This window comes from Sulfurospirillum sp. MES, from assembly GCF_000789415.1.
GTDB lineage: Bacteria > Campylobacterota > Campylobacteria > Campylobacterales > Sulfurospirillaceae > Sulfurospirillum > Sulfurospirillum cavolei.
This window is the reverse complement of record NZ_JSEC01000003.1, coordinates 287019-342183: the sequence shown is the minus strand read 5'-3', so window position 1 is coordinate 342183 and position 55165 is coordinate 287019. Positions and strand designations below refer to the sequence as shown.

Below are 55165 nucleotides of genomic sequence, written 5' to 3'. Positions count from 1 at the left end.
AATCCTTTTCATCCTTCGTTAAATACTGAAATTTTAGAGCCAAAAGAGAGGCTTGTTTACTTGTTTCGGCTCAATAAAAAATACAGAGCTATTTTTATTGATGTCGATGTCGAAACAGTTGAAATTATGGCGTTGACAAACCATTATAAATAGCCGATGATGCACTTTTTTTCCCTTCAAAATGCACTTTCAACACTCTATCCTGTTCTCTCGGATATATCCCCTTTGCCTTTAAACGTTTGGGAGGAGGCAACATGTTATTTTAGCCTTAAAACGCTTCCTAAAGGAGCGCATCTGTTTGACATCGGCGACAAGGTGAAGGATTTTTATTTTTTGATTCAAGGTTTGGCGCGCTATTACTACATCAGCGAAAGCGGCAAAGAGTTCAACAAGTCGTTTGCCGAAAAAACGGGGCATCTTTTGAGCAGTATTTCTTCGGTTTCTATGAAAGACGAGGTCTCGCCTTTTGGCGTGGAGACGCTGAGTGAATTTACGGTGCTTTGCATCAGCTATGAAGACTTTCGTGCGCTTGGTGCGAAGCATCGCGAGTGGAATGACCTTATGCTTCGCATTTACGAGCGGCTGATCGTCAAAAAAGAGCGTAGGGAAGCAGATTTTTTGCTCTTAAGCGCGAAAGAGCGTTATCTCAAATTTCTTAACGACTACTCGATGATCGAGAGTGCGGTGGCGAATTATCATATCGCTTCGTATCTGGGCATCACGGAAGTTGCACTTTCTCGTATCCGAAAAGCGATGAAATTAACCTAAGTTAATGACAACGCCTCTTTTTAGCGGTATGATGGCGCATCTATTTTAGGAGTGCTACATGCATTGTAAAATTGCCGATATCAACGATATTGAAGGTATCTTTACCCTTCATTCCAAATACCAAATCGACACGATTTTAGAAGAAGACAAAAAAGACGGTTTTGTCACGACGGCGTTTAATAAAGAACAACTGGGCGAGATTATCGAACACGAACAAGGCATTTTTGTTGCGATTGAAGAGGGTGAAGTGATCGCTTACGTGATGTCCGCTTCATGGCAATATTGGTCGGCGTGGCCGATTTTTGCGCATATGATCGAAAACCTCCCCAATCTTTCGTATCTCGGACAAACCCTTAGCATTCACAACTCCTATCAATACGGTCCGGTGTGCGTCGACAAGCGCGTACGCGGCAGCGGCGTTTTGGAAAAGTTGTTTGATTTTGCGTTGGAGAGTATGCAAAAACGCTATGCGATTTTGGTAACGTTCATCAACAAGATTAACTCGCGTTCGTACGCGGCGCACACGCGAATGGGACTTGAGGTTATCTGCGAATTTTCGTTTAATGCAAACACCTACTACGAATTGGCTTACGACACGTCTAAAAGCGTTCACAAACGTTAAATAGGGTGCGTATCGACGTTCTTTTTGAAGATGTCTCTTGATGGAAGTATTGTCAAAAGATCGTTCAATGCACGTTTGAGCGAAGAAAACTTCGTCTCTCGTGCGGTTGTGAAAAAAGTCTTTTGAAAAAAATAACCATGCTACACGATAGCTAAAAAACTCGCATAAACGATACCGTAGCGGAGCAGTTTTGCGCAAAAAACAATAAGAAAAAATTTGATTTGAGAATAACGTGCAATACCGGCGACCAGCGTCAACGGATCGCCGATAACGGGCATCCATGAAAACCATAATGTCCAAAAGCCGTATTTGCCGAACAATGCATTTGCTTTATCGATCCACCGTTGGTTCATATAGTCTCTTTTTTGGGCAAGCCAAAGCATGTATTTTCCTAAGAGATAATTCGTGTAAGAACCTAACGTATTACCGACGGTTACGATGCATAAAAGAAGTATCGGCGAGTTTTTTTGTGTGAGCAGGTAAAGAAAAAATGCCTCGCTGCCGCCCGGCAAAAGCGTAGCGGAAGCGAAGGCAATGCTAAATAGCGAAAAATACGCCACCGGCGAGTTACGAAATAACGGCTTTGATGGTCTCCGCATCGGTCTCTTTCGAGTCGTATTTGACGATGAGGAGGTGTTCGCTTTCGTTTCGGTACCATTCGATGACGCCCTTAACGTGATTAAGGTGCATCATACGCGTTAAATCGATCGTATCGAAGGGCAAATAGAGGTTTTTATTGATGCTCGGATTTTTAAGCGTGGCGATGAGTACGAGCCAAAAGATACAGGCGATAAAGATGACCCATGCAATTTCCATAATACCGAAATGCTCTAAAAAGAAACCGCCGAAAACGCCGCCGATAAACGTTCCGGCGTAACCGAAGGTATTGAAAACGCCGAGTGCCGCACCTTTTTGATGAACTTTGGCGTATTTGCTTGCCATCGATTGCATCAACGGTTCGTGCATGTTAAAACCGATAAAAAAGATGACGACGCCGACGATAAACCACGAAGCGCTTTTCGCGTATCCCATCATGACGTAGCTGATCGCAAATAAAGCGATGCCGATCATGAGCATCTCTTTGGCTTTATGCTTTTTCTCTCCCATGATAGCCGAAGGTCCCATCGCTAAGACGCCGCAGATCATGGCGGGTAGGTAAACCATCCACAGTTCTTTCTTGACGAATCCGAACTCTTGAAGCATCAAAATAGGAATCACCATAAACGCAAGCGTCATCATGCCTTTTTGAAGCAAGTTGGTAATGTTCATTTTCATCAAATCTTTATCTTTTAAAATCTCTTTCAAATCCGTCTCGTCCGCACCGTAGTGGTGGACGATTTTCGGTGGATTGGGCACTTTGGTGTAAAGTACGATCATGGAAAAAACGGAAAGTGCGGCGGTAATAAAAAAGAGTTTATCGACGCCGTAATAGCCGCCGATCAACGAACCCGCCATCATGGAAATCGCAAAGCTTGCCGCAATCGTTCCGCCCATCAGCGCCATCGCATGACCGCGCACTTCTTCTTTGACCATATCGCTGATCATCGCCGTGCCGACCGCTCCGATCGCAGCAGCACCTTGTAAGAAGCGTCCGAACATTAACATGTAGATATGTTCGGAAAAACCGCAGATCAACGAGCCGATCAGAAAAATGACCAAGCCGATAAAAATCGTGATTTTTCGTCCGAGCTTGTCGGACATAATACCGAAAGGAATTTGTAAGAGCATTTGCGTCGCGGCGTATCCGCCGATGGTGATACCGACTAAAAGTTCGCTGGAACCCTCCAAATGCAGTGCGTAAACGGAAAGGACGGGAAGAACGATAAAAAGACCTAAAAAACGAAGTGAAATAATCAAATTTAAAGGCATGAGCGTTTTGAACATCGGTGAAAAAATCCTCGTAATAGTTTTGTGACATATTCTACACTCCCTAAACTTTGAAAATTCTATGAGGTTTAAAGCAGTTTAAGAAGCTTCTTTTATGTTATAATTTTTCACGTCATTTCAAAGGATGCATTATGGAACTCAATATTTCTCATATTTTAGGTTTTCTTGGATGCGTGTCGGCTTATTTTATTTCGCTCTATTACGTCGGGTTGAACCACTGGATCGTTATGGAACACAATAAAATTTACGACGAGTTTGATGCGATTAAAAAAGAGTTGGCGGGACTCAAGAAATCTGCCTAAATCAAGAGGCGATACGCCTCTTTTCACCGGATATGTATGCGCTATTATTTTTCTTTCCTCGTTTGTTGCGTGTTTGTGTTGAGCGGTTGTGCTCCCAAAACGGCTCCTACGCCCCAAGACCAAGCTTTCGTCGATTCTTTAGAGGGTAGCAACGCCCGCTTTGAAGCGTTGAGTCAAAATGAAAACTTCGATCAGCTTTTAGAGCTTTTTAAAGAGAACTGCAAAGCTCCTTTGACGAAAAAAGTCTATGCAAACGTCTGCCGTCAAGCCAACGACGTTCAAGATGCCAAAAGTTTCTTCAAGCACTCTTTTACCTTGAAAAAAGTCGAACCCAACGAACAACGTTCCATGTTGACGGGGTATTACGAGCCTCTCTTGCACGGCAGTTTAAAAAAAACAGAACGTTATAAATATCCCGTTTACGGCAAACCGAAAGATTTGGTCATGATTGTCGGCGAAAACGACAAAAAGATGCGCGGACGCTCCGTTAAAGGAAAGATGCTTCCGTATTACACGCGCGAAGAGATCGGCAAACGTAAACTTAATGCCGAAATTTTATGCTATGTTGACGATAAAATCGATCTATACGTGATGGAGATTCAAGGCTCGGGGCGCGTTGAACTCGAAGACGGACGGGTTATTTTCATCGGTTACGCCGATACCAACGGACATCCGTACAAATCGTTGGGACGAGAGATGATCAACCGCGGCATTTTCGCCAGCGTGGACGAAGTCTCGATGCAGGCGATGAAAGCGTGGTTATTGGCGCATCCTACGCAAATCGATACGCTTTTAAATACGAACCCCAGCTACGTTTTTTTCCGTCGAATGGAACAACGCGCTACGGGAAGTTTAGGATTGGTTTTAACGCCGGAGCGTTCGGTGGCGGTAGATAGAAGCTACATTCCCTTGGGTTCGCTCTTGGCGATTCAAAGTCGCTCCGAAACGTACGACGTCGATCGCTTCGTTTTTGCGCAAGATACGGGCGGTGCGATTAAAGGGCCTAACCGAGCCGATATGTTTATGGGGTATGGACAAAGGGCGGAGTATGTCGCGGGACAGTTAAAAGCTCCGCTTGAAGTGTGGATTATGGAACCCAAGTTTTAAACTAAAAAAAGGTACACTAAACCTAGAGTAACCCTCCATCAAAGCGGTTGATTTTCGCCGTGAATGAAGATAACCGCGCTTTGAAATGAGGATAACGGAGTAAGGTTTGAGAATTATTTTAGCAACGTCCAACCAAGGCAAAGTAAGAGAGTTTCAAGCATGGATCGGTGAGCACGAAGTGCTTGCGTACAGCGACGTCATAGAGCCTTTCGAGATCGAAGAGACGGGATTGAGCTTTAAAGAAAACGCGCTTATTAAAGCACGCGCGGTGTATGAGCGGCTGGGCGATAAAAATGTTTTGGTGTTGAGCGACGACAGCGGTATTAGCGTACCTGCTTTGGGAGGGATTCCCGGTATTTACAGTGCGCGTTTTGCCGGAGCAAATGCCGGAGCGCAAGAGAATTTACACAAATTGATTCAAACGCTCAAAGACAACGCGCTTACCAAAACGCCCGCTTTTTATACGGCGGCGATTGCGCTCGTGTGTGCCAAAGGCGAGTTTTGCGTGCATGGATGGATGCACGGCGAAGCGATAGCTGGGGCACGCGGCAATAACGGCTTTGGATACGATCCGATGTTCATACCCGAAGGTTACGAGCAAACGTTAGGCGAACTAGACGAGAGCGTGAAAAAAGCCTTTTCGCACCGAGCGCGAGCACTTGAACTCGCGCACATCGTACTGAAAAGCTTGAAATAAAAACGTAATCAAAACAGATTACAATGTAAATCAGGCTTTTTTGATAATGGCTATGAGACAATAGCTCTTATTAAAGAAGCCTCATAATGAACTCCAAAAGGAAAATCATGGCAACCGTTTTAATTATCGGAGCAGGCGGCGTGAGCCGCGTGGTTACTAAAAAATGTGCAATGAACAGCGATGTGTTTTCACATATCGTCTTAGCGAGCCGTACCAAATCCAAGTGCGATCAGATCGCTCAAGAGATCAAAGAGTCTTTACATGTAAACATCGAAACGGCTGCGATTGATGCGGACGATGTGGATGCGTTGGTGGCTCTCATCGAGAAAGTAAAGCCAGCTTTGGTGCTTAACATCGCTCTTCCGTACCAAGACCTTACCATCATGGATGCGTGCGTTAAAACCAAAGTGCCTTACCTAGACACCGCAAACTACGAGCATCCGGACCTTGCAAAATTTGAGTACAAAGAGCAATGGGCACGAGATAAAGCGTTTAAAGACGCGGGCATTATGGCACTTTTGGGCAGTGGATTTGATCCGGGCGTGACGAATGTGTTTTGCGCGTATGCACAACAGTATCTTTTTGAGAGCATCGAGAGCATCGATATTTTGGATTGTAATGCGGGCGATCACGGTTATGCGTTTGCAACCAACTTCAATCCCGAAATTAACCTTCGCGAAGTGAGTTCCAAAGGGCGTTACTGGGAAGAGGGCAAATGGATCGAAACCGAGCCGATGGCGATTAAAATGGTCTGGGATTACCCTGAAGTGGGCGCAAAAGACAGCTATTTGCTTTACCACGAAGAGCTAGAATCTTTGTGTCAAAACATCAAAGGCTTAAAGCGCATTCGTTTCTTTATGACGTTTGGTCAAAGTTACCTCACGCATATGAAATGTTTAGAAAACGTCGGTATGCTCAGAATCGATGAGGTCGAACACAAAGGCATGAAAATCGTCCCGATGGAATTTCTCAAAACCTTACTTCCCGACCCCGCAAGTTTGGGTCCTCGAACGGTCGGCTTTACGAATATCGGTTGCGTGATCGAAGGACTTAAAGAGGGAAAAAAACGCAAAGTCTATATCTACAACGTCTGCGATCACCAAGCATGCTACCGTGAAACGGGTGCGCAAGCGGTCAGCTACACTACGGGTGTGCCCGCGATGATCGGCGCAAAAATGATGTTAGAGGGCAAGTGGAGCGGACGTGGTGTGTTCAACATGGAACAATTCGACGCCAAGCCTTTTATGGACGAGCTTAACGTTCAGGGGCTTCCGTGGAAAATCATCGAAATGAAACCTGAAGAGACTTACGAAGTCAAATAAAACACTCTATCCAGAAACCTTACATGTAAGGTTTTTGGTCTCTTTCTTTTCTGCCGAATAAAGGATCGACATGTCACGAAAAGCAAAAATTCTCTGGACGACCGATAACAAAGAAACCGCGATGCATATGGTGTGTCTTTATGCGCACAACGCCCTCGTAAAAGGCTGGATGGACGAAGTGGAGGTGCTCGTTTGGGGTGCTTCGCAACGCTTGATCGCCGAAGATGCCGAGGTGCGAGCCAAGGTCGAAGCGATGGTAAAAGAGGGCGTTAAAGTGGTTGCGTGCCTGAAATGCGCCGATACGATGAGCGTTACCTCGTCTTTGGAAAGTTGCGGCGTGAACGTGTACTATACGGGCGAACTCTTAAGCGCGTGGATTCATTCCGGCGAAACCGTCGTGAGCGTATGATGGCTCAAACGATTTTGATCACCGGCTGTTCGAGCGGTATCGGCTATACGTGCGCACACGGACTCAAAAAACTCGGTTACGACGTTTTTGCGACGTGCCGCAAAGAAGAGGACGTCGCTCGCTTGAAAAAGGAAGGACTGAACGCATTTAGGCTTGATTTGTGTGACTCGCAGAGTTTACATGTAGCCCTTGCGTGGATGCTCTCTCTTACGAACGGTCGCATCGACGTGCTTTTCAACAATGCCGCGTACGGGCAACCCGGTGCCGTGGAAGATTTGAGACGTGAGGTTTTACGAGAACAGTTTGAAACCAACGTTTTCGGTACGCTGGAGCTGAGCAACCTCGTTTTGCCGTACATGCGCGCGCAAAAAAGCGGTCGCATCGTCTTTAATAGTTCCATTTTGGGTTTTGCGGCGATGAGCTATCGAGGGGCGTACAACGCTTCCAAATTTGCGATCGAAGGCTTTGCGGATACGATGCGTCTGGAGCTGAAAGGTAGCGGCGTGGAAGTTGTGCTCATTGAACCAGGACCCATTCGAAGTGCTTTTCGCAAAAACGCTTTAGCCAAATTTTTACGCAACATCGACCAAGAACGCTCCGCCCACAAAGACATTTACGCTAAAACGCTAAAGCGTCTTCAAAAAACGGGCGATGCGCCTTTTACGTTGGGTGCGGAGGCGGTTTTAAAAGTTTTGGTGTGCGCCGTCGAATCCAAACACCCCAAAGCACGCTACGGCGTAACGTTTCCTACAAAACTTTTTGCACTACTCAAACGCATCTTACCTACCTGCATGATGGACGTTATCGCGCGTAAAGCGGGAGAGTAAAAGCCTTTTTGAGGCTTTTACGTTAGGTTCTAAATTTACTTAAAATCGCGTTGAGTTTTTCGGTGAGATCGTTGAGGTGCTCGCTGGCTCCTGCGATCTCTTCGACGCTTCGCGTATTTTGGTTGGCGAGCGTGTTAATCTCTTCGATTTTGACGACGATAGTGTCGATTTGCTCTCCGGTGCGGATGTAGTCGTTGACCGTTTTTTCGTTAAGGCGGGTTGCCGTATTCATACGCTCGACCGTTTGGTTTATTTTGGCTTCGACGTCGTTCGCGACGCGGTTGAGTTCTTGGATCTCTTTGGAGTTGCGATTCATCTGTTCGCTACTGTCGTTAATGGCTTGAACGATGACGTTAATCGTCGCATTAATCTCCAAAAGGCTTTTTTGCGTTCGCTCGGCGAGTTTTCGCACTTCATCGGCAACGACGGCAAAGCCACGTCCGTGTTCGCCCGCGCGTGCGGCTTCGATGGCGGCGTTCAGTGCTAAAAGATTGGTTTGATCGGCAATGTCGCTGATAACGGTTAAAATGCTTTTGACTTGTTCGGCGTCATTGCTTAATTGTTGAATTTTGTTTGCGAGATCCATTTCGGTCGCTGCGCTGTTCTCCACGCGATCTCCCAAGTCTTGGATAAAACCGCGTGCGGTTTGGAGTTCAAGGTTGGCTTTGACGATCTCTTCTTTGGAGGTTTTCGCTTCATCGACGGAAGTAACGATCTCTTTTTTGGTCGCACTTGACATGTCGGTTGCTTGGGCGATAATCAGCGAAGATTCTTCGACGCGTTTGCCGACTTGTAAGGTCGTTGCGGAGAGTTCGTGCGCGATGGAGGCGTTTTCGCTGCTCGTATTTTTAGCAAGCGCGATGGTAGAGCGTACTTTTTCGATGAAACGGTTGATTTCCAAAGAAGCCTCTCCGATTTCGTCGCGGTGTTTGACTTCGAGTTGTTTGGTCAAATCGCCGTCCCCCGAAGCCAAGTTATTGGCGGTCGTTTTGAGGTTCACGAGCGGTTTGGCGATCAAAGAGTTGATAAGAAAATAGATGCACACGATCGCTATTAATGCCGTTAAGCTACCAAGAACGATCGTATCGGAGATCATGGAGTGGATGTTGGCGTTGATTTTATCGCTTTTATGTGCGATATGTGTATCGATATGTCCGATGTAAACACCCGAAACCAATATCCAATCCCACTCTTTATAGTACCTAGCGTACGTGAGTTTGGGTTCGTCTTTTTGGGTTTCCGGATTCATAAAATTATACGTGATAAATGCTCCGTCTTTCGATCCCGTCGCTCCATCGATGATCTGCTTCCTAAAAGGTCGCCCTTGGGAATCTTTCCCGTCAATCGGAATCTCTTTGCCGATCCAGTCGTGATTGATACCGTGAAATGCGTAGCTATAGCCTTTATCGGTTTTTTGAATACCGTAAAAATAGCCGTCTCCCGCATAGCGAAGTTCTTGCAATAGTTTGACGGCTTGTGCTTGAAAAGAAGCTTTTATATCCGAAGCGTAGTCGCCCGTTCCGATAACGATGTCAAGCGGCTCGTAATAAAAATTGTACGAAAGTTTGGGTTCGTCTTTTTTGCTGAGCGGATGAGGCCAGATAAAACGCGTGACGCCGTTTCCTTCTTTTGCCGCCTTAATGAGGTCTTTGATAACGAAATTGCCCTCTTTGTCTTTCATCTCGATCAAGTTTTTTCCGACTAAGGCTTTGTTGATCGGGTGAACGACGTTAATGCCCTCGGTCGTATAAGCGTAAAAATAGCCTACATCGTTGTTGTAGCGATACCCCTCGATGAGGCTTAAGAGCATCGTGCGAAGCTCTTCTTTGGAAAGCTTGTCACGATTGTTTTTGTACATGTCGTCTAAAATTTTTTTAAATCTTAATGCATCGGCTTTGATTTTTACGGCAATCTGTTCTTGCGAAGACGAGGCTTTGTAAAAGGCGTCGATCGCCTTTTCCGCCATCATCGTGTAGGCTTTAAGTTCGTTTCTATTGGTCTCTAAGATCAATTCTTGCTCGTCGGCGACTTGAACTTTTGCTAATGCGTTGGACTTGTAAATCGTGACGCATAGGGAACTTGCCACGACAAAAAAAATCCCCGCGATGAAAAGCATTAGCGTTTTGACTCGAATACTTAAAGCATTCATTACATTTCCTTCTTTTTAATATCGGTATTTCTAATAACGTAATTGTGCCAAAAGTTTACTCTAAAAAATATATAGGGCTTTATTAAGAGGAAAAATGTTACATTAAATTAAGTTATTTTGGGAGAAGCGCCGTGGAAAAACAAAGCAAAATAGAAACGATTATGAAACAGATTCAAACCCCCGCATACGTCTGTGAAGAGGCACTTTTAGAGCAAAACTTAAAGCTTTTAAAAGAGGTAAGCGAGCGTTCGGATGCGACGATTTTACTTGCTCTTAAAGGCTTTGCATTTAAAGCACTTGCCCCGTTGGTAGACCGATACCTTAGCGGCTGTACATGTAGCGGATTGCATGAAGCTAAATTTGCCAAAGAATTTTTCAAAGGTTCGGTGTGTACGTATTCGCCCGCGTACAAAGAAGCAGATATCGACGAGGTCGTCGCTTTAAGCGATCATCTGATTTTTAACTCGTTTAATCAATGGGAAAAATACAAACACAAAGCCATCGGTAAAACCAGTTGTGGTCTAAGACTCAACCCTGAGGTCTCTTCCTCTCCTGTGGACTTATACAATCCTTGCGGGCTTTATAGCCGTTTGGGCATCACCAAAGAAAACATGGAGTACGATAAATTAGAGGGCATCGAAGGGCTCCATTTTCACGCGCTGTGCGAACAAGACGCGAGTGCTTTAGAAGAGGTCTTAAAAGGGTTTGAAGCGCGCTTTGGCGACTTAATACCGCGCATGAAATGGGTCAATTTCGGCGGTGGGCATCACATCACGCGTGAAGGGTACGATGTGGAAAAACTCATCGCGCTGATTCAAGATTTTAGAGAGCGTTACAACGGCATTACGGTTTATTTGGAGCCGGGCGAAGCGGTGGGTTGGCAAACAGGCCCGCTCGTGGCAAGTGTTTTAGACATCGTGCACAACGGCATCGACATCGCTATTTTAGATATTTCCGCCGAAGCGCATATGCCCGACACCCTTGCGATGCCTTATCGCGCACAAATTCGAGGTGCGGGAGAGGTCGGCGAAAAACCTTACATGTACCGTCTTGGAGGCCCTACCTGTTTAGCGGGTGACATCATGGGCGATTACAGTTTTGACGCACCGCTTAAGATCGGCGATAAGCTGATTTTTGAAGATATGATCCACTATACGATTGTGAAAAATACGACCTTTAACGGCGTCAAACTTCCCGATCTTGCCGTGCTTCATAAAGACGGACGCTACGAAGTGACGAGTCGGTTCGGGTACGACGAGTACGCAAGACGCAATTAACGCGCCTTACGCCATTGTTGGCTTTGTTTGAGGGCGACGTGGGAAAGTGCGTCGAAAAGAAGCGTGATGCCAAGAGAGGTGGCGACGATCAAGCTTGCCATGGCCGCGGCGGAGCTGATGTCTCCCGCGTCGTCCATATTTAAAACCGCGACCGATGCGAGCGTCGTGGAGGGTGCATAGAGAAAAACGACTGCGGAAACCGTGGTCATCGCATTGACGAAAAAGTAACGCGCGATGTGCAAAATAGAAGGCGTCGCGATCGGGACGATGACTTTGAAAAACGTTTCGTAGCAGGCAACACCCATCGACTCGGCGACGTCTTCAAATTCGTCGTCGATTTGTTTGATCGTCGTCGTTGCAGTGATAAAGCTTGCGGTAAAAAAGTGTGCGACCGTACACACGACCAAAATGCCCATCGTTTGATACAACGCGTTTAAGGGATTGTCGGGGTGGTTGAAAAAAAAGATATACCCAAGCCCCAAGACCAAGCCCGGAACTGCCATAGGAAGCAGAGCCAAAAGCTTTAAAAATGCGCGTAAGTGCGGGAAAACCTTTCCGCGTTCGACAACATACGCGGTCGTAAAAACCGCAATCGTTCCGAGCAAAGCACTCCAAAATGCCAAAGAAAGACTGTTAAAGTACGAATCCCAACCGCCGCCGTCCATCGACGAAAAGTCGTAATGTTTGAGAACGAGGCTGAGATCGTAAGGCCAAAATTTAACGAACGAAGCAAAGAACGAAACGCCTAAGACGATGAGAAAAAACAGGGCGATTACAAGGGCAAAAATCAACATCGCGGTATCGAAAATCGGAGCTTTTTGGGGCACGTAAAGAACGAATTTCGAGCCTAAAACCGCCTTTTGTTTGCGTTGCACGAAGCTATCTACGATAAACGTAACGACGGAAGGAACGAGCAGTAAAACGCCGACGGTCGCCCCGAGCGCAAAGTTTTGCTGACCGATGACATGTTTGTAGATTTCCGTCGCCAAAACGTTAAAATCGCCGCCGATAACTTTAGGAACGCCAAAGTCGGTAACGACGAGCGTAAAACTCACCAAAGTTGCCGAAACGAGCGCGTATTTGAGTGCGGGAAGCGTGATCGTAAAAAATTTTTTCAAACTGCTCGCACCCATACTTTGTGCCGCTTCGTAAAGCCGTGCGTCGGAGAGCGAAAGCGCGCTTAAAAAGATCATCACGATATGCGGAAAAACGTAAAAACATTCGCCCAAGACGATGCCCCACGCCCCGTAAATCGTACTGCCGCCCATCCACGGTTTGAAAAAGCCTTGGTGTCCGAAAAGATACACGAACGAAATGGCGGGAAGCAAGGACGGAGCGAGCAAAGGCAAAAACGCGACATAGCGAAAGAAAGGTTTCAACGGCATGCGCGAACGCATCAGCGCATAGGCAAAACCAAATGCCGAGGGTACGACGATCAGCGTGCTGGTTAAAGCGACGAAAAGGGAATTGCGAATGAGGCGTAAGGATTTTTCTTGCGAAAGGTAGTCGATGAAATTGTCTAAAAAGACAAATCGATGCGCCGCATCAAAAAAGCTTTGCGCCAAAATCTGAACCAGAGGCGCTAAAATCATCACGCACAAGCCAAGCGTCAGCAAAAGCGTGAGCGCGCTTAAAACCAAACGGTTGGAGTCTTCCCAAACGCTACGCATGCGTCGGCTCTAGAAAATAGCGAATATCTTTAGGGGCGATCGCCAATTTGATCGGGCTTTGTTCACGAATCGCGTCGCGCAGTAAAAGCTTGTGCGGCAGATCGAGCAGTAAAACGTTTTCCAATAAACCGTTAATCGATACGAAAAGCCGACAAAAGCTCCCTAAAAACGTCATCTTAAGCACGATACCTTCGATGATATTTTCCGCTTCGGCGTCGTAGAGTTTAATGTCTTCGGGACGAATCAGCAGTTTTGCGGCTTGATCTTCAACGGGTAGGGCGTTTTCTTCCAGATGCACGCTAAACGAAAGCTTACCGACGCTAAAAAGATTTTCGCCTCGATAAAGGGCATTGAGAAGATTGATTTTACCGATAAAATCTGCTACGAAGAGCGTTTTGGGATGGCGGTAAATCTCTAAAGGCGTTCCGATTTGCTCAATTACGCCGTGGTTCATCACGACGATTTTGTCGGCAATGCTTAACGCTTCTTCTTGATCGTGCGTGACCATGATCGTCGTAATGCCGAGGGTTTTTTGCAGTTCCCGAATCTCTTGTCGCAGGTGTTCGCGCACCCGTGCGTCTAATGCCGAAAGCGGCTCGTCTAGCAACAACAACGAGGGTTTGGTCGCGATGGCTCTGGCAAAAGCAACGCGCTGTTGTTGTCCGCCGCTGAGTTCGCTGGGGTATTTCTCTTCGCTACCGCTTAGTCCCACCAACGCCAAAAGCTCTTTGACGCGCTTTTTCGTCTCCTTTTTTTCCATCCCTTTTTCTCGCAATCCGTATCCGATGTTTTTCGCGACGGTGAGGTTGGGAAAGAGGGCATAGCTTTGAAAGACGATGCCGTAGTCGCGTTTGGAAGGCGGAAGCTGCGTCACGGTTTTGCCGTATTGGACGATTTCGCCCTCATCGCAACTCTCGAGTCCCGCGATAATGCGAAGCAGCGTTGTTTTACCGCAACCGGAAGGGCCTAAAAAGCAGACCAATTCACCTTTTTTAACTTCTAAATGAATCGCTTCTAAAGCGCGGAAGGTTTCAAAGCGTTTGGAAACATTGTAAATGGTAAGAGCCGTCGTATCGGACACGTTTTTTCCTTACGCATCGGGGAAAAATTCCCCGTTAGCGTCTGTTATTTTTTGGGTTCGGATTTGGATTCGTAGCGTTTAGACCACTCTTTGAGAATGCTCTCTCTGTTTTTTGCCGACCATGCAAAGTCGTTGTCGATCAGCATCGAAGCGTAGTTGGAAGGGATAAATTCAATCGGTTTGGAAAGCCCTTGATACGCGACGACGGCAAAGTTTTCGGCGTAAAGTTTGTTCGCGTCTTCTCCCGTTGCCCAATCGACGAAGGTTTTAGCCGTTTTGAGGTTTTTCGTTCCTTTCATGATCGCCGTGGCTTCCAAATCCCAGCCTAAGCCCTCTTTGGGGAAAACGACGGCAATCGGCGCGCCCTCTTTTTTAGACTTGGCGGCACGGTATTCGAAGCTGATACCGATGGGAAATTCGCCCGATGCCGCCATTTTGCACGGTTTGGAACCCGAATGGGTGTACTGACCGATATTGTCGTGGAGTTTGTCCATATACTCCCAGCCTTTTTGTTCGCCGAAGATTTTAAGCCAAGCGGTAACGTCTAGAAAGCCCGTGCCCGAACTTGCGGGATTGGGCATAACGATTTTGCCTTTATAAACGGGGTTCGTTAAATCTTCCCAACTCGTAGGAATCGGTAGGTTTTGTTTTTTAGCTTCGACTTCGTTGACGCAGATCGCACTGCCCCACACGTCGTTGCCGACCCATGCCGGAGGTGTTTTCGTGTCTTTGAATTTGGCGTCGATGTGTTTGAGTGCCGCGGGTGCGTACGGCTCAAGCATACCGTTTTGCTCTAAGAGTACCAAACTGGTCGCGGCGGTTCCCCAGACGACGTCGGCTTGAGGATTTTCTTTTTCGGCAAGGAGTTTAGCGGTGATGATACCCGTGGAATCACGTACGATTTTGACTTCGATGTCGGGTTGCGCTTTTTTGAAAGCTTCTAAATAGGGCTTAACTTGATCAGACTCCAACGCGGTGTAAACCGTGATGCTCTCTTTTGCCGCGAACATGTGCGTCGCCAACATTAAACCCGTCACTGCCAAAATACTTTTTTTGAGTACCATCGTTTCCCCTTTGGGTATAAATTATCGTAGCGACATCCTAACGCGAGATCGCCACAATTTGGTTACCGTAACCGTTTGGTAACGATAGCCCTGCTTGTTTGAAAAAGAATGTAACTGTAAATGACGTTTGTCACGATAAGTCCGACAAATACGACCGTGCGCTCGTGCTCATACCATGCAACATGTAAGAAAAAAAGATTGGCGACGAAGATCAAGGCGTAGTGTAAAAAGCTGACGTCTTGAGGGGAGAGGGCGCGGTAACTTTTGTACGCTTGCGCGATGCCGCCGATGAGGTTGAACGAGCCGAGCAAGGCTACGGCAAACACGCCCAAATCTTTTTTGGAAAAAGCGACGCGACGCGCGTGTTTGTAGATGTATGCAAAGGTGAGCGTGTGTAAACCAAGCTCCAAGATTTTCGCCGTACCGATCGTGCTTTTTGCCCACGCGATGTAGCTCAAAAGCGTGATAAACGTGACGAGATAGCCGTTTAAGGCGATCCCGTCGCTTTGTTTGGTGCGAAAGATTTTGTAGAGTTGCGCAAAGTATGCTAAAAAAACGAAACTAAAGCCGATCTCTAGGGCATAAGGAATTACCAAAAAATAGCCTCTTGTACCGCTTTGAGCAAGCGCGTAATGTCTTCGGGAAAAACGTGACCGATCGTGCCGATGCGAAAACTTTCGACATGTGAGACTTTCCCGGGGTAAATCACGAAGCCTTTTGCTTTGAGGCGCGCGTAAAAGGTCTGAAAGTCGTACGAAGCGCTCTTAGGACTGTAAAAACTCGTAATAATAGGACTTTGCAAGGCTTTCTCCACCACGCATTCAAAGCCCAAGGCTTCCATACCTTCGACCAAAAGGCGTTGATTGGTGCGGTAACGCTCATATCGCGCCGCGACGCCGCCTTCGTCTTCAAGTTCGCACAAAGCTTCGGCAAAAGCGCGCACGACGTGGGTCGGCGACGTAAAACGCCATTTGCCGCCGCCGTTTTCCATTGTCGCGTATTGTTCGTACGCATCAAGGCTCAAAGAGCGTGCATTGCCCTGACATGTCGCTAAGGTCGTCTTTTTAAAGAGCATAAAGCCAAATCCCGGAACCCCTTGAATGCACTTGTTGGAGCTTGAGATCAGCACGTCGGCGTCCAACGCGTCAAGGTCGATTTCGATGCCGCCGAAACTGCTCATCGCATCGACGATCAACAGTTTGCGGTGCGCTTTAACGATGTGCGCGATCTCGACAATGGGGTTTAAAATGCCCGTCGTCGTTTCGCAATGCACCACGGCGACGGCACGGATGGACGGATCGTTGCAAAGCAGGTGTTCAAGGGCTTCGAGCGAAAACGTCGTCGTCTCTTCAACGTTACATGTAAGGCACGGAATTTTGGCGTACGAAGCGATTTGCGCGATGCGTTCGCCGTACGCGCCGTTGGTTAAGACCAGCACTTTCGCGTCGATCGGCGGAAGGAGCGTCGTCACTGCGGACTCGACGCTAAACGTGCCGCTTCCTTGCATCAATACGGCGGTATAAGCACCGCTTTTGGACGCCAAAGCGACCAAACGGGAGCGAATCTCCTGCACGACGTCGTTGTACTCCTTGTCCCACGTACACCAATCTTTCAGTAAAGCCGCGCGAACACGTTTACTCGTGCTTAAAGGACCGGGCGTTAAAAGAAGGTAAGGGTTGTCCGGTATGAGTGTCGGATCGATCGTATTTAGGCATGAATGCGGCATGGTTTTTCTCCGTTTTTGATCTTTTCTTCGATGCGTTCAAGAACCTCCAACGCGTCCCAAATACCGTCGATGACGTAGTGCGCTCCGGCATTTTCCAGCTTCTCTTTCGCTTGGCGGCGTTTTTCGTCCAAAACGGATTTGGGAAGGTGTTCGTACGCGTCGTGCGAGATGCCCGTTTCGTTGCCGCTTAACGCCACGCCGATGCTCCAACAGCCCGCGTTTAAGCCCTCACGTATATCGCTTAAGGTGTCGCCGATTTTCACGATGGAACTTAACGGATAGATTTCCAATTCGATGGCATTTTTGTAGATCATAAAAGGGTGCGGACGCCCGGGAAGATAAGCCGATGGGCTCACGTAACAATCCGGTTTGTAACCGTGTTTTGCCGCTTCGCGCGTCACGACGTCCATCATCGAAGCGGTATAGCCCGTCGTAGAACCAAGCTTTATCGAGCGTTTTTTCAACGTTTCGGCAAACGCCACCGCACCTTTGATCGGCACGCTATGGCTTGCCAAAACGTCAAAAAGTGCCGGTTCAAAATATGCGTAAATCGCTCGCGCGTCCTTTTCGTCCGGAAAGCGTCCAAACTGCTCCGAAAAACGCTCTTTCGTCAACTCTAAAATCGCTTGGGTATGGTCAAATTTGAGCATTCCCATAAACGTCCGAATCTCTTCAAAACTCACGCTAAACCCGAAACGATCGAACGCTTCGGCAAACGCCGCAACCGGAGAGAGCGACCCGAAATCTACCGTCGTCCCCGCCCAATCGCAAATAACCCCTTGAATCCCTGATTTCATAAAAACCCCTTCGCTGTTTTAGCGAATCGTAGTACGAAAGAGTTTCCAGACGGTTACATGTAAGCGTATCAATGCATAATTTTATGCGGTTTAGTAGGTTGTGGAAAATGCTTACATGTCAAAGAAAAGTTTCAAACTTTTCTTTGACATGTGTGTAAAAAATTATGCGATGACTTGTTGGGTAGCGGCTATTTTTTTATCGGCATATAAAACTACATCTTTGATAACGAGCTTTTGAATAGCCGAGATAAAAGTATTCATGGTTGCATAATCGGGTTGGTTGTTTTTGATTGGAAGTGTCATCTTATCTTTTTGAATTTTTTTATTGCTTATACTGTCTCCCCAAGAGTATTTATGTCCTAAGCTTTTATTGATGCACGTTGCTAAATATAGCTGGTTTAATTTGCTTTTTTTCTCTTCATTTTTGAGATATAAAATTAAATTGTGACTATCGTTTGAATAAAAATCTTTTTCTTGATATGTAACAACAAAAGTCTTTCCTCCAATAAAAATACAATCTCCTCTATCAAGATATTTTTTATCATAGGATATGTAAGAACTTACCGCGTTATTTTCACTGCTCGCACACAAATAGGGAGTTTCTCCACTATTTTCAACAATATCTCTTGATAAAATATTTCCAGAATTTTTTACGTTAAATACATCAATGACATTAAATTCTTCAAATTTAACATTCTCAAAATTCTTTAAAACCTTCTGTTCTTCAGCTGTCAAAGTCGTATTTATTAGCCCTGTTGCTAATAAATACGCTTCAAGCTCCGCTAGGCGCTCCGCTTCAAGCTCCGCTATAAAATTTTCCATAAAATCAAAATCTATTTTTCCATTTTTGATAGGAAGTTGGATTTTAGTTTTATCCATCGCTTCACGATTAAATTTATTCCCATAGTCATACTGTTTTGAAGTTGAAACTCTACATGCAACGATTATTACACTTGCAATAGCTTTATTGAAAGGCTCAAACTTAGGAACTAAGTGTTGTATATGTGAATATCCAATAAAATCGTTTGCTTGATAAAACATTGTGTCTGCTCCCAATGTTGTATCAGAGCATGTGATTGTATTACCTTTATTGTTTGCTTCTAAATTAGAAAAACCCATGACTCCATTATCAGTTGAAGAATTTGAAATTAATGGAACTTTTCCATTTTCAGATAATATTTCTTCGTTTTGAAGCCTATAATATTTTGTAGGGTTTATCTCAAATAAATCACCTAGCTTAAACTCACCCCACTTAACGTTTTTTAGTTTCTCGTTAAGTGGGGAAGCTACTTTCCCGAGTCACCTCGTTGTTTGAGAATCATTGAGACTTCCCACGCCAAATAGTCACTGACGGTTTTTTTAAAATCTTCCAGCGTAGGCTTTGTATCTATAGTGGGATTAAAGTTCCAATCCGCTCCGTTTTGAGGGTCAATCACTCCTTCATAATACTCTTTACATGTAAAGATATTGAGTTTGCTTTTTCCAAAACGAACGAGATTTACTACTTCTTCGTAACGCTCTTTGGCTCTGTCGGTATCTTTGAGGTTATTGCTCGCTTTTTTGCGGTTGGTTCGTGTGTAGCCGTCATTGGAAAAGTCGATAAACTTGACCATCTCGTCTTTATGGTGTTTTTCGTTTACTTTAAATACATACACATTGGTTTGTACGCTTGATTTGCCGATAAAGATGTCTATCGGCATTTTGATACTAGCGATAAGCGTGTGCTTTTCTAAAATGCGTTTGTTGTACTCTTTGGCTTTTCCAGAACCTGCTGAATTTTGGATGATGATAGCGGCATAGCCTTTGTTCATCATGCTTAACGCACGTTCCACAAAGTTCATACCGTTTCCGCTTGCCGAATAAGGCGGATTGAGGACAAACGCATCGGCGGGAAAGGTAGCATCTGTTTTGCCAAAACCATACTTGCCGTCAAAGTCACTCAAGGAGTCTTTATTTAAGATATTTGAGCTTCCATCGCCCATCAAAATCATATTGAGAATGGCTAACATGTAAACACTTGAAAGTAACTCTAGTCCTAAAAGTTGCTCGGCTTTGATGTGAATCTCTTTTTGAGAGAGCTCTTCAGGTGACGTGATAGTGTTTTTAGCATCGTTTAGCATTTCATTCATCGCCGCAACTAAAAGACCGGCTGAGCCTGTGGCAAAATCCCAGACAAAGGAGTCTTTATTGACTCTGGCTAATTTTACGAGGAGTGTTGCGACGTAAGAAGGCGTTAGCACTACGTCATTGAGTTTGTCTTGCGTAAAACCAAGCCAACCGTACATTTCGTTAAAAAGTTTTCCCGTGAAATCCGTGGTTAAGCCTATCTTGTAGTAGATGCCCAAATCATCGACTATTTTTGTAAAAACCCTTTTAAGTTGGCTTTCACCGTTTTCAACTTTGTTGATATTCTCTGTTAGAAGCGTGTTTTGTAAGGTTCTAATAATAAGCTCTTTTTTCTCTTCGGGTAGCTTTTTCTCACTCAAAAACGCTTTGATTTTTCGGACAATGATTTCACCGTCGGTATTACCTTCCTCGATTGAAGATTTTAAATCGGATTTTTCAAGTGGCGTAACTTTTCCGGGAATTCCTAGTGTCGCAATAATAGAAGCGGCAACAAGATAAACACGGTCGTTTTCGCCCAAGCCTTTTTCTTTTTGGTAAATATCGTTATTGAGCTTTACCAAACTAATGTCTATCTCTTTTTCGCGTTGTTCTTTGAGTTGATCGAGTTCTTCTTGCGATAGACTCAAAGTTTTTACTTGTTTGATAAACGCATCGAAATTTTCTTTTTTCAAAAATGAAAAATCTGAGAAATCTCCAACTTTTTGTCCCACACCAAAATTGGATTTTGAAACGTAATAGACACCGATTTGATGATGGATTTTCCCGTTAGTTTCGTCTTTATAACCTGTCATACCAATAGCGATAATGTCCGTGTAGCTCGTATGATGAAGTAGAGCGTTTGCGTAATGTACTGCACCGTTTACGGCAAAGGAGTTGATATTTTTAAAATGGGGTTCGTTTTTAGCTGTTTTATTTTCAATTTGTTTGTTGGTATCAAGTTTTTCGAGTTTGCCTTTATAGCCTTTGTACTCAATGAGGATAGGGTAATAATCTAAATTTTTATCTTGCAAGAGTAGTTTTGCATCGGGGCGATTTGCCCCTGTTCCGCCGTTTTTCGTAAAATAATCGGAAAGGGCTTTGTCTATTTCGCTGTTTAGCGACTCTTGTTCTAATTTATAATCTAATTTGTAAGACTTTAGCCAGCCGTTAGCCAGATCTGCAATATTTGGTTCTATCGATTGTGCCATTTTTGAATTCCTATATATTTTTTAATAGTTGATTTACTTCGATGTTTATTTGATTGACCGCAAATATTTTTTTACCCAAATCTTTCAAACTTGCACCGAAATGATACACGGTTTCATCGCAGATGAGAAACCTGTCATGAAAGTTTTTGGTAGTTTGGACGGTTAAATTGTTATATTGTTTGTTGTATTTTTCAATATCTAATTGGAGTTGTTTGGAGATATTTGCCGTATAAATGGTAAATTTTATCGTTTTGTTTTTTGAAAAGAGTGTCAAGATAGACTCATCGATGTAGTTATCTATGAGAGTGATTGCTGTTTTGGCACTTTTAATGAGGTCGGATAAAAAGACGTATGCGTCAAATATCTGCCCGTTAAAAAAGATACCTTGTTTAATTTCAAGTGAGCGGTTTTGAATATGCGATTTGATGGTAGCTATATCCTTCTCAAGAGCTGATAATCGCTGTTCTGTCATTTTATGCGAATTGAGCGCATAGCCGTTTTGGATATATTGTTTGAGTACGGATGTTGCCCATTGTCGAAATTTGGTCGCTTTTTTTGAATTGACACGGTATCCAAGAGAAATAATCATATCGAGGTTATAAAATTCGACATCTCTTTTAACGTCTCGCTCCCCTTCTTTTTGAACTATCGCAAATTTTGCGACAGTTGAAGGTTTGGCGAGCTCATTCTCATTAAAAATATTGTTGATATGTTTACCGATGGTTTTGACATCTTTCCCAAATAAATCAGATATTTGATTTCTATTTAGCCATACCGTTTCTTCATCGACGGAAACGTTTAATTCTATTTCGCCATCACTGTAGACAACCATATGAGACTGATGATTCATCGTAAGCTCTCTTGTTTTTTGTTTTTGATGATTCGATTTTTTGTAACACGGTATATTCCTTAAATGAGCATTACGATTGTACCGATTTGGTACTTAAGTTCTCTATGCAATGATGTTTTTCCTATCCAATATCCCCTTACATGTAAAAACTTTTCCGGTGTTACCCTTTGTTTACCGCTTTAGCGTTAGGATTGCTATTGGGAAATTCCCAAGCCAAACACAGGAGGAGAAGATGACGATTAGTTCAGATTCTCTTTACGGAGCGTCTTTGGGCGCATCGTATAGTTACGGTACTAGCAGTTCCGCTACATCTGAGTCCTCTTTCGTAGAAGCGTTGCTTACTTCTATGGATAGCGATTCAAGCGGATCAATCGATAGTACCGAGTTTAGTAGTGCCGCTTTGGCGCTTTCCATCAGTGACGAAAGTGCTATCAGTAGTGCTTTTACTGCTATGGATAGCGACGGAGACGGTTCCGTTAGTTTTGACGAGTTGAACTCTACGCTAGCGCAAATGTCTTCTTCGGCGGCAGGTTCTATGCCCCCACCTCCGCCGCCTTCATCCTCGTCTGAGCACGATACCGGATTGAGCGAAGAGGAGATGACTTCTTTATTGAAAGAGGTTTCCTCTACGGACGATCCTTTGGCAGATTTGCTCTCTTCGGTGGTCGAAAATTTTGACGCCGCCGATGCCGACGGAGACGGAAAAGTGACGTTTGCCGAAGCGATGAGTTATCAGCAATCGAGCGAATCGAGCACCGATACGACAAAGATGAGTACCGTATCTGCGGCAGGAGGCACGCCCCCGCCCCCACCGCCGCCTTCTTCTTCTGAGGAAGAGAATACGGGCTATACCGAAGACGAACTTTCGGCTATGGCAAATGACGTTTCTTCGACGGATAGTGCTTTATCTTCGCTTTTTGAGACGCTGGCTTCGAACTTTGACGATGCCGATGCCGACGGCGACGGTAAGGTAAGTGCCGCAGAAGCGCGTGCTTATCGGGATTCGCAAAACTCAAGCGATACGACGACAAATACTTCCGAGGTAGCTTCTACGCAAGAGCGTACGATGGATCGCAACGACGAGATGATGAAAACGCTTTTAGCGCAAATCATTTCCAACTATGCTTCTCAAAATACCTTGTCGGGAACGTCCGTTAGCTTTAACGCTTAGTTTAGGAACCGCGCTCTAAGCAAAGCGCGGTTTTTGTGTTACTCTTCATTTACTTGCGCTTTGCTATAATCAAACCATGATTAAGATTTTAATGATCGAAGACGACGTCGAATTGGGACAACTGCTTCAAAACGCGCTTGAGAAAGAGCACATCGAAACGCTCTTGACATGTACGCCTTTGGAAGGACTTGTCGCGTTGCAAAACGAAAATTTCGATGCTTTGGTGCTGGATCTCTCCTTGCCGCAAATCGACGGACTTGAAATTTGCCGTATCGTTCGCGAAACGTTTCCTTCCCTTGCGATCATCATCTCTTCGGCACGCTCCGATATGAACGACAAAGAGATGGGTTTTGCGCGGGGCGCGGACGACTTTTTACCCAAACCTTACGATCCTAGAGAATTAGCGTTTCGCTTACGGGCTATTTTACGCAGAGGCACGACGAACGGTACGCATCAGGAGGCGACATGTCAAACGTTTTGCATCGATGAGGAACGTCATACGATCACGCGAGCCGATCGCGAGCTTCGTTTAACCATGGCGGAATACGACATCGTTTCGTACATGTTAAAAAAAGAGGGTTTTGTGATTTCCAGAGAGGAGTTACTGCTCAATATCGGTTCGATCAAATATGAGAGCAGTCTAAAAAGTATCGACGTGATTATGGGTAGAATTCGCCAGAAAATAGGCGAGGATCCTAAAAAGCCCCGTTTTATCGTCTCGGTAAGAGGAGTCGGGTATAAATTCGTCAATGCGTAAAGCTTCTATCTTAACGCTTATCTGCATCTTTTTTGCCTTAACGTTCACGGTCATTAACATCGCTTTAATGATCGAATACAAACGCCAGCAAAGCGATTTGCGGTACTTTACGTTTCAGCGTTTTATTATGGCGGTTAAAATCTTACACGATCATCCCGACGATCAAGACGCGTCACTCGCAAAACTCGGCGTTCGTATCTCTTTGCTCGATAAGCACTTGCTCGATAACGTGGGAGAAAAACTCTTGGAAGACCCGTTTTTCCATATGGTACTTTTTGAAAAGCGGCTCTTTTTCGTTCCCAATCCCCCTCCGCCGTCTCCGCCTTTTGCGAAAGAACATCCGATGCCTTTTGATGCGCCCATGAAACCGAGGTTTGCGGAAGAGTCGGTTTTGGAAAATACCGAAAGCTACTCGCCGTATCGCTTATGGATTTTAGGCGGCGTGATTAATGTTTTATTGCTTCTTTTTTTTACGATGGTACTTCAAAAGCTGCTTCGCTTGCGACAGCTGAAAAGCGACATCCGGTATGTGGGCGAACGAAAAAAATTTCACCCTATTGCGATTGAAAGCGAAGACGAGTTAGGCGAAATCGCGGTCGAATTTAACTTGGCGATGGAAAAGATTCACATGTTAAAAGAGGCACGAACGCTTTTTTTACGCAATATCCTTCACGAACTCAAAACGCCGATTATGAAAGGGAAACTACTCTCAAACACTTTGGAAAACAATCAAAAACAAGAACAGATGGAGCGTATTTTCGAGCGTTTGGAAACGCTTTTGGGCGAAATGGTAAAAATCGAGAAGTTAAGTTCCAACGAATGGGTGCTCGAAGCTAAGGAGTATCGTTTGGTGGACGTGCTCGATCATGCGATGGATTTACTGTTGTGCGATACGAAACGCATTCACTTTCGCTATCACGAAGAAGCCCCTTTGATCAACGTCGATTTTGAGCTCTTTGCGACGGCGGTCAAAAACTTGCTTGACAACGCTTTGAAACATTCGTGTGAAGCGATTGAAGTGGATGTCGACGCACACGCTTTAACGGTGGGAAGTTTCGGCGAAGCTCTTTTGGAGAGTTGTCGCGATTTTTCGCGTCCGTTCAACCGCACGACGGAAGGAGCGAGCAACGGCTTGGGACTTGGTTTGTACATCGCAAACGCGATTGTCGAAAAACACGGGTTTCGTTTGAGTTATCTTTACGCGGAAGGGCAGAATTTCTTTACGATTCATTTTGATACCTCGGTATCATAACCGAGGCTTTTTAGATTTTAGACGATGTCTTTGAGTTTTTCTCTTAAAACAAATGCGGTAAAAGGCTTGACGATATAATTATTCACGCCTTCTTTGATTGCGGTAAGGACTTCTTGCTTGCCGCCCTCGGTCGTTACCATAATAATCGGCGTTTTTTTATACTCTTCCATCGCTCGGAGTGCTCGTACCAAATGCAGTCCGTCCATTCGCGGCATATTCCAGTCGGTCATAATCACGTCGAATTTTTGATCTTTCGCTTTTTCCAGTGCATCGATTCCGTCTTCGGCGGCTGTGGTCGTATAGCCGATACTGTTGATGGTATTGCACAAAATTCTACGCATGGTTGAGCTATCGTCAACAACTAAAAAATGCATCGAGGTATCCTTTAAACTGAGTTTTGATGTTTGTAAGCAAAAAGCGTTCACTCTTTTAAATTATATAAAATTTTTGGTATATGTTTACTATATTAATTAAAGATTGCATAAAGATTTTTTTGATGTGAGGTAAAAAAACGGGAAATGACACATTGTTTATGAAATCGGAGTACAATGCGATTTTATTTTTCAGCAAGGAGAAAAAAAGAGATGTTCAAACGTTTCTTAGCGATTTTAGTCAGTCTTTTAGTGTTAAGTTCAGGCGTTTATGCAAGCGGTAGCGCTACAAGCGATACGGTTCAAACCAAAAAACATACGGTTAAAGAAAAAGCCCATAAAGCACCTCAAAAAAACGTCAAACATGCAACGCATTCCGCATCAAAAGTTGCATCGAAAAATACGCCCAAAGCTCATAAACCAACGCAAAAATCTTCCAAACAAGCCTTAGCTGCGGCTAAGAAAAAGAGCGCAAAAAGCCATAAGAGCGCAACCGTTTCTTAAGCAAATTAAACCGTTTAGAGTTTTCGTTTTTAGAAAAACTTCAAACGGTTTTTTTAAGCAAACTCACTGTAAAATCCTCTCAATGCACGACGTCTAAGGCTTAGACAAACATAATCGCAACAACCATACTTTATGACTTCTTTTATGTTTTTCCCCACTTCGTGCCACTTTACATGTAAGGATCTTTTATGCAAAGAAGAACGTTTATGAAAGGCTGTGTAGCACTAGGGGCTAGTTCGGTCATCCTCCCTCAGGTTTCGATTTTAGAAGCGAGCGAGCCAAAGTCAAAAACACGTATTTTTTTCGTCAAAAACAGTTATAACCTCAAACACGAAAACAAAAACGGTTTGACTAAACTGTGGGTTCCGCTTCCTCAGGAGACAAGTTATCAAAAAGTGAGCGATTTTAAATTTAGCTCCAATGCCACAAACGCTTATGTGACCGACAAAAATGCTTATAAAGCTCGAACACTTTACGCTGAGTGGAAAAATGGCGGCGAAAAAGTGCTTGAAGTCACTTACACCATCACAACCAATGAGCGCAACGCTGATCTTAGCAAAGCAACCGCTTCTACCAAATACCCTAAAGATGTCGCACACTACCTCAAACCAACGGCGCACATCCCAACGAGCGGTAAAGTCAAAGAGTTAGCGCTTAAAATCACCGCGGAGGCTAAAACACCTCTTGATAAAGCCAAAGCGATCTACGCATGGGTCACTGAGAATATGTACCGAGACAACGCTGTTGTAGGTTGTGGCGTGGGTGATGCAGGCAAAGCGATCGAGCAGAACATCATGGGTGGAAAATGCACCGACATCAGCTCTGTTTTTGTAGCACTTCTTCGAAGTGTGGGCGTTCCTGCGCGTGAGATCTTTGGTATCCGTTTGGGCAGTTCTCGCTACTCCAAAGCGTGCGGAAGCAGTGATGAAAACGGACTCGCGAAGATCACGGGAGGCGAGCATTGTAGGGCAGAGTTTTACCTTGATGGCGCGGGTTGGGTTCCATGCGATCCTGCCGATGTCGCAAAAGTCATCTTGACCGAGAAAATGACGCTGAACGACCCACTCATCAAAGAGGTTCGTGAGTATTTCTTCGGCAACTGGGAGATGAACTGGATGGGTTACAACACCGCGCGTGACTTCGTACTTGCCCCAACGCCAGCGCAAAAACCACTCAATATGTTTGGCTACCCGTACGCGGAAGTGGAAGATGATGTCTTAGACTACTACGCACCAGCGGCATTTGCGTACAGTTTTGTCTCACAAGAAAAACTCTAAGCGATGAAAAAAGAGATTCTAGGCGTACTAACAGCGCTCCTTTCAGCCTTTGCGGCAACCGCATGCTGTCTGCCTCCACTGCTGTTTTTACTCTTTGGAATCTCGTTTGGGTTTCTAAGTTTCTTAGAAATCCTCACACCCTTTCGCATACCGCTCTCCTTGTTATCGCTCTTTGTTTTGTGGCTTTCATGGCGCTCTTACGCGCATCATACGTTTACATGTAATCCTCAAAAGAAAAAGTGTTATGTGTGGTTTTACTCGATTATTCTAGGGTTGATTGTCGTGATATTGCTCTATCCTGAATGGGCAAATCTTTTTATTGAGGATGCAGAATGAAAAAATGGTTGATACTCCTTTTACCGTTGATGCTCTTTGCCAAAGAAGAAGTGGTCATAAAAGTGGCTGAAATGCACTGTCCTTTGTGTACAACGGCGGTCAAAAAAGCATTGAAAAGCGTTGAGGGTGTTGAGTCATCCAAAGTAACGTTAGAGACAAAATTAGCAGTAGTCATTGCCAAAGATGGCGTTAAAGATAAGACGTTTTTAGATGCTGTGAAAACGACGGGGTATGAGGGTGTGGTTGTGTCTCGTAAGCAGTTGAAAGAGTAGGTTACTTTTTTCTTTACATGTAAAAGATTTATGGTTCAATTTTATTAAAGTAGTTTGCACTTTATTCTGTTAAGATTTAAAATGATATAAACCAGCCTCTTTAATTAATGGTGACAATTTTTTAATACTAACATCATCGTAATACCAAATAAGATATGTATAGTCCCAACTTTCTTCAATTACGCAATTTAAAGATGGAATTAATAATTTATCGAATTTATCACCAGGTTTATTCATTGCTTTTTCATATGTTAATATAATTAAATCTACAGATTTTAATAATTTTATAGAAAAATTATTTTCTATTTTATAGACCTCATATTTTTTAAATATTAATCTAAGCAAATGATTAAATTTTTCCCATTCATCAATGGTGACTTCATCAAGTTTATATGCGTTTTCAATTCCTAACCAAGAAGACCATAAAGTAATCGCTTCTTTTTTACAATTAGGATTTGGTTCAAAATATGCATTATAAAATTTTTCAATATCAATGCTCAATTATAAATCTTTCATATAAGAAAATTTGAGAAAATAAATCTTAGCAAAAAAACCATTTAAACAATCTCTCTTATGTCTCTATCCACATTCACGTGCTAAACTTTCACAAGCCATAAATTCTGGTCAAACTTTTTACATGTAAAGAGGCACATCATGAGTGAATATGCTTTTCTTTTAGCGATAGCGACGGTGTTTATATTGGGGACGATGAGTCCGGGACCTAGTTTTATTTTGATTGCCAAAACGGCTGTTTCAAAGTCTCGCAAAGAGGGATTTGGGGTGGCGATTGGTTTAGGAATGGGCGCTGTTGTTTTTTCGCTTTTAGCCATTTTTGGGCTCTATGCTATTTTGAAAACCGTGCCTTTTTTGTATGGCGCTTTAAAAATCGTAGGAGGCATGTACCTTGTCTATTTAGCCTATAAAATGTGGAAACACGCCGATACGCCTTTAGAGACCAAGCTGAGCTTAGAGCAAAAACCCAAGAGCTTTGCCAAAGCCATTCTTTTTGGGTTTGCAACACAGATGAGCAATCCAAAAACCGCCATCATCATCGGAAGTATTTTTGCCGCTTTGCTTCCCCAAGAGATACCGCCTTTTGGAACGCTGTTTGTCTGTCTCATCGCATTTATCATTGATGTTTCATGGTACTCATGTGTCGTAGGGCTGTTATCAACGCAAAAAGCCCAAAAGATTTATTTACGCACTAAAAAGTACATCGACAGAGTTGCAGGAAGTGTATTGGGCGCTTTAGGTCTTAAGTTGGCGTTGGATAGGGCGTAGAGAAGCAAGACGGCGTTATTATTGCACGCCGTCTTCTTAAACATTAGTCTTTTTTGTAAGCGTTTCTAGGAGCAGCTTTTGGGGCACGTCCTGCGTCAGAGCGTGGTGCGCTGGGTCTGTCGGCTCTTGGAGCGCGTGGCGGTCTGCTATCATTACTATCACGTGTTCCTTTGTATCCGCCGCCTTCGCGTGGGGTTGAACTGCTTCCCTCTTTTGCAAACGGGTTACGGCTTTCGCCTCTTGGAGGACGCGCGTCTTTGCTTCCGCCATCACGTGAACCTTTGTAACCGCCGCTATCGCGTGAACCGCCCTCACGACTACCTCTGTAGCCGCCGCCCTCACGTGAAGAACTTCGGTATCCGCCGCTTCTGCTATCGCGTCTACCGCCGCTTCTTCCGCGACTGTTTTCACGCTCTTCGATGTTTTTGACGACGTTTTCGAGTGTTTTTTTATCCAAGCCGATTTTATCCGGTCCTACGGGACTGTTTTCTCTTAGGAGGTTAGAGAGTAGTTTAAGCGCGATTTGCGACATATCCATCTCTTCTTCCAAAAGGGCTAAAAGTTTGCTTGCGCTGTCGTTAACTTCGGCATTTTTGATTTCGTCGGCAATTTTGACGAGCTTGTTTTCTTTAACGTCTCGAAGGCTTGGAACCATTCTATGTTCCATTTTTGAGCCGACTTTTTTGCCGATACGTTGCATCGAGTGAAATTCGATCGGCGTTACGAGCGTAATCGCCGTTCCTTTTTTACCCGCACGTCCGGTTCTGCCGATGCGGTGAACGTAGCTTTCCGGATCAAAAGGCATATGGTAGTTGAAAACGTGGCTGATGTCGGCGACGTTCAAACCGCGAGCGGCGACGTCGGTTGCGACTAAAATTTCGATTTGGGAATTACGAAAGCCCTTAATGACGCTTTCGCGTTGGTTTTGTTCCATATCGCCGTGTAAGCCTTTAGCCGCATGTCCTACTGCCATCAGTTGTGTTGAAAGGCGGTCGACCTCTTTTTTCGTGCGACAGAAAACGATGGCTTTTTCAGGCTCAAGCGCATCTAAAAGACGAATCATCGCATCGTCTCTTTCGTATTCGTTAATAACGTAATAGAGTTGTTCGATGTCTTCATTCGTCGTGTGGTCTTTGGGCGTAATGCTCACAAATTGCGGTTCGTGCAAAATCTTGGTTGCAAGACGTTTGATGGGATCGGGCATGGTTGCTGAAAAAAGAAGGGTTTGACGTTCTTTGGGAAGGTAGGTAAAAATCTCTTCGATGTCTTCTAAAAAGCCCATATCGAGCATTTCGTCGGCTTCGTCTAAGACAACCATTTTAGGGGCAAAACCGGGTAATTTACCGTTTTTGAGAAGATCAAGCATTCGTCCCGGAGTAGCGACGATGACGCTAGCGCCTTTTTCGATCAAACCGATTTGACGGGAATAGGAGCTGCCTCCGTAAATCGTGACGGTTTTAATACCGCAAAAACGACCGAGCGAATAAAGCTCGTCGCTGACTTGCGTCGCAAGTTCACGCGTAGGGGTGATAACTAAAAGTTGGACTTTATTAAGGTGCGCATCGATCATACTCATGGTCGGAAGACCGAATGCCGCGGTTTTACCCGTTCCGGTTTGGGCTTGTGCGACGATGTCGTGACCTTGGAGAACCAAAGGAATGGCTTGTTGTTGAACGGGACTCGGTTCTTTAAAACCGGCCTCGGTAATGGCTTTGAGAATATCTTGGTGTAAACCGAAAGATTCAAATGTTTGCATAATGTATTTCCGTTGTGATTAATTTTTCAAAACAAACTTAAAGTGCGGCGCGGCACAAACTCGTATACATAAAAATTTAATGGGGAGCAACCCGTCAATATCGTATGTAAAAACCTACATACTCACTGAGGATATCCCAAATCCGGTAGGTTTTTGTTGAAGTTCTTTTTTCTTGAAGTCTTGAATTGGAGACATTATAGTGAAAATAGATTAAAACGAGGTTAATACTTTTTTTAAGGTATACCGCTAAACTTCGAGAAACGCTCGTCGTACCGAAACGATCTTAGCATCAATCGATGTTTTAGGTAAGATCGTTTCGGTGTCGTACGAGGTGCTTTAGAGGTTGACGACTTCGACCTTGATCGACTTAAATGCCGCCGTCAGCGTGAAGACGTCGCATCGATCGCCGAAGAGTCGGTTGATGTCGGCATCGGCGTGATGAAAAGTACAAAAAAGCGTTTTGGGTCGAACTTTGTCGGTCAACTGAACTTTTAAAGGCGCACTTTGTCCAAATTCGGTTTTTAAGATGACTCTTTCGCTTTTAAAATCCGCCGCATCGGCTTCATTGACCAAGAGCACCGTCTCCTCGTAACGTTTGGCGAGTTTTTCGCAACGCAACGTCTGCGAAGCGTTGTTGTACAGAGCAAGCGTTCGTCCGGTCGTCAAATAATAACCGCTTAAACGCTTTTCATGCAACGCTTCGACCATGCCTCGAAGTTCGTACGCGTGGTAATGAAAACGTCCGTAACCGTCTTCGGTACGAAAATCGAGCTGGTGTAAAATCGGCGTGTCTTCAGTATGAACGGGCCATTGCAGACCTCGTACGCGGTGTCGCTCAAGTCTGTTGTAACTCGCACCCGAAAAACGGCGGTATGCCACTTCGCGCACTTCGTCCCATATCTGTTTCGAATCGGCGTAGGCATACGTTCCTTTGATCTTTTTTTCTAACAGCTGGATCACTTCCCAATCGTCGGGAAGATCGGTTCGCACCAAGGGTTGCGAAAGGTGCAGGCGTCTCATGGCGTTGATGTAAACGCCCGTTTTTTCATAAGCGGATTTGACGCCTACGACGATGTCGGCGCATTCGGCGATTTTCGTCATAAAGAGTTCTTGCACGAAGATCAATTCGGTCTTTTGAAGCGCTTTTTCGATTTTAGCGGTATTGGGATGAACATGTGTTAAATCTTCGCCCATATTGATCACGGCTTTGATGCGCCCGTCGATCATTTCGTCGATCAATTCGGGCGTCATCAATCCGATCTCGTCGGGTATTTGGTAATCGGGAGCGTAATAGGGCAACATCCCCATATCACAGGCGCCTTGAACGTTGTTTTGTCCGCGAAGCGGCATCAGTCCCGCTCCTTGCTTGCCGATATTTCCCGTCATCAACGCCAAATGCGTGATTGCCATAACCGCAAACGATCCGTCGACATGTTCGGTCACGCCCAAACCCCAAAAAATCATCGATTTTTTGAGTGCGTATTCGCGTGCGACTTTCGGGATCATCTTGCTCAAATACTCGTACCCTTCGAGCTTTTCGAAGTATTTCGGATTGGCGAACGGGTCGTTTAAAATACGCTCTTTAAAGTCGTTAAAACCCAGCGTCCGATCGGCGATAAAATGTTCGTTGTAAAGCTCTTCGGTGATAATCACGTACGCCATCATATTTAAAATCAGCAAATTGGCTTCGTGCGGAATAATGCCTTTGTACTTTGCCAAACGGTGCAAGGTAATCTCTCGGACGTCGAACACCGCAAGGTTGTCGTGCTTGGTCGCCATATCGACGATGCGGTTGGAGATGATCGGGTGCGCTTCGGTAGTGTTAGAGCCGATGACGACGATAAATTCGGCATGGTAAATGTCGTTATACGGATTGGTCGCCGCACCCTCGCCGATGGTCGTTCGCATACCTTTAAGGCTAGGAGAGTGGCAAATGCGCGCGCAGTTATCGACATGCGGCGAACCGAGCGTAAAGCGCGTAAATTTTTGTAAAAGATAGGAGCTTTCACATGAGGTTCGCGCTCCTCCGATCGCACAAATGCTTTTGTTACCGTAGCGTTTTTGCACTTCTTGGAGTTTCATCGCGCACGCCGTCGTAGCACCCTCCAAGTCGGTTTCAAACCACGTTTGATCGAGCGATTGGAGCCTTGAGGCTATCGCTTGGGCGATTTTTGGGTTCTCTTTTAAAAACTTTTTTTTAATACGCGGCACTTTGAGCCGGTCGGGCGCGTTTAAAAATTCGTAGCCGTACTTGCCTTTGACGCAGAGTTTTCCCTCGGATACCACGCCCTCGGCATGGGCGAAAATACTTTCAATCTGATTGTTTTTGACGTTTGCCGCGATGTCGCATCCCACACCGCAATACGTGCAAACACTGTCGATGACCTCACTGTTTTCCATGTTGTTTTGCCTTCTTCCGCCTGTTATCGTGTGCGAATTATATAAAATCACGCCTAAATCAAAAGCCGCTACGGTGTTATTAATTGGGTTTTGAATACAATACGAAAATGAACTTTTAAAGGAGCGTTTATGATTATTTACATTCACGGATTCGGCTCTAGCGGAGAAGCGAACAAGGCAAAATTGTTGCGTGCGCATTTTCACGAAAAGGGCATTCGCTTTATTGCGCCATCCTTGCCGACGATTCCCGATCTTGCGATTCACACGCTTGACGAATTGATCGAGTCGTATCTCGCGAACGAAACGGTTTATTTGATGGGTTCTTCTTTGGGCGGGTATTACGCGCTTTATTTGAGCGATAAGTACCATCTCAAAGCCGTTTTGATTAATCCCGCGATCAATGCACCCGAAACTTTAGATCGCGCCATCGGACACGGAGTCAATTATTACGATAACTCGGCGTATGAGTGGAACGCTTCACATGTTGAAATGCTAGAGAGTTACGAGATCGAAGAGCCCGATCTCAAAAACCTCTTTGTCTTGCTTCAAAAAGGCGATGAGGTGCTCGACTACGAAGAGGCGTTTGATGTTTTAGAGGGAGCGAAGATGATTGTCGAAGAGGGCGGCACTCACAGTTTTGAGGGACTTGAGCGCCACTTTGAGGCTATTCAACGCTTTTTCGGCGTCGCTTTAAAAGTGTAATATTGTTGAGCAATTTAACCGCATAAAGCGTCAAAACGGTTCCTAAAATGATAAAGACGTCCAGCTTCTCGTCCAAAAAGAGCGCACTTAAAATAATAGCGGAGAAGGGCACGAAAAAGACGAACGAACTCACTTCCGCGGCACCGAGTTTTTCAATGCCTAAAAAATAAATGGTATTGGCAAACGTGGACGCGGCGAGTGAAATCAACGCGATATTGATCCAAAAAATACGATCGAACGACGCAAAAGGCAACGCACCGATATCGGCAAAGAAAACCCAATCGAGCACGACGGTAACGACATACATGTAAAACGTAAACACGATCGGCGAAATCTTGGTCGACTTGGAGCTGATAATCGTGAGCACCGCCCACAAAATCGCCGCCAGTAAAAAGTAAAGGTTGTGGATAACCCAGATGTGCGCCGGATCAAACGTCCAGATGTGCAACATCGTTAAAACGCCCAGTGCGCCTATCATCAACGCAAACGCATCTTTGCGCGTGACTTTTTTCGTTCCCAAAATCGCTAAAAAGACAAACGTCAAAATCGGAATCAGCGTCGTAACCATCGCACCGCCCAAAGACGCCGTACCGAATTTCGTGCCGAGATAGTAGTATTTGTTGTATAAAATGAGCGTCACCGAGACCAAAACAACCAAACCGAAGCTTTTAAGGTCGATTTTAAACGAGTGTTTGAGCCAAAGAATGATCGGAACCATCGAAACGGCGGTAATGCCGAAACGCAACCAGATCATCTCGTAAGCCCCGACGTAATGTCCTATGATTTTGACGTTGACCCACGAACCGCCCCACGCGACCATCGCAAGAAAGAGTAAAAAGAAAAAAAGATTTTTATGTGCCATAGCAAGCTCCTTGCGTGAAGTGTACCGTTTTTACATGGAAAAGTTATAGAATAAAATTGCTTTTTTGCAACGTCTTGGGCGAATAGCCGTAGATCTTGCGAAACGCTCGGATAAAATGCGACTGGTCGCTAAAGCCCGCTTCCAACGCGACATGCGAAAGTGCCTCGCCTTGCATCACCAACGTTTTGGCTTTGCAAACGCGCCCAGCGATGATGTACTGATGCGGGGTCAGTCCCGTATGGTTTTTAAACAGCCTGAGAAAATGGTATTTGCTCACATGTGCGGTTTTGGCGAGTGCGTTTAACGTGATGTCCGTTTCGATGTTATCGTGGATGTACTCGATGACCGTCGACATCGCTTTAGGCTCGTGACATGTCGGTGGGTAGGGTGCCGCTTTTCGTGCATAATGCGCGATCAAATAGCCAAGTGCATCGATGAGTCGAGACTCCACGACCATCGCGGCTTCATCGGTGTAAACGGCTTGAAAAAAGGCGATAAGATGTCTAAAAAGTGCTTCGTCTTCGATGATATGTCGCTCGAAAATCGGCATCTTTTTCTCACCGTACATCTGCTCGTACAGCGTGCTTAAAAGCTCGGCGTCGGGATAAAAATTGGTGTACTGCCACGCATGCGACTCTCCGCCGTGAATTTCGCCCGGATTGATAATGCGCGCGGTGTGTTCGTACACCGGAATAATTCGATGCTCGTAATGCGACGTAAATAACCCTCGGTGCGTGAGTCCGATCGTGTAGGTGTCGTGAAAATGGAACGCGAAGTTATCGGTCGAATCGGCGATATTTTCAAACGCCGTATCGCTAAGAAGTGGAAGTTTCATAGCACAAGTATAACGCAATTTTGCACGTTAAAATAGTACAAAATTGCGCATCGTTTAGTAATGCGTAAATTTAACGGCTTGGGCTTTGCCTTCGATGCCGTTCAGTCGATTCCACGAGACACCGAGCTTTTCGTAGCGTACGAAGATGAGCGCGTCTGCACCTTTTTTGAGGGCTTCTTCTTTGAGCTTGGCTTCAACGTCGGCTTGTTTGGGCTCGTCTCCCCACGGGTTGAGTTTGGTGACGCTAGCACTCACTTCGCCCATGTTTTTATACGGGCGATCGGCAATATCAAGCTCGTACATCAAAACCGTCGGTTGTAATTTGAAATGAACATCTGCCGCTTTTGCCTCTTGTTTAGCGGGTTCGGGTGCTTTTTGACTCCAAAAATTCCAATTCATACTGCACCCTGAAAAAAGAGCGACACCTACGATCATTGCCATCCATTGTTTCATTCACTGCTCCTTAAAATTCTTACGATAGTCTAGCAAAACTGTGTTAATGTTTGACATGTCAACACGTTTTGGTATCTGCATCAGCCATTTTATCCTATAATTGTACCGATAAGACTTCTTTCATCATTTTTGAAAAGAGAGACCATGCAAAACGTGATTCTGGCTATTGCCAAACAGGCTATCCAAGACGGCTTAGAGCACACTTCGACGATCGATACCAGCGCACTGCTCAAACAAAACCCCGAATTTGCCGAAGCGAAAGCGACGTTTGTGACCCTCACTCTGTACGGACAACTTCGCGGTTGTATCGGCTCGCTCGTTGCACATCGACCTTTTTTAGACGACCTCATACACAACGCCAAAGCCGCGGCATTTGATGACCCGCGTTTTTACCCGCTGAGCCCTGAAGAGTTTTTACATGTCAAGATCGAAGTCTCCCTTTTGAGCGCACCCGAAGCGGTTGCGTACCATGACATCGAAGAGTTGAAGTCGAAAATTTGCGTGGGTGAGGACGGCATCATCTTGCAAAAAGGGACGCGAAAAGCGACCTTTTTACCCCAAGTGTGGGAACAACTGCCCGACTTTGAACTTTTCTTTTCACACCTTTGCCAAAAAGCGGGACTGGAAGCAGAGTGTTTAGAAAAGCATCCCGATATTTGGCGTTACAAGGTTGAAAAGGTAAAATAATGACCTACTTTAAAGCGGAAGGTTCTCGTCTGGTGTGCTTGCTCTGCGCGCATTATTGCCGTCTCAAAGAGGGACAAAGCGGCATCTGCGGCGTGAATAAAAACGTACAAGGCGTCATCCAAAATCTCGTCTACGCTCATCCCGCGGCGTTACATGTAGACCCTGTGGAGAAAAAACCGCTCTACCACTTTTTACCGGGCACGAGGGCACTCTCTTTGGGAACGATCGGCTGTAATTTTAAATGTCCATTTTGCCAAAACTGGAGTATTTCCCAAGAAAAAACCTTACATGTTAAAGAAGCAATCACTCCCGAGCACATCGTAGAAACGGCACTCAAATACGAATGTGCTTCCATCGCGTACACCTACAACGAACCGAGCATTTTTTATCCGTATGCCCACGACATCGCTCTTTTAGCGCATCAAAAAGGCATCAAAAACATTTTTGTAACCAACGGATTTGAATCCTCTGAAGTCATCGACGATATGAAAGGCGTCATCGACGCGGTCAACGTCGATCTCAAATCGTTCAACCGCGATTACTACCGTAAAGTCCTCGGCGGCTCGTTGGACGTCGTTTTGGAAAACCTCAAACAGTTCAAACGAAACGGTCTTTGGGTTGAAATCACGACGCTGATCATTCCGACATGTAACGATTCGGACGCGGAGCTTTTTGCCGTCGCTTCGTTTATCGCTAAAGAGTTAGGCGAAGAGACCCCATGGCACATCAGCGCGTTTCATCCTGATTATCACGAGCTTTCATTGCCTGTGACACCGATGCAAACCTTAGAGCGTGCGCAAACCCTTGGCAAAAATGCAGGGCTTAAACACGTCTACGTCGGCAACGTCGAACGCGAAAATCCGACACGATGCGCGACATGTCAAAACGTTGTAATCGAGCGTCACCGCTTTGAAGTCACGGCAAACTCTTTGATCGAGGGATGCTGTCCAAAATGCCACACCAAACTCGCAGGAGTTTTCGATGAATAAACGAAAATCGGCCGTCGCCGGCATGTTTTACCCCGAAAGTTGCGCTGAAATCCAACGCTATATCGAGCACTTTAATCAAGCAGCCCCCAAGCCGACTTTCGACGTTTCGCCAAAAGCGCTTATCGTGCCGCATGCGGGCTACATTTACAGCGGCTACACCGCCAATCTTGCCTACCGCTATGCCGCTTTAAAATGCCCCGACATCAAACGTGTCGTGGTCATCGGTCCTAGTCATCGCGTTTACATCGCCGGTGCTTCCGTCGCGTTGTACGAGGCGTATCACACGCCCTGCGGCGAACTGGAAATCGACCTTACGTACGCTCATACGCTCCAAAAAGAGTTTGCTTTTTTAGATTTTCACTCCAATGCACACGAAGAGCACTCCACCGAAGTGCAGATGCCCTTCATCCGTCACTACTTCAAACACGCTAAAGTCATCGAAATCGTCTACGGCGACCTTGCGCATACGGAGCTCTCACGCCTCATCGACACCGTGCTTTGCGAAGAGCAAACCTTGCTTGTCATTAGCACCGATTTAAGCCACTTTTACACGCAAGAACGCGCCAACGCGCTCGATCAAACGTGCATCGATGCTATTTCACGGCTTAGCCTCCAAGGTCTCTCGCACGGCTGTGAAGCCTGTGGACTCACGGGCGTGAAAGCACTGGTGCAAAGTGCGCCAAACTTCGGACTTAAACCCTACTTTTTAGACTATCGCACCAGTTTTGATCGCACCCAAGACGCCTCGCGCGTGGTAGGCTATGCCTCGTTCGTAGTGGGGTAATTACACTATCGGCACGTAAATCTCAGTCCGCAAGTTCTCAGGTTTCGTGCGTCTTGGGTCGCGGTTGAGGTACTTTTCAAATAAAGGCGCATCACGAAGCCCAATACCTTCACTCACCACCCAATCCATAATCTGCGCATATGTCGCTTTTAGGTTTTCATACGCACCTTTATGCAAAAACACCGCACACTTTCCGCCCTCAAGCACCTTTTTAAAGACTTCGCCTTTGACCTCAATGCTCTCATCTTCACAGGTAATGCACGCATCGTAGCGCAGTAAATTTTGCTCAACTAAACTTGGGTTATCGTGCCCGATACCAAAGTGCATCGTCGCTTTGCCCATAATATTTTGATGAAACTTCATTTTTTGCTCATACGCAAACGCCATCAAAACACTCCACGCCTCGCACGAAGAAGTTTCATACGCTCCTGTTTTTCGCACATAAAAAACACTCAAAGGCTTAAAATCGACCATCGTAGGTTTTAGCATCACAACTCCTTTGTTCGCTTTGAGCTGAGCCGCATACATGCGCGGACTCATGCCAAAACGGTTTTTGAACGCTTTGCTAAACGAGGCATTGGTTTCAAACCCACACGAGAGTGCCACATCAGTGATCTTAGGCTCAGTTTTGAGCTTCCACGCCGAATATACCAGCCTCACCCGAGCAATAAAATCGCCGATGTTTTCTCCCGTAACCGCTTTGAAAATGCGATGAAAATGGTACTTTGAAAACCCTGCAATGCGTGAAAGCTCCTCAAGACTCAGTTCTTTGTCCGCATTTTGCTCGATGTAAAAAACAACTTTATACACCAAACGAACGTAATCCTCACGGGTACTCTCTTTCATCTTGCCTCTTTTGCTTTGCGTTTGGGGTATTGTAGAAAAATCGGAGAGATAAAACTACTCCGATATTGCTAAGTTTTGAAATAATATTTAAGTGTTGTTATTATAGAATGAAATCTCCTATAATTAGTCAATAGAAGGTTCTGAATATGGCTATTTTTATGATTGTAATGTTTATAGGCTTTCATATCCTCCCCATTTTATTCGCATGGTTCTATTGTAAAGTATTTAGAGCTCCTGCTAGCTATGTATGGTTATTCATTTCCGCTATACCGATACTCATCGCCTCTTACCTTGCATATTATGGTTTGACATGTGGGGCAGGTTGTTTTAGTGGAATTTTTTTTATGATTTCAGTTATTCCTACTGCTATTTTAGTCTTGATTGATAGTTTTATTTTATTTCGAAATTTAGATGTCATTAAAGAAAAATTTCCAAAAATATCATCTACTGCTCTACCAATCATCGCAATCTTAGTCTCGATTTTTATTTTGGCTCCTGCTATTTCAAACGTGATTTCAATAATTGTATTAACTATTTTTAAAAAGGTTGGTATGATTAATGTAAGTCCTATGGGGTTTGCTATTGTTGCTCTTTTGATTAATCTTATTGCATTTTTCTTTGGCTTGCAGTATTGTTTAAAACTCATTAAGGAAAAAATACCTAATTTTGACGCACCTATGACTTTTAAAGTTATCGCACTCATTGTGTCGGGCTATTATTTGATAAGCCTCGGCTATAATGCTTACACTTATTTATATATACCGACAATAAGCAACAATCTATTTCAAACACTAAATATAGGTTCTCAATGTATCTTCTGGATATTGACATTGTTTTATGTTTATAGGTTTTTACATCTTCGCAGAGAGTTATAATTATTCAAAACAAGCAGAGTTTTTCCATTACCTTTTCCCCTCAATATGCACAATCAACTCCTCGATCACATCCACATAATCCTGTGCATTGCCACTTGCTTTGGCGGCTAAAATCGCACCTTCAATCGTTGAGGTGATAAAAAGAGCTAGTTTCGTTGTATCACACGGTTTCATCTCTTGTACTTCAATGGCTTTGTCCAAAATGGCTTTGATATTGGCGCGATAATCCCCGTAAATGGACTTCATCAGCGTATTAAAATCTTCGTCGATGTTGGACATCTCTTGGACGATGTTGGCGATGGGGCATCCGCGTTTGAAGTCGCGCACTGATGTGTCACGCAAGCGTGTGTAAAACTCGTCTAAAAAACCGCTGGTGTAGGTTTCGACGTAGCGGTATTTGTCAGCATTCTTTTTGAGGATCGTCTCTTCGATGGCGGCTAAGGCCATCTCTTTTTTATTGGCAAAGAAATGGTACATGGAGCCTTTGTGGACACCCGCTTTGGCTAAGATGTCGGCAAGTGAAGCCCCTTGGTAACCGTGTGAAAAAACCTCGTCAAAGGTAGCGTTGATAAGCTTATCGCGTGTTGTTTCCATCGTATCGTCCTTATGTTTCTAACGTATTATAGCACAGTTCTTTGAGACTTGACTAATCAGTCAAATTTTGTTAGAATGCGTCTTGACTAAACGGTCAAGTTATCCAGTCGCGTTTAAACGCTCGTATCGACACCATCACTTTCAAAGGAAACATAATGCCATTGATTCAAACGATCAAACCCGAAGATGCCACGGGAGAATTGGCGGAACTTTACGGAAACATTACGGCGATGCGCGGGCGCGTGAGCAATTCGGCGCAAATTTTTAGCGCAAGCCCCGAACTGATCAAACAGCAAATGAGCTTTATCGAATACTACATGTTAAAACAAAAAAGCCTCTCGATGCCTTTGCTAGCCAGCATCCGTATGCTCATTTCCGATAAAAACAGTTGCAGCTACTGTGTCGATATGAACGCTTCCATTCTGATTAACATGTTAGGCTGGACGCCCAAAGAAGTCGAAGCGATGCGCGCCGATCCGCAAAATGCCAAGCTTGAACCCAAAGAAAAAGCGATGCTTCTGTTTGTACTAAAAGCCGTACGAACCCCACACGATGTGGAAGCCAAAGACGTCCAAGCCTTGCGCGATTTTGGCTACAGCGACGGTGAAATTTTGGATGCAACCAATCACGGTGCGCGTATGTCAGCCATCGACATTATCTTCGATGCCTTTAAAATCGAAAAAGATTTTTAACGATTTGGGGGAGATGAGTTTTTTTCCCCTTCTCTCTAAAATGAAATAGGATGTTTCTATCCTTTTAAATTTAAAAACGGCTTGATATGATCGATCACTTCAACCAAATTTTCTTGTAATTTCATGACTTCAAAAATATCTTTGTAAGCCCTTGGGCTTTCGTCAAGAGTTTTAGAGGTGTGATTCGTGACGATCCCTTGCATATCGGTATAAAATTCTCCTAAATCAAGACCGGATAGGGCTTTACTTCGTGACAAAACACGACCGGCTCCGTGCGAGCTTGAAAACAATGCCTCATGATTTCCCTTGCCTCTAACGATAAAAGAGCCGTCGCGCATATTGCCGGGGATAACCCCTAGCATCTCTTTTTCAGCGTGTGTCGCTCCTTTACGGTGAATAACATATCCTTCTTTTAATTCAGCATGGTTATGATTACGGTTGATAAACAAAAGTTCTTTGGGATGCCCCATAAGCCTAACGATGGCTTGTACCATTGCTTTGCGATTAGCCAGTGCAAATGCTAAAGCGCACTCCATATCTAGCAGATAGGCTTTCCCCTGAGGGGTATGGATTTCAAATCCTACATGTGATTCTAACGCAGCTTTTGACGCGGCTTGTATTTTTTTGATGACATAGTTGTGTTTAGCAAGCTCAAATTTTTCAAGATTGCATGCTTTGAATAAAATATTCGCTTCTTCAAATTCTTTTTCAAACTCTTTATGATCAACGCTATTCATCGCCGCTTCATACATGTAATATTCGGCTATCTTTTTTCCAAATCCTCTGCTACCCGAATGAATGACAATCCACACCTTAGCGTCTTTACCTATGCCTAATTCAATAAAGTGATTACCCCCGCCTAACGTTCCAAGCTGGTATTGACCTACTTCTTCATAAAACGCTTGGGCGACAAGTGTGCAAGGAAGAGGCGTATAAGACTGTTTTGTACTATGTTTTTCTATACCTAAAGGAATGGCTTCTAAAATTTTTGCTTTTAATTCCTCTACATGTAAGTCATCTTTGGTCATGTCCAATTTCAGCGCACACATACCGCAACCGATATCATATCCCACATAAGAAGGGAAGACGATCCCTTCGGATTTAATGACGGCTCCAATAGGTAAAGTATAGCCCGTATGAGCATCCGGCATTAAGGCTCCTTGCACGTTACAAGGCAAACTCATTGCTTTTTCAAATTGCGAAAGGGCTTCATTTTCAAGTGCTTCGGCATAGATTTTAACGGATTTCATGGCTAAATTCCTACAATCGTAAAAGATTTGTTTTCGATAACGGCTTTTTCAAGATAGTCGATAAACGTATCGATGATCGTCATAATATCTTGACGTATCAGTGCTATCTCTTGTTCATGCGGATAGGATAGCTTAAAATCTTCATCGTGAATGAGCTCAAAAAGAAATTCAAACCGCTTCTGAAATGCTTCATCGGAGTAACTCATAACTCTATTTTTTTCTTCTAAAAAAAGCGCGGATAATCGTTGAGCACTTTCGCCCGTAAAATCGGTAATCCCATACTCATCGTAAAAATCAAAAGCATTAAAGAGTGCGCTGAATTCTTCAAATACACTCATTTCCAGACGAAGCACGGTATTTTTTTCAACCATATCTCGTTGGATCCAATGTACATTCTTTGTTCCCCAACTAAAACCATAAGCTTCTTGCAAATAGACACATTCATATGTGACTGCTGTTTCAAAATTATCTGCGGCTAAAAGGTATAACGGCATTGTAAGCTCCTCTTTTGAGTAAACATGCAAGGTAGCGGTGGATTTGAACCACCTCCTTCATATCTTGTTTCAATATGACGACCCACGTCTCCATCCTTGCCGTTAAAAAGACACGATCGGTTTTTAACACGAAAAGTATATAATTCTTTTGTGTCATATTCTGTCCACTTGAAAAAAGGCGTCATTATGGGAAAAGTATCATCTACGTATCGCGTGATTGAAATTTTGAAAGCCCTTAATGAGGGTCAAGTTTTAAGTATCGACACCTTGTCTTCTGCGTACGATACTAGTGCACGTTCTATTCGTAGAGATTTTGAGTTGATTAAAGAGATATTTGGAGAGATCCTCATTTCTCCTCAAAAAGGATGCTATCAAGCCGTTGGGAAAATCATTTTGCAAGATACTCTTAACTCCACGGAGTTATATATGCTTAAAAATATTCTCACACTCTCCGACAAATCGCATCTTAATCTTTCTAAAGCCATTGATACTAAAATCAAAAAAGCAATGGTCAAAGAATCAGGTGATTCACCGTATGTCTTTAAGAACAAACCCTATGAAGAAATTTATGAACATAAAGAAAAATTTCGTTTTTTAGAACACGCCATTACCTTTCGCAAAGAAATTAGCTTTACTTACCAAAATGGAGATAAGATCAATACGTTTATCCTAAAACCTTATAAAATTTTGTTTATCAATGAGAACTTTTATCTAGCCAGTGAAGTTCAAAGCAAAAAAATGATCCTTTCGCGTATTGCCATGATAGAAGCACTTTATTATACGGGGCAGATTTTCCATCATAATCCGGACATAATGGAATTTATATATCATATGCAATCTCCTTGGGCAACGTATAAAGAAAATTTTAAACAAGAACTAAAAGAAATTATCGTTCAGATTCCAAAAGAACAAGCCAAATACTTTAAGCTTAAAAAATTTCTTCCCTCTCAAAAGATTCTCCATGAAGATGAAGAGGGTGTACTAACGCTTTCTTACACGGTTACTTCTCAAAATGAAGTCATTACCCTTATCAAGCAATGGATTCCCTACATAAAAATTATCGCTCCTAGTGGTTTATCTTGGATGATGCGAGGGGTGGCGAAAAAGTACTTAGAAAGTTTTGAGAAGTGAGATTTGCAAGAGATCAATACCGTTTAGAATTCAAATAGTATTGAAGGTCTGTTAGGAATTTTAAGGTATAATTTCGCAACTTTTTGAAGGCTTACATGTAATGATCAATAACGAAATTTTCTATCTTTTTGCCATTATCTCCGTCGGTTATATCTTAGGCAACGTCAAAATCAAAGGTTTTTCGCTCGATGTGACCGCGATGCTTATCGTAGCGCTCATAGCGGGGCATTACGGCATGGTTATTTCCGATGCGTTTCAGTATTTCGGTCTGGCGATTTTTATCTATGCGGTCGGGCTACAATCCGGTCCCGGTTTTTTTGATACGATCAAACACGAAGGTCTCAAACTCAACCTTTTAGCGGCACTTTTGCTGGTTATTTTGTTCGTGATCATCTTTGCTACCGGACATTTTTTGCACATGCCCAAAACCATTATCGACGGTATTTTTACCGGTGCGTTGACTTCCGTTCCGGCATTGGCGGCGGCTTTGGAGATCAAGCATACGCCCGCAACGTCGGTTATGTTCGGTTTGGTGTACCCTTTCGGTATCGTCGCGACCGTTTTGTTTATACGCCTTTTGCCCGTCTTTTTTCGCGTGGATTTGCAAAAAGAGGTTGAGACGTACGAAGCGGCGCAAAAGAGCCGATTTCCCGATATTTTGACGCGCAACTTTCGCATCACGAACGAAAATTTTAAAACCACGCAAATTAAAAAATCGCAAATCGAAGCCATGACTTCCACGGTGATCGAACGCATGAGCACCGAGAAAATCGATAGCACCGAAGACGACGACATTTTGCTTCGCTACGGCGACGTCATTCGCGTCTGCGGAACGGAAGAACAGCTTGGCAACCTTAGCATCGTTCTGGGAGAGAGTATCGGCGAAGAGCATGTTTTTGACGACAATATGATCGTTTTACGGCTTTTAACGACGTCCAAAGAGATCATCGGTAAAAAAATCGGTACGGTCAAGGAGCTTAAATCGCTTCGCGCGGTTATTACCAAGGTTCGACGTGCGGGTATCGACATCGCGGCTTATCCGAATTTGACGTTGCGCTTGGGCGATAAACTCCATGTCGTCGCACCCGAGATGTACGCCGAAAAAGTAACGAAAATCATCGGTAACGACCTTTTAAAATACCCCGCGGCAGACTTTTTACCGATAGCCCTCGGCGTCGTCGTCGGCATTCTTTTGGGAAGCGTTCCGCTTGCGTTACCGTTTGTCGGAACGATCAAGCTCAGTTTCGTGGGCGGCATTTTGATCTCGGCATTGGTACTCGGACGACTCGGGCGCGTCGGACCGATCGTGTGGAATCTATCGCCGCACTCGACGTCGCTTTTGAAAACCTTGGGACAGTTGATCTTTATGGCAACGCTCGGTACGAATGCGGGTAAATACTTGGTCGAGTCTTTGGAAAACAACGGGTTTATCCCTATTTTGGTCGCATTGGGTGCATTGTTGGTCGCACTTGCCGTGGTCGCGTTGATTTGCCGTGCGATTTTCAAGATGAACTTTATCGATATTTTGGGACTTCTCTCCGGAGCGATGACCTCGACGCCGACCTTAACGATGGCGAACAACATTACCAAAACCGATTATCCCTCTATCGCATATGCCGCCGTCTATCCTTTAGGGCTGGTCTTGGTTATCGTCTTGGCGCAATTGGGTATGAAGATGATGTAACATGCAGATGAACGTCCTCACGCACAACCATTGGCTCAACCACTATGTTTTAAACAAAGAATTGAGCCTGCTTGCGGGGATTTCATCGAACGCTTATCGGTATTGGAAAGGCGTGGAAGCGGCAAAATTCGACGATGCGCGGGTTGTTTTTTTACGGAAAGAGAGCATTTTGCCCAAATATCGATCTATCGTTGCCAAATGTACCGATCTTAGCGGTATGGTACAATCCCAAGCTTTTTGCAAATACACGGGGTTAGCCCCCTCGCACCTCATAGAAGGTAACAACTCTTGCATCTATAAAGCGCTAAACATCATCGACGTTTGCGATATCAAATTCGTCAATCTCAAAAAATTTTACGATGATTTGAACTTGGATTACGGTTACCATATTTATATCGAAAAATGCCGTTATTTCGGTCCTTCGCCCTTGGAAAAAAAGATTCATCTCAGTAGCGGAATTTGCGTAGGATATTATTAAGGATGTAACGTAAAAATCACGTTGCTTTCGTTATAATGCCACTCGATAAAACGCAAAAGGGGACAAGGATGTTTGGTTCAAAACGAATCGCAGAGCTGGAAAACGAAAACCAGCGCTTAAAACAAGAGCTTCAAACCGCACGCCAAGAGGTCGAAACGTACCGTCTTGCGCAACACGATCTTCAAGCGACGTCGCTCAACGAGTCGGCAGACACGAGCAAAGAAGAACTTCTTTCTATTTTACTCGGAAGCTACGAAGACGGTATGAACTTTTTACAAAATACCATTGAAGAAAGCCTGACGATGCTCGGCGAAATTAACACGCTAAACGACGCTTCGATGCTCGGCGGTCAAAACGTCGAGAAGCAAACCCAAGAGATTTTAACGTCGATGGAAAAAATCCAACTTCTCACGCAAAACTTTACGCGTGACGTGGAAAATCTCTCAAGTAGCGTTTCGGCGATTAGCGATATTATCAATTTGATTAAAGATATTTCCGATCAAACCAATCTTCTTGCACTCAATGCCGCGATCGAAGCCGCACGGGCGGGAGAACACGGACGTGGATTTGCCGTCGTTGCCGATGAGGTACGAAAACTGGCGGAGCGTACGCAAAAAGCGACTTTGGAAGTCGAGTCGAATATCAGCATTTTGAAACAAAACACCAACTCTATGGCAGATACGAGTGAAACGTTCCAAACCGAATCACGCGCTTCTATGGCGATTTTGGATAAATTTTCCGTCGAAATTCAAACGGTGCTTTCCAATTCGACGCGCATTACCAACAAATGCGACAACGTCACCAACGAAATTTCCGTCAGCAACGGTAAAATCGACCATATTTTACTCAAACTCAGAGGCTACAATGCCGCATTAAAGCGTCAAAATACCGACATTATGGGACACACGTCATGCCGCTTCGGCAAATGGTTTACAAGTGTGCAAAAGTTACTCAATACCAACATCGTTCATGAAGTGAGCGATCACCATACGCGCGTACACGACGGACTGAAAAAAGCCGTTGAAATTTTTGCAACAACAAACAATGCAACCGAGGGTATCGAAGCGTTTAAAGCGGTTGAAAAATCAAGTAAAATCGGCTTTGAAAAACTCATTGAAGCGTTTAAGGCGATTCGTAAATCGTAAAAAAGAAGGATTAACGGGCTTTACATGTCAAGCCGTTAATCCTCAAATAAGCACAAAATCGTTATACTTCCAGTTCTTTCAAAAATAGAGAGGTGTCCGAGCGGTTGAAGGAGCACGCCTGGAACGCGTGTGTGGGGCAACTCACCGAGGGTTCGAATCCCTTCCTCTCTGCCAGTGATTTCTTAATTCAGACGCTTTCACAATAATAAAACTCAAGAAAAATTTTTATATTAATATAGACTTTAAATTAACGAGGTCGCGAATGAAATTTAACGAACTTGACATGCAAAATTGGAAAGATTCAGATATTAATACCGACTCTCTTTGGCTGATAGAACAAAGAGACAAAAGCGGAAAGCATAAAAATGTTTACCATGGTAATTTTATTCCTCAAATTCCAAACCAACTTTTAAGACGTTATACCAAAGAATGCGATGTTGTGCTAGAGCCTTTTATGGGAAGTGGTACCACACTTTTTGAGTGTGAAAAATTGAATAGAAAATATATAGGCTTTGATATAAATCCACACATGCTAAAATATGCAACTAAAGCTATGAGTGATGGAAAATTTGAAAATAATTTTTATATTAATCATTGCAATAGTCTTGATAGTCAGCAAGTGGAAGCAAACATAAACAATGCAAATATAAAGCTTCAAAAGGCAACTGTTCAATTTGTTTTAATGCATCCACCCTATATGGATATTGTAAAATTTACGGAAGACGATAATGATTTATCAAGGTGCAGTGATATCAACGAGTTTGTTAAAAAATTTAAAATAGTTTGTGAAAATAATTTACGCTATCTTGATAAAAATAGATATTTTGCTGTTGTTATAGGGGACGTTTATAAAAACGGCGAAGTATTGCCGTTAGGCTTTTATTGCATGGATATGATAAAACGAAATTTTAAAGTGAAGCTCAAAGGAACGATCGTTAAAAATATTGAAGGTAATCGAGGAAAGCTTGGTATTGGCGGCATTTGGAGATATAGGGCTTTGAATAGCGATTATTATATTTTCAAACATGAGTATATTTTTGTATTTAAGAAGGAGTTTTAATGAGAGGTGTAAAGAGTGGTAAAAATTTTGAAAATAGTCATATCAGTAATGGGTGTTCGGCTAAAATTCAAATGAATAATCTACATAGTAATGGTTATAACGATTTTTGTGAAGATAGTTATTTAAATAGTAAATATTATAACCCAAATTGCTAGTTAAGCCCAACAAATATGGAACGAAAAATGGTTATTCCATTGGAAAACTTCGTGGCAGAAGGGACTTCCAATGGAACACAAAATTATAGCAATCTATTGTTTAATTGATGAAATGCTAAAAGGTTTACATGTGAAAAATGATATACGTGCTAAAATCACCAATGCTGAGATACTCACTATGGCGTATTTAGCGGTCAGTGATTTTAATGGGAATTACCGTAAAGCACATCTGTATTTAAACCCAACAAAACTCTTTTCACCCATTGATTATTCAAGATTTATTCGAAGAATTAATGAGTTGCATACTGCTGTAGAAACAGTATTTGGCTATTTATCTGGGCTTTTTTCAACCATACACCCTTCACAAATTTATGCCATTGATTCTTTCCCTGTAGAGTTATGCCAACTCCAAAGAGAATCACAGTGCCAATTGATGCGTCATATGGATTTAAAAGGCTATAACGCTTCAAAGAAGCGATACTTTTATGGATTTAAAGTGCACATGATAGCCACGACCCAAAAAGAACCAGTGAGTTGTTACATCTCTTTTGGAAAAGTCTCTGATGTTAAAGTGGCTTACAAACTGATTCCTACACTTCCACCTGATTCAATAGGAATTGGTGATAAGGGTTATGTATCCTCAAAACTTGAAGCATTAGCACATCGATTTAACATTAACTTTAACCCTATTTATCGCAATAATCAAAATAAAAATGACACCGACTATTGGATAAAACGAAAACTTAGAAAAAGCATCGAAACTGCTTTTTCGATGATAACGGCTAAATTTGGAAAAGTCATTAAGGCTACTTCCCTTAACGGATTTCTAACTAAGTTGAAGCTTTTTATTGCAGCGTATTCCATTGACTGCTTTTTTAAGCTTCCTAAAGCAAAACAACAGTTGATTTTTAGCTATGCTAACTAGCAATTTGGGTAATATTATATGAAAAAAGTATATGAAGATGGAACAATAGTTGATACATCCATAGATGAACACAAAAAAGGTATAGGACACGGTAAATTAATTAGTGTAGAAATAAAGGGTGCTCGATAATGAGTAATCCATTTAAAGAAAATACAACATCACACCACGATTGGGAAATTTTAAAAGATTTGAAGTGGCATTGTACAAAATGTGAATTGCAATCAGGACAAGCAAAAACTTGGCAAACTTGGAGAGATGAAAAAGGTATCCAATTTGAAGAGCCAACACCTAGAAGATGGGAAAAAAGAATATTTTGTAAAACTTGTCAAAAAACAACTTCACATCGAAAATTAAAGACTTTAGAACTATTGGAAAATGTAAGTATTAGAACTCAGATTACTCCAAATATTGCAAAAAAAGTAAAAGATTTATATCAAAATGAAGAAGCTGTATTTCTTAGAAAATTAAGCCCAATGGAACTAGAAATTGACCATAGATTTCCTCAAATAAGATGGAATAGTAACGAAGACAAGAATGATAATTTATCTGATGCTGAATTAAAAGCAAAATTTATTTTATTAAATAGAAATAATAATCTTTGGAAATCACGACAATGTGAAAAGTGTTTTAAGGAGGGGATTAGAGGAAACTTTCCTGGAATTGAGTTTTGGTATGCTGGAGATAGAACTTGGCAAGGAACTTCACAAAGTGATGAAAATGGTTGTGTAGGTTGTTTTTGGTACGACCCATACAAATGGCGAGAAGCATTAAATAAATTGATAAATTCATTAAATAATTAATAATAGTTTATAAAATATTTGATATTTAAAGAAAAATAGGATATAATTTTGGTAGAAATTGATAAATTTAAAATAAGAGAACTGATGGCAAAAAAACAAATTGCAACATTACAAGAGTTGGCAAATAGTTTGGGTATTTCAAAAACTCAACTATCAAATATTTTATCGGATAAGTTTATTCCTATAAAAAGTAATGTAGTGGAATTGGCAAAGTTTTTTGATATTAGTCCACTTGAGATTATCAAAGAAAAAGATATAAAAGAGAAATAATGAATTACATCGGTTCAAAATATAAACTCTTATCGTGGATAGATGAGGTAATGAAAAAAACAGTCGGTCAAGATTTGTCACAAAAAGTTTTTTGCGATCTTTTTGCCGGTACAGGTATTGTCGGAAGAACGTTTAAAAAAAGTGTCAAAAAAGTTATTAGCAACGATTTAGAACCTTATAGCTATGTGCTCAATAAAAACTACATCGAAAATCATGAAGAACTAGCAGACAAGGAGTCGTTTATAGAAGCGTTAAACGCCGTGCCTTTACGAAAAGATGGATTTATTTATAACCATTATTGTATGGGAAGCGAAAGCGGTAGACAATATTTTAAAGATGAAAATGGTCAAAAAATTGATGCAATGCGTATGCAAATCGAAGAATGGAAAAAGTGTGGTAGTATTGACGATAGAATGTACTATTTCCTTTTAGCTTCGTTATTAGAGAGTGCTGATAAAGTGGCTAATACGGCGTCTGTTTACGGAGCATTTTTAAAGCATATTAAAAAATCTGCCGACAAACAAATGGTTTTAGAACCCGCTCATTTTGAGCTAAATTCCAATTCACATACGGTCTATCAAGCAGATAGCAACGCACTCATCCAAGAGATAGAAGGCGATATTTTATACCTAGACCCACCCTATAATCATCGTGAGTACGGTGCAAATTATCATTTGCTCAATACCATTGCTCTTTATGATACGTTTGTTCCTAAAGGGAAAAGTGGCTTAAGGGCATATCAAAAAAGTCGTTATTGCAAGAAAAAAGAGGTGCATGCGGCGTTTGATGCATTGATTAAGAATGCACGCTTTCGTTATATCTTTTTAAGCTATAACAATGAAGGATTGATGAGCGAAGAGGATGTCAAAACCATTATGTCAAACTACGGAAATTACCGTTTAGAAACGATACTTTATCAACGTTTTAAAGCCGATAAAACGGAGAACAGAAATCACAAAGCTGACACGACGTACGAGTATTTACATATTTTGGAGAAATACTAGGCATAGTGTTCAATGCCTACTATTTTATACTCTTCTTGAGTAAGTTCTCGCCCAGTAACGCTTTTTTTTAAGGTATAGTCATATCTTATCAAGTAAGCTTTTTTATTAGGCTCTATAATATAATATCCGTTTCCCGGTATTTCGTCTGCATGTAAGATCACGTTCTTGCCTTCTTTGTGTAGCTTGATTGAAAGCCCCTCAAACGCTTTACCGCTTAATACTTCATCTAAAAGTTCTTCATTCATCTTTTTCTCCTTACATGTAAAGGTAAACAACACCCCAAAAGGTTTTAGACTTTTCATTGTGCTATAATAATGACACCTAAAATTTTATCGAGCAAAATGCTTTCTTGTGGTCATCACAAGTTATATTATAGCGTTAGAAACTTTCAAAACAGACAATCGCTTTTTGTAAAATTATTGACATGTAAGCAAAAGGAGTTCAAAATGCCACCCAAAGTAATTTTTCCCGAAGTATATAGTTTTGAGGAGAGTATAGCGATACTCAATAAGTATAAAAACCAACTCACAAAAGAGCAATATGAAAATACTAAATCCGTAATAGGTAACCATGCGATCGAAAGCATCTATTTAAATGAAAGAGATATTAAAATATTGGTTGATATGGACGTTCATCATCTAAGCTCTGAAGAGGCTATTCAAAGAGCGAGAGAGAGGGGCGAATTTTGAACATTTATTTATTACAGTAGTTTTTACAGTATGTTTTTTAAATATTTTATTTTTATCCCATAAAATAGAGATTTTCAAATCCCTTCCTCGCCATTTCTTCCAAAAATTATTTTTCAATTCATCGTTTGATTTTTAGATTTCCCCTTTTTGCGTACTATTTTAGTGCCGACATGTCAAGATTTTTCGTAGAAATTTTTTCAAGCACATTCGTTACAAAAAGCGATATACTTAAGACTTTCAAACCATACGATACACAAGAAGTCTTATGAATTATATCGGCTCGAAATACAAATTATCTTCGTTTTTGAAAAAGACCATTACCGATGTCCTCGGTTGCGACTTATCCCAAAAAGTGTTTTGCGATCTTTTTGCGGGTACGGGAATCGTGGGAAGAAGCTTCAAAAATGACGTCAAGCAGGTCATTAGTAACGATCGTGAAGCGTACAGTTTTGTGCTAAACAAGCATTACATCGAAAATTGCGAAACGATTGCCGAACAAGGTGCGTTGATCGAAAAGCTTAATGCTCTTAAACCTATCGATACCGGGTTTATTTACACCCATTATTGCATAGGAAGTCAAAGCGGCAGACGCTACTTCAGCGATGAAAACGGTCAAAAAATCGATGCGATACGCACGCAAATCGAAGTATGGAAGAACACGGGTACGATTAACGACGCGGTATACTACTTTTTAATCGCCTCCCTCATCGAAAGTGCCGATAAAATAGCCAATACCGCGTCTATTTACGGCTCTTTTTTAAAAGAACTCAAAAAACCCGCCGCACGAAAGTTGGTTCTCACTCCCGCCGATTTCGAGCCGAGTGTTAGCTCTCACGTCGTTTATCAAAAAGACGCCAATGTTCTTATCAAAGAGATCGAAGGCGATATTTTGTACCTCGATCCGCCGTACAATCACCGAGACTACGGAGCAAATTACCACCTACTCAATACGATTGCCCTTTACGATACGTTTACGCCCGAAGGCATTAGCGGTTTACGCGCCTACCAAAAAAGTAGCTATTGTAAGAAAAAAGAGGTTTTTCGTGCATTTGAAGAGTTGATTAAACATGCTCGATTTTCTTCGATTTTTTTGAGCTATAACGACGAGGGGCTTATGAACGCCATCGACATCCGCAAAATTATGTCAAAATACGGCCGTTATCACTTGGAAAAAAAGGCGTATCGTCGTTTTAAAGCCGACAAAACGGAAAATAGAAATCACAAAGCCGACACGACGTACGAGTATTTACATATTTTGGAGAAAGCGTATTAAAGAGGTGAGGGTGTTTCATTTTTAAGCCAAATCGTAAAAACATTCTTTCCCTTGTCGTGTTTGTACTCTAACTTCATACCGTGTAGACGAATGACATGCCATGTGATAAAAAGCCCAAAGCCCAACCCTCGCGAACTTTTCTGCTTTTTCCCTTCTAAAAAATAGGGTTTTGCGTAGTCTTCGAGCGTACATTCCAAAGCGGGTGCTTCATTGCTGATGGTAATGCGCTCCGTGTCGTTGCAAAGCGTGACATGGGCATTTTTGGAATAGGTGACGCCGTTGTCGAGCAGGTTTTTCAGCGCAACGCCGAAAAGTTCAAAATCGACGTTTAGGTCGATCGGCATAAGTTCACATGTGATATGCTCTTTCTTGTCGGCTAAAAGATCCAAGGCAAAATCGACGATATCTTCGACGTGATAAGCTTTGATGTCGAGTTTTAGCTCATCGGCGCTGAGTTTTTCGATACGCGAAAACTCCTCCAAAAGGGCTTCTTGACGTTTAAAAACGTTTTGCAAAATCGAAGCGTAGGTCGTGTTTTCGAGCATTTCCGCCGCCAACTTTCCTTTGGTAATCGGCGTTTTGAGTTCGTGCATAATGTTGCGTAAGAAGAGTTGTCTCGAATCGCGTAAGGACTTGATTTTGGTAACGGCCGCGTCAAATTCGTTCGCCAAAGCGGCAATCTCATCGCGTTTATTGCTTTTACATGTAATGTCGTAATGCCCGTTTGCAAAACGTTTGATTTGTTCGCGTAAATTCTTGAGCGGTAAAAGGCTGCGAATGATGCCGATGTAGAGCATTACGACAAACGCCAGTGCTAAAAGCGGAAAAACGATACGCGGCAAAATCTCTTTTTTAAAAGGTGCTTCTAAAACGATAGGCGGCATATCGCGGTTGAGCAAGATCGTATAAATATGCATACCGTAAGGCACGCAATCGACTCCGTAGCGAAAACGCTCTTCCATCCGTTTCATCGGAAAAGGTTTGGGCGGACGAGGGCGGTCGAGAATTTTGTCTTTGAGCGTTTCGTCGGTGACGAGTGAAAAGCCCATCTCTTCCAATTTGCTAAAATCGAGGTTTTGCGTTTGCCGATCGAAAGCGGCACGCAAGGCGACATGAGAGTAATCGACGACGGTTTGAACGTCGCGTAGGGTTTCGTAACGTGCGACAACGAAAAAAATAGCACTCATGCCCGCAAGTGCGAGCGCGAAAATCAGCGTTATGCGAACCAGAAGCGAGTGGTAC

At 43.4% G+C, this 55165-nt stretch carries 60 protein-coding genes and 1 tRNA gene (2 of these 61 only partly in view); 36 read left to right on the top strand and 25 right to left on the bottom strand.

Going from position 1 to position 55165, the window contains the following annotated elements; translation table 11 throughout:
* The 3 genes in view from OA34_RS07445 to OA34_RS07435 are tightly spaced (at most 58 nt apart) and all read left to right on the top strand, a layout consistent with a single transcriptional unit that may run on beyond the window.
* Window positions 1–153, top strand: the 3' portion of a protein-coding gene (locus OA34_RS07445; RefSeq protein WP_039673920.1) for a hypothetical protein. It extends 96 nt beyond the left edge of the window; only the last 153 of its 249 coding nucleotides appear in the window; its start codon lies beyond the left edge, outside the window; it ends in the stop codon at window positions 151–153.
* 6 nt (window positions 154–159) lie between these two features.
* Window positions 160–768 carry a Crp/Fnr family transcriptional regulator gene (locus tag OA34_RS07440; RefSeq protein WP_039674048.1) on the top strand — a complete coding sequence of 203 codons (609 nt, stop codon included), beginning with the start codon at window positions 160–162 and terminating at the stop codon, window positions 766–768.
* Between the two features lie 58 nt (window positions 769–826).
* A complete protein-coding gene (locus OA34_RS07435) occupies window positions 827–1390 on the top strand; it encodes a GNAT family N-acetyltransferase (protein WP_039673918.1) in 564 nt (187 codons plus the stop codon).
* Window positions 1391–1530: 140 nt separating this feature from the next.
* On the opposite strand, the gene OA34_RS07430 is transcribed toward OA34_RS07435, so the two are convergent.
* Window positions 1531–1989 carry a YqaA family protein gene (locus tag OA34_RS07430; protein ID WP_254377227.1) on the bottom strand — a complete coding sequence of 153 codons (459 nt, stop codon included), beginning with the start codon at window positions 1987–1989 and terminating at the stop codon, window positions 1531–1533.
* The gene (locus OA34_RS07425) at window positions 1958–3274 is read right to left on the bottom strand and encodes an MFS transporter (protein WP_039673916.1); all 1317 of its coding nucleotides are present in this window, start codon (window positions 3272–3274) and stop codon (window positions 1958–1960) included. The genes OA34_RS07430 and OA34_RS07425 overlap by 32 nt, the downstream gene beginning before the upstream one ends.
* 134 nt (window positions 3275–3408) lie before the next feature.
* On the opposite strand from OA34_RS07425, the gene OA34_RS13670 reads away from it, so the two are divergent.
* The 6 genes from OA34_RS13670 to OA34_RS07400 all read left to right on the top strand — a co-directional run bounded on the left by OA34_RS13670 (window position 3409) and on the right by OA34_RS07400 (window position 7941).
* Entirely contained in the window at window positions 3409–3579 is a 171-nt protein-coding gene (locus tag OA34_RS13670; protein WP_173636947.1) for a hypothetical protein, read from the top strand.
* Between the two features lie 36 nt (window positions 3580–3615).
* A complete protein-coding gene (gene mltA / locus OA34_RS07420) occupies window positions 3616–4686 on the top strand; it encodes a murein transglycosylase A (RefSeq protein WP_039673914.1) in 1071 nt (356 codons plus the stop codon).
* A gap of 106 nt (window positions 4687–4792) precedes the next feature.
* Window positions 4793–5383: a non-canonical purine NTP pyrophosphatase gene (locus OA34_RS07415; protein WP_039673912.1), complete on the top strand. Its 591-nt coding sequence runs from the start codon at window positions 4793–4795 to the stop codon at window positions 5381–5383.
* Window positions 5384–5490: 107 nt separating this feature from the next.
* On the top strand, window positions 5491–6705 hold the full coding sequence (locus OA34_RS07410; RefSeq protein WP_039673910.1) for a saccharopine dehydrogenase family protein: 1215 nt from the start codon (window positions 5491–5493) through the stop codon (window positions 6703–6705).
* Window positions 6706–6775: 70 nt separating this feature from the next.
* Window positions 6776–7114, top strand: coding sequence for a hypothetical protein (locus tag OA34_RS07405; protein WP_039673908.1), 339 nt, complete (start codon window positions 6776–6778; stop codon window positions 7112–7114).
* Window positions 7114–7941 carry an SDR family NAD(P)-dependent oxidoreductase gene (locus OA34_RS07400; protein WP_286682911.1) on the top strand — a complete coding sequence of 276 codons (828 nt, stop codon included), beginning with the start codon at window positions 7114–7116 and terminating at the stop codon, window positions 7939–7941. Before OA34_RS07405 ends, OA34_RS07400 begins: the two co-directional genes overlap by 1 nt.
* A gap of 22 nt (window positions 7942–7963) precedes the next feature.
* On the opposite strand, the gene OA34_RS07395 is transcribed toward OA34_RS07400, so the two are convergent.
* Window positions 7964–10090: a methyl-accepting chemotaxis protein gene (locus tag OA34_RS07395; protein WP_039673905.1), complete on the bottom strand. Its 2127-nt coding sequence runs from the start codon at window positions 10088–10090 to the stop codon at window positions 7964–7966.
* A 149-nt stretch (window positions 10091–10239) separates the two neighbouring features.
* Between OA34_RS07395 and nspC the strand changes: the two genes are divergently transcribed.
* Window positions 10240–11367, top strand: coding sequence for a carboxynorspermidine decarboxylase (gene nspC / locus OA34_RS07390; RefSeq protein WP_286682914.1), 1128 nt, complete (start codon window positions 10240–10242; stop codon window positions 11365–11367).
* On the opposite strand, the gene OA34_RS07385 is transcribed toward nspC, so the two are convergent.
* The 9 genes from OA34_RS07385 to OA34_RS07345 all read right to left on the bottom strand — a co-directional run bounded on the left by OA34_RS07385 (window position 11364) and on the right by OA34_RS07345 (window position 21869).
* A complete protein-coding gene (locus OA34_RS07385) occupies window positions 11364–13037 on the bottom strand; it encodes a putative 2-aminoethylphosphonate ABC transporter permease subunit (protein WP_039673903.1) in 1674 nt (557 codons plus the stop codon). The genes nspC and OA34_RS07385 overlap by 4 nt on opposite strands.
* The gene (locus OA34_RS07380; RefSeq protein WP_039673901.1) at window positions 13030–14118 is read right to left on the bottom strand and encodes a putative 2-aminoethylphosphonate ABC transporter ATP-binding protein; all 1089 of its coding nucleotides are present in this window, start codon (window positions 14116–14118) and stop codon (window positions 13030–13032) included. Before OA34_RS07380 ends, OA34_RS07385 begins: the two co-directional genes overlap by 8 nt.
* Window positions 14119–14162: 44 nt before the next feature.
* A complete protein-coding gene (locus tag OA34_RS07375; protein ID WP_039673900.1) occupies window positions 14163–15182 on the bottom strand; it encodes a putative 2-aminoethylphosphonate ABC transporter substrate-binding protein in 1020 nt (339 codons plus the stop codon).
* Between the two features lie 62 nt (window positions 15183–15244).
* A complete protein-coding gene (locus tag OA34_RS07370) occupies window positions 15245–15778 on the bottom strand; it encodes a hypothetical protein (protein ID WP_039673898.1) in 534 nt (177 codons plus the stop codon).
* On the bottom strand, window positions 15772–16908 hold the full coding sequence (phnW, locus tag OA34_RS07365; protein ID WP_286682910.1) for a 2-aminoethylphosphonate--pyruvate transaminase: 1137 nt from the start codon (window positions 16906–16908) through the stop codon (window positions 15772–15774). The genes OA34_RS07370 and phnW overlap by 7 nt, the downstream gene beginning before the upstream one ends.
* Window positions 16890–17705 (bottom strand): phosphonoacetaldehyde hydrolase, encoded by an 816-nt coding sequence (gene phnX / locus OA34_RS07360; protein ID WP_039673896.1) that lies wholly within the window; start codon window positions 17703–17705, stop codon window positions 16890–16892. Before phnX ends, phnW begins: the two co-directional genes overlap by 19 nt.
* 162 nt (window positions 17706–17867) lie before the next feature.
* Window positions 17868–18923 (bottom strand): restriction endonuclease subunit S, encoded by a 1056-nt coding sequence (locus OA34_RS07355; protein WP_039673894.1) that lies wholly within the window; start codon window positions 18921–18923, stop codon window positions 17868–17870.
* A gap of 68 nt (window positions 18924–18991) precedes the next feature.
* The gene (locus OA34_RS07350) at window positions 18992–21019 is read right to left on the bottom strand and encodes an HsdM family class I SAM-dependent methyltransferase (protein WP_039673892.1); all 2028 of its coding nucleotides are present in this window, start codon (window positions 21017–21019) and stop codon (window positions 18992–18994) included.
* Window positions 21020–21029: 10 nt separating this feature from the next.
* Window positions 21030–21869, bottom strand: a complete 840-nt coding sequence (locus tag OA34_RS07345) for a virulence RhuM family protein (protein ID WP_039673891.1) — start codon at window positions 21867–21869, stop codon at window positions 21030–21032.
* A gap of 232 nt (window positions 21870–22101) precedes the next feature.
* Between OA34_RS07345 and OA34_RS07340 the strand changes: the two genes are divergently transcribed.
* The 3 genes from OA34_RS07340 (at window position 22102) to OA34_RS07330 (ending at window position 25049) form a co-directional block, all read left to right on the top strand.
* Window positions 22102–23040 carry an EF-hand domain-containing protein gene (locus OA34_RS07340; protein WP_039673889.1) on the top strand — a complete coding sequence of 313 codons (939 nt, stop codon included), beginning with the start codon at window positions 22102–22104 and terminating at the stop codon, window positions 23038–23040.
* Between the two features lie 91 nt (window positions 23041–23131).
* Entirely contained in the window at window positions 23132–23797 is a 666-nt protein-coding gene (locus OA34_RS07335; protein ID WP_286682909.1) for a response regulator transcription factor, read from the top strand.
* Entirely contained in the window at window positions 23790–25049 is a 1260-nt protein-coding gene (locus tag OA34_RS07330) for an ArsS family sensor histidine kinase (RefSeq protein ID WP_039673884.1), read from the top strand. The genes OA34_RS07335 and OA34_RS07330 overlap by 8 nt, the downstream gene beginning before the upstream one ends.
* 17 nt (window positions 25050–25066) lie before the next feature.
* Here OA34_RS07330 and OA34_RS07325 read toward each other — a convergent pair whose 3' ends face one another.
* Window positions 25067–25423: a response regulator gene (locus OA34_RS07325; RefSeq protein ID WP_039673882.1), complete on the bottom strand. Its 357-nt coding sequence runs from the start codon at window positions 25421–25423 to the stop codon at window positions 25067–25069.
* Between the two features lie 210 nt (window positions 25424–25633).
* Between OA34_RS07325 and OA34_RS07320 the strand changes: the two genes are divergently transcribed.
* The 4 genes from OA34_RS07320 (at window position 25634) to OA34_RS07310 (ending at window position 27809) form a co-directional block, all read left to right on the top strand.
* Window positions 25634–25924 (top strand): hypothetical protein, encoded by a 291-nt coding sequence (locus tag OA34_RS07320; protein ID WP_039673881.1) that lies wholly within the window; start codon window positions 25634–25636, stop codon window positions 25922–25924.
* A gap of 188 nt (window positions 25925–26112) precedes the next feature.
* A complete protein-coding gene (locus OA34_RS07315; protein WP_039673879.1) occupies window positions 26113–27201 on the top strand; it encodes a transglutaminase-like domain-containing protein in 1089 nt (362 codons plus the stop codon).
* Window positions 27202–27204: 3 nt separating this feature from the next.
* Entirely contained in the window at window positions 27205–27537 is a 333-nt protein-coding gene (locus tag OA34_RS13665; RefSeq protein ID WP_286682908.1) for an aryl sulfotransferase, read from the top strand.
* Window positions 27534–27809: a heavy-metal-associated domain-containing protein gene (locus OA34_RS07310; protein WP_039673877.1), complete on the top strand. Its 276-nt coding sequence runs from the start codon at window positions 27534–27536 to the stop codon at window positions 27807–27809. The genes OA34_RS13665 and OA34_RS07310 overlap by 4 nt, the downstream gene beginning before the upstream one ends.
* Before the next feature lie 69 nt (window positions 27810–27878).
* Here OA34_RS07310 and OA34_RS07305 read toward each other — a convergent pair whose 3' ends face one another.
* Window positions 27879–28310, bottom strand: a complete 432-nt coding sequence (locus OA34_RS07305) for a hypothetical protein (RefSeq protein WP_254377211.1) — start codon at window positions 28308–28310, stop codon at window positions 27879–27881.
* A gap of 153 nt (window positions 28311–28463) precedes the next feature.
* On the opposite strand from OA34_RS07305, the gene OA34_RS07300 reads away from it, so the two are divergent.
* The gene (locus tag OA34_RS07300; RefSeq protein WP_039673875.1) at window positions 28464–29090 is read left to right on the top strand and encodes a LysE family translocator; all 627 of its coding nucleotides are present in this window, start codon (window positions 28464–28466) and stop codon (window positions 29088–29090) included.
* Window positions 29091–29133: 43 nt separating this feature from the next.
* On the opposite strand, the gene OA34_RS07295 is transcribed toward OA34_RS07300, so the two are convergent.
* Together OA34_RS07295 and OA34_RS07290 are read right to left on the bottom strand one after the other, a co-directional pair.
* Entirely contained in the window at window positions 29134–30846 is a 1713-nt protein-coding gene (locus tag OA34_RS07295) for a DEAD/DEAH box helicase (protein ID WP_039673873.1), read from the bottom strand.
* Window positions 30847–31182: 336 nt separating this feature from the next.
* Window positions 31183–33246 carry a molybdopterin oxidoreductase family protein gene (locus OA34_RS07290; protein ID WP_039673871.1) on the bottom strand — a complete coding sequence of 688 codons (2064 nt, stop codon included), beginning with the start codon at window positions 33244–33246 and terminating at the stop codon, window positions 31183–31185.
* Window positions 33247–33375: 129 nt separating this feature from the next.
* On the opposite strand from OA34_RS07290, the gene OA34_RS07285 reads away from it, so the two are divergent.
* Window positions 33376–33948 carry a YqiA/YcfP family alpha/beta fold hydrolase gene (locus tag OA34_RS07285; RefSeq protein ID WP_039673869.1) on the top strand — a complete coding sequence of 191 codons (573 nt, stop codon included), beginning with the start codon at window positions 33376–33378 and terminating at the stop codon, window positions 33946–33948.
* On the opposite strand, the gene OA34_RS07280 is transcribed toward OA34_RS07285, so the two are convergent.
* Genes OA34_RS07280 through OA34_RS07270 form a run of 3 tightly spaced genes read right to left on the bottom strand, consistent with a single transcriptional unit; the run spans window position 33911 to window position 36098 of the window.
* Window positions 33911–34810 carry a DMT family transporter gene (locus tag OA34_RS07280; protein WP_039673867.1) on the bottom strand — a complete coding sequence of 300 codons (900 nt, stop codon included), beginning with the start codon at window positions 34808–34810 and terminating at the stop codon, window positions 33911–33913. The two genes, OA34_RS07285 and OA34_RS07280, sit on opposite strands and share 38 nt — an antisense overlap.
* 43 nt (window positions 34811–34853) lie before the next feature.
* On the bottom strand, window positions 34854–35645 hold the full coding sequence (locus OA34_RS07275; protein WP_039673866.1) for an AraC family transcriptional regulator: 792 nt from the start codon (window positions 35643–35645) through the stop codon (window positions 34854–34856).
* Between the two features lie 54 nt (window positions 35646–35699).
* Entirely contained in the window at window positions 35700–36098 is a 399-nt protein-coding gene (locus tag OA34_RS07270; protein ID WP_039673864.1) for a hypothetical protein, read from the bottom strand.
* A 144-nt stretch (window positions 36099–36242) separates the two neighbouring features.
* Here OA34_RS07270 and amrA point away from each other — a divergent pair, with 144 nt between their 5' ends.
* From amrA to amrB, 3 genes are read left to right on the top strand one after another with little or no spacing between them, the layout of a single operon-like run.
* A complete protein-coding gene (amrA, locus tag OA34_RS07265) occupies window positions 36243–36785 on the top strand; it encodes an AmmeMemoRadiSam system protein A (RefSeq protein WP_039673862.1) in 543 nt (180 codons plus the stop codon).
* Window positions 36785–37774 (top strand): AmmeMemoRadiSam system radical SAM enzyme, encoded by a 990-nt coding sequence (gene amrS / locus OA34_RS07260; protein ID WP_039673860.1) that lies wholly within the window; start codon window positions 36785–36787, stop codon window positions 37772–37774. The genes amrA and amrS overlap by 1 nt, the downstream gene beginning before the upstream one ends.
* Window positions 37767–38558: an AmmeMemoRadiSam system protein B gene (amrB, locus tag OA34_RS07255; protein WP_039673859.1), complete on the top strand. Its 792-nt coding sequence runs from the start codon at window positions 37767–37769 to the stop codon at window positions 38556–38558. The genes amrS and amrB overlap by 8 nt, the downstream gene beginning before the upstream one ends.
* Here the strand turns inward: amrB and OA34_RS07250 are convergent, their stop codons facing one another.
* Window positions 38559–39404, bottom strand: a complete 846-nt coding sequence (locus OA34_RS07250) for an AraC family transcriptional regulator (RefSeq protein ID WP_039673857.1) — start codon at window positions 39402–39404, stop codon at window positions 38559–38561.
* Window positions 39405–39550: 146 nt separating this feature from the next.
* Between OA34_RS07250 and OA34_RS07245 the strand changes: the two genes are divergently transcribed.
* Window positions 39551–40279: a hypothetical protein gene (locus OA34_RS07245; RefSeq protein ID WP_039673855.1), complete on the top strand. Its 729-nt coding sequence runs from the start codon at window positions 39551–39553 to the stop codon at window positions 40277–40279.
* A 27-nt stretch (window positions 40280–40306) separates the two neighbouring features.
* Here the strand turns inward: OA34_RS07245 and OA34_RS07240 are convergent, their stop codons facing one another.
* Complete coding sequence (locus tag OA34_RS07240) at window positions 40307–40873, bottom strand: TetR/AcrR family transcriptional regulator (RefSeq protein WP_039673853.1); 567 nt, start codon at window positions 40871–40873, stop codon at window positions 40307–40309.
* Window positions 40874–41028: 155 nt separating this feature from the next.
* On the opposite strand from OA34_RS07240, the gene OA34_RS07235 reads away from it, so the two are divergent.
* Window positions 41029–41565 (top strand): carboxymuconolactone decarboxylase family protein, encoded by a 537-nt coding sequence (locus tag OA34_RS07235; protein WP_039673851.1) that lies wholly within the window; start codon window positions 41029–41031, stop codon window positions 41563–41565.
* A 56-nt stretch (window positions 41566–41621) separates the two neighbouring features.
* Here the strand turns inward: OA34_RS07235 and OA34_RS07230 are convergent, their stop codons facing one another.
* A complete protein-coding gene (locus OA34_RS07230) occupies window positions 41622–42815 on the bottom strand; it encodes an RtcB family protein (RefSeq protein WP_039673849.1) in 1194 nt (397 codons plus the stop codon).
* A 2-nt stretch (window positions 42816–42817) separates the two neighbouring features.
* Window positions 42818–43309 (bottom strand): hypothetical protein, encoded by a 492-nt coding sequence (locus OA34_RS07225; protein ID WP_039673847.1) that lies wholly within the window; start codon window positions 43307–43309, stop codon window positions 42818–42820.
* Window positions 43310–43495: 186 nt separating this feature from the next.
* Here OA34_RS07225 and OA34_RS07220 point away from each other — a divergent pair, with 186 nt between their 5' ends.
* From OA34_RS07220 to OA34_RS07175, 10 genes are all read left to right on the top strand, one after another.
* Window positions 43496–44440 (top strand): helix-turn-helix transcriptional regulator, encoded by a 945-nt coding sequence (locus tag OA34_RS07220; RefSeq protein ID WP_039673845.1) that lies wholly within the window; start codon window positions 43496–43498, stop codon window positions 44438–44440.
* A gap of 100 nt (window positions 44441–44540) precedes the next feature.
* Window positions 44541–46124: an aspartate:alanine exchanger family transporter gene (locus OA34_RS07215; RefSeq protein WP_039673844.1), complete on the top strand. Its 1584-nt coding sequence runs from the start codon at window positions 44541–44543 to the stop codon at window positions 46122–46124.
* 1 nt (window position 46125) lies between these two features.
* Window positions 46126–46602: a cheVAW transcriptional regulator CheQ gene (gene cheQ / locus OA34_RS07210; RefSeq protein WP_039673842.1), complete on the top strand. Its 477-nt coding sequence runs from the start codon at window positions 46126–46128 to the stop codon at window positions 46600–46602.
* Window positions 46603–46670: 68 nt separating this feature from the next.
* Entirely contained in the window at window positions 46671–47747 is a 1077-nt protein-coding gene (locus OA34_RS07205; RefSeq protein ID WP_039673840.1) for a methyl-accepting chemotaxis protein, read from the top strand.
* Window positions 47748–47833: 86 nt separating this feature from the next.
* Window positions 47834–47921: transfer RNA gene (locus OA34_RS07200), tRNA-Ser, on the top strand.
* A gap of 28 nt (window positions 47922–47949) precedes the next feature.
* Window positions 47950–48807 carry a DNA methyltransferase gene (locus OA34_RS07195; protein ID WP_353681547.1) on the top strand — a complete coding sequence of 286 codons (858 nt, stop codon included), beginning with the start codon at window positions 47950–47952 and terminating at the stop codon, window positions 48805–48807.
* Between the two features lie 225 nt (window positions 48808–49032).
* Window positions 49033–49887 (top strand): IS982 family transposase, encoded by an 855-nt coding sequence (locus tag OA34_RS07190; RefSeq protein WP_039673836.1) that lies wholly within the window; start codon window positions 49033–49035, stop codon window positions 49885–49887.
* A gap of 128 nt (window positions 49888–50015) precedes the next feature.
* Window positions 50016–50687 (top strand): NlaIII/IceA1 family type II restriction endonuclease, encoded by a 672-nt coding sequence (locus tag OA34_RS13660; RefSeq protein ID WP_052435362.1) that lies wholly within the window; start codon window positions 50016–50018, stop codon window positions 50685–50687.
* A gap of 48 nt (window positions 50688–50735) precedes the next feature.
* Window positions 50736–50957: a helix-turn-helix domain-containing protein gene (locus OA34_RS07180; RefSeq protein ID WP_039673834.1), complete on the top strand. Its 222-nt coding sequence runs from the start codon at window positions 50736–50738 to the stop codon at window positions 50955–50957.
* On the top strand, window positions 50957–51961 hold the full coding sequence (locus tag OA34_RS07175; protein ID WP_039673832.1) for a DNA adenine methylase: 1005 nt from the start codon (window positions 50957–50959) through the stop codon (window positions 51959–51961). The genes OA34_RS07180 and OA34_RS07175 overlap by 1 nt, the downstream gene beginning before the upstream one ends.
* On the opposite strand, the gene OA34_RS07170 is transcribed toward OA34_RS07175, so the two are convergent.
* Complete coding sequence (locus OA34_RS07170; RefSeq protein WP_039673831.1) at window positions 51958–52206, bottom strand: hypothetical protein; 249 nt, start codon at window positions 52204–52206, stop codon at window positions 51958–51960. The two genes, OA34_RS07175 and OA34_RS07170, sit on opposite strands and share 4 nt — an antisense overlap.
* A 201-nt stretch (window positions 52207–52407) precedes the next feature.
* Between OA34_RS07170 and OA34_RS07165 the strand changes: the two genes are divergently transcribed.
* Together OA34_RS07165 and OA34_RS07160 are read left to right on the top strand one after the other, a co-directional pair.
* Complete coding sequence (locus tag OA34_RS07165; RefSeq protein WP_039673830.1) at window positions 52408–52650, top strand: hypothetical protein; 243 nt, start codon at window positions 52408–52410, stop codon at window positions 52648–52650.
* Window positions 52651–52915: 265 nt separating this feature from the next.
* The gene (locus OA34_RS07160; RefSeq protein ID WP_039673828.1) at window positions 52916–53923 is read left to right on the top strand and encodes a DNA adenine methylase; all 1008 of its coding nucleotides are present in this window, start codon (window positions 52916–52918) and stop codon (window positions 53921–53923) included.
* Here OA34_RS07160 and OA34_RS07155 read toward each other — a convergent pair.
* Window positions 53920–55165, bottom strand: partial view of an ArsS family sensor histidine kinase gene (locus OA34_RS07155; protein ID WP_039673826.1) — the 3' portion only. Its footprint extends 8 nt past the window's final position; 1246 of the gene's 1254 nt are visible here — the last part of the coding sequence; its start codon lies beyond the right edge, outside the window; it ends in the stop codon at window positions 53920–53922. The two genes, OA34_RS07160 and OA34_RS07155, sit on opposite strands and share 4 nt — an antisense overlap.

What these genes read in the sequence shown, in the direction of transcription:
- OA34_RS07175 (WP_039673832.1), top strand. Translation starts at nt 50,957, where the DNA reads ATGAATTACATCGGTTCAAAATATAAACTCTTATCGTGGATAGATGAG.
- OA34_RS07395 (WP_039673905.1), bottom strand. Translation starts at nt 10,090, where the DNA reads ATGAATGCTTTAAGTATTCGAGTCAAAACGCTAATGCTTTTCATCGCG.
- OA34_RS07400 (WP_286682911.1), top strand. Translation starts at nt 7,114, where the DNA reads ATGGCTCAAACGATTTTGATCACCGGCTGTTCGAGCGGTATCGGCTAT.
- OA34_RS07340 (WP_039673889.1), top strand. Translation starts at nt 22,102, where the DNA reads ATGACGATTAGTTCAGATTCTCTTTACGGAGCGTCTTTGGGCGCATCG.
- OA34_RS07240 (WP_039673853.1), bottom strand. Translation starts at nt 40,873, where the DNA reads ATGGAAACAACACGCGATAAGCTTATCAACGCTACCTTTGACGAGGTT.
- OA34_RS07285 (WP_039673869.1), top strand. Translation starts at nt 33,376, where the DNA reads ATGATTATTTACATTCACGGATTCGGCTCTAGCGGAGAAGCGAACAAG.
- OA34_RS07170 (WP_039673831.1), bottom strand. Translation starts at nt 52,206, where the DNA reads ATGAATGAAGAACTTTTAGATGAAGTATTAAGCGGTAAAGCGTTTGAG.
- OA34_RS07245 (WP_039673855.1), top strand. Translation starts at nt 39,551, where the DNA reads ATGGCTATTTTTATGATTGTAATGTTTATAGGCTTTCATATCCTCCCC.
- amrB (WP_039673859.1), top strand. Translation starts at nt 37,767, where the DNA reads ATGAATAAACGAAAATCGGCCGTCGCCGGCATGTTTTACCCCGAAAGT.
- OA34_RS07220 (WP_039673845.1), top strand. Translation starts at nt 43,496, where the DNA reads ATGGGAAAAGTATCATCTACGTATCGCGTGATTGAAATTTTGAAAGCC.
- OA34_RS07230 (WP_039673849.1), bottom strand. Translation starts at nt 42,815, where the DNA reads ATGAAATCCGTTAAAATCTATGCCGAAGCACTTGAAAATGAAGCCCTT.
- OA34_RS07295 (WP_039673873.1), bottom strand. Translation starts at nt 30,846, where the DNA reads ATGCAAACATTTGAATCTTTCGGTTTACACCAAGATATTCTCAAAGCC.
- OA34_RS07435 (WP_039673918.1), top strand. Translation starts at nt 827, where the DNA reads ATGCATTGTAAAATTGCCGATATCAACGATATTGAAGGTATCTTTACC.
- OA34_RS07160 (WP_039673828.1), top strand. Translation starts at nt 52,916, where the DNA reads ATGAATTATATCGGCTCGAAATACAAATTATCTTCGTTTTTGAAAAAG.
- OA34_RS07205 (WP_039673840.1), top strand. Translation starts at nt 46,671, where the DNA reads ATGTTTGGTTCAAAACGAATCGCAGAGCTGGAAAACGAAAACCAGCGC.
- OA34_RS07250 (WP_039673857.1), bottom strand. Translation starts at nt 39,404, where the DNA reads ATGAAAGAGAGTACCCGTGAGGATTACGTTCGTTTGGTGTATAAAGTT.
- amrS (WP_039673860.1), top strand. Translation starts at nt 36,785, where the DNA reads ATGACCTACTTTAAAGCGGAAGGTTCTCGTCTGGTGTGCTTGCTCTGC.
- OA34_RS07190 (WP_039673836.1), top strand. Translation starts at nt 49,033, where the DNA reads ATGGAACACAAAATTATAGCAATCTATTGTTTAATTGATGAAATGCTA.
- OA34_RS07310 (WP_039673877.1), top strand. Translation starts at nt 27,534, where the DNA reads ATGAAAAAATGGTTGATACTCCTTTTACCGTTGATGCTCTTTGCCAAA.
- OA34_RS07375 (WP_039673900.1), bottom strand. Translation starts at nt 15,182, where the DNA reads ATGGTACTCAAAAAAAGTATTTTGGCAGTGACGGGTTTAATGTTGGCG.
- OA34_RS07235 (WP_039673851.1), top strand. Translation starts at nt 41,029, where the DNA reads ATGCCATTGATTCAAACGATCAAACCCGAAGATGCCACGGGAGAATTG.
- OA34_RS07315 (WP_039673879.1), top strand. Translation starts at nt 26,113, where the DNA reads ATGCAAAGAAGAACGTTTATGAAAGGCTGTGTAGCACTAGGGGCTAGT.
- OA34_RS07290 (WP_039673871.1), bottom strand. Translation starts at nt 33,246, where the DNA reads ATGGAAAACAGTGAGGTCATCGACAGTGTTTGCACGTATTGCGGTGTG.
- OA34_RS07410 (WP_039673910.1), top strand. Translation starts at nt 5,491, where the DNA reads ATGGCAACCGTTTTAATTATCGGAGCAGGCGGCGTGAGCCGCGTGGTT.
- OA34_RS07325 (WP_039673882.1), bottom strand. Translation starts at nt 25,423, where the DNA reads ATGCATTTTTTAGTTGTTGACGATAGCTCAACCATGCGTAGAATTTTG.
- OA34_RS07405 (WP_039673908.1), top strand. Translation starts at nt 6,776, where the DNA reads ATGTCACGAAAAGCAAAAATTCTCTGGACGACCGATAACAAAGAAACC.
- OA34_RS07300 (WP_039673875.1), top strand. Translation starts at nt 28,464, where the DNA reads ATGAGTGAATATGCTTTTCTTTTAGCGATAGCGACGGTGTTTATATTG.
- cheQ (WP_039673842.1), top strand. Translation starts at nt 46,126, where the DNA reads ATGCAGATGAACGTCCTCACGCACAACCATTGGCTCAACCACTATGTT.
- amrA (WP_039673862.1), top strand. Translation starts at nt 36,243, where the DNA reads ATGCAAAACGTGATTCTGGCTATTGCCAAACAGGCTATCCAAGACGGC.
- OA34_RS13660 (WP_052435362.1), top strand. Translation starts at nt 50,016, where the DNA reads ATGAGTAATCCATTTAAAGAAAATACAACATCACACCACGATTGGGAA.
- OA34_RS07275 (WP_039673866.1), bottom strand. Translation starts at nt 35,645, where the DNA reads ATGAAACTTCCACTTCTTAGCGATACGGCGTTTGAAAATATCGCCGAT.
- OA34_RS07385 (WP_039673903.1), bottom strand. Translation starts at nt 13,037, where the DNA reads ATGCGTAGCGTTTGGGAAGACTCCAACCGTTTGGTTTTAAGCGCGCTC.
- OA34_RS07330 (WP_039673884.1), top strand. Translation starts at nt 23,790, where the DNA reads ATGCGTAAAGCTTCTATCTTAACGCTTATCTGCATCTTTTTTGCCTTA.
- OA34_RS07440 (WP_039674048.1), top strand. Translation starts at nt 160, where the DNA reads ATGCACTTTTTTTCCCTTCAAAATGCACTTTCAACACTCTATCCTGTT.
- OA34_RS07280 (WP_039673867.1), bottom strand. Translation starts at nt 34,810, where the DNA reads ATGGCACATAAAAATCTTTTTTTCTTTTTACTCTTTCTTGCGATGGTC.
- OA34_RS07320 (WP_039673881.1), top strand. Translation starts at nt 25,634, where the DNA reads ATGTTCAAACGTTTCTTAGCGATTTTAGTCAGTCTTTTAGTGTTAAGT.
- OA34_RS07165 (WP_039673830.1), top strand. Translation starts at nt 52,408, where the DNA reads ATGCCACCCAAAGTAATTTTTCCCGAAGTATATAGTTTTGAGGAGAGT.
- OA34_RS13670 (WP_173636947.1), top strand. Translation starts at nt 3,409, where the DNA reads ATGGAACTCAATATTTCTCATATTTTAGGTTTTCTTGGATGCGTGTCG.
- OA34_RS07225 (WP_039673847.1), bottom strand. Translation starts at nt 43,309, where the DNA reads ATGCCGTTATACCTTTTAGCCGCAGATAATTTTGAAACAGCAGTCACA.
- OA34_RS07425 (WP_039673916.1), bottom strand. Translation starts at nt 3,274, where the DNA reads ATGTTCAAAACGCTCATGCCTTTAAATTTGATTATTTCACTTCGTTTT.
- OA34_RS07215 (WP_039673844.1), top strand. Translation starts at nt 44,541, where the DNA reads ATGATCAATAACGAAATTTTCTATCTTTTTGCCATTATCTCCGTCGGT.
- OA34_RS07430 (WP_254377227.1), bottom strand. Translation starts at nt 1,989, where the DNA reads ATGCGGAGACCATCAAAGCCGTTATTTCGTAACTCGCCGGTGGCGTAT.
- OA34_RS13665 (WP_286682908.1), top strand. Translation starts at nt 27,205, where the DNA reads ATGAAAAAAGAGATTCTAGGCGTACTAACAGCGCTCCTTTCAGCCTTT.
- OA34_RS07335 (WP_286682909.1), top strand. Translation starts at nt 23,132, where the DNA reads ATGATCGAAGACGACGTCGAATTGGGACAACTGCTTCAAAACGCGCTT.
- mltA (WP_039673914.1), top strand. Translation starts at nt 3,616, where the DNA reads ATGCGCTATTATTTTTCTTTCCTCGTTTGTTGCGTGTTTGTGTTGAGC.
- phnX (WP_039673896.1), bottom strand. Translation starts at nt 17,705, where the DNA reads ATGAAATCAGGGATTCAAGGGGTTATTTGCGATTGGGCGGGGACGACG.
- OA34_RS07350 (WP_039673892.1), bottom strand. Translation starts at nt 21,019, where the DNA reads ATGGCACAATCGATAGAACCAAATATTGCAGATCTGGCTAACGGCTGG.
- phnW (WP_286682910.1), bottom strand. Translation starts at nt 16,908, where the DNA reads ATGCCGCATTCATGCCTAAATACGATCGATCCGACACTCATACCGGAC.
- OA34_RS07345 (WP_039673891.1), bottom strand. Translation starts at nt 21,869, where the DNA reads ATGAATCATCAGTCTCATATGGTTGTCTACAGTGATGGCGAAATAGAA.
- OA34_RS07270 (WP_039673864.1), bottom strand. Translation starts at nt 36,098, where the DNA reads ATGAAACAATGGATGGCAATGATCGTAGGTGTCGCTCTTTTTTCAGGG.